Genomic DNA, 57671 nt, shown 5'->3' on the forward strand with positions numbered 1-57671 from the left:
GGCACCTGTAGCCCCCGTCCCACTTTAGCCAGGCCAGATGCGACAGGCAGCTGTCCGTGTCCGGGAATTTCTCCATAAAGTCGAAAAGGGACATGCTCTTGAATCTTTGCTCCATGTTCTTGATGTTTGTTTCCCCGAATTTACTACTTCTATCGTTATTGATTAAGTACCTAAGTCAAAAACCTTAAAAGCACCAATTCCCAGAAATCAAACAGACCCCGATGTCATTGCAGGAAAAGAACTCTTTGAATCGGTACAATGTGCTGTCTGTCACACACCCACGTTGACCACAGGATTTTCCCCAATTGAATCGTTATCCTTTAGGGAATTTCATCCCTACACGGATTTGTTGTTACATGACATGGGGCCTGAATTGGATGATGGATTCACTGAAGGCAATGTCGAGACTTCTGAATGGAGAACCCCACCTCTATGGGGAATCGGTTTATCGGCCAATTCCCAAGGCGGGCAAATGTTCCTGTTACATGACGGAAGGGCTTCGAGCATTGAAGAGGCAATTGAATTGCACGGCGGTGAGGCCGATAATTCAAAAGCCCAGTATTTGTCCCTGACCCCAAAAGAAAAATCACAACTGATAAAATTCATTAATTCCCTATAGGTGCATAGAAAAGATTTTATTAAACAATTTGGATATCTGATTGCAGTCCTGCCAGCTTCCTCCGCTTTACTAAGTAGTTGCGCAGGCCTGTATTATGCATCCTTCGTTGAAGAAGGGGGAGTGCTAAGAGTATCAAAGGGTGAGTTTCAGCAGGTGAAAGGGGAAAAGCAGATTGAACGTGATTTTGTGGTCATCCAGGGTGATTCCATGCGATACCCCATCGGAATTTTCAAAACACAAAACAATGTTTATCTGGCCAGTTTGATGCAATGTACCCACAGGGGCTGTGAACTCAACATTGGCGGCGGCATATTCAATTGTCCATGTCATGGCAGTGAGTTCGACCGTTCGGGCAGGGTTTTAGAAGGGCCGGCCGAAGAAAACCTAAAATCATTTGAAACAACCGCCGATAATGAAAATATCTATGTGCATGTCTCGTAAAATATATGCAGCCCTTGCTTTAATGAACATTTGCGTTTCAACCCTAAGCTCGCAAACTAGCGATAGGGACAGTATCCGGGAATCGATGAATATGGATGCGGTTTATGACCGTCCGTTTTTGACTTTCGATAAATTTCCAGTCAATCTGGGTGGTTATCTAGAGGCGAACTCAATTTACAGTGTTGAGGACGGATTGTCGGAGGGGCTTTCTTTTCAGGCCCGAAGATTGACCCTTTTTGTCTCGGCTTCTATTTCAAAGCGCATTAAGTTTTTGACCGAATTGGAATTTGAAAACGGGACAGAGGAAATTGCCATTGAATTCGCCTCAATGGACATTGCTTTACACCCCTTGTTGAATCTTAGAGGAGGAATCGTACTGAATCCAATAGGGTCCTTTAACCAAAACCACGACGGTCCAAAATGGGAGTTTGTCGAGCGGCCCGATGTCAGCACCAATTTGTTGCCCGCCACTTTCTCCAATGCCGGATTTGGTATATATGGAAAGGCATATAAGGGAGCTTGGACCTTGGGCTATGAAGCATACCTCACCAATGGCTTTGATACAAGCATTATAGATAACGAGGAAGAAAGAACATTTTTGGCCGCAGTCAAGGAAAATTCCTCGCGATTCGAGGAGAATTTTAGCGACAATGCCCTCCTCAATGGAAAGTTCGCCATCAAGCATAGAAAATTAGGAGAATTGGGCATTTCCTATATGGGCGGGGCCTACAATAGGGAAGAAGTTGACGGGCTTCAGGTTGATACAAAATCAAGGAGGGTAGATGTTCTTGCCTTGGATTTAAATACTGCCATAAAAAAAACGGGAACAAGGTTTATCGGTGAGATGGCCTACATATGGGTCGATGTTCCGGACACTTTTACTCAACAATTCGGTGATCGACAAGTTGGTTTTTTTGTAGATATTGTCCAACCGGTACTAAAGACCGAAGTATTGGACTGGGAAGATGCCGTACTCAATCTATCGCTCAGAACGGATTATGTGGATTACAACATTGGCAGGTTTGCCCAGACCAATACGAATATTGGGGATGATTTATTCGCAATTACACCTGCAATAAGCTTTAGGCCTGCGCCACAGACCGTTCTAAGGATCAACTACAGATACCAGTGGCAACAGGATATCCTCAACAATCCAGCTTCAAGAACGGCTACATGGTATTTTGGGTTTAGTACCTATTTTTAATTGGTGGTCACAGCGGAAGATTCAAATGGCCATTGATTTCATTTTTTGATTAATGGTTGTAAAACACTTTCTAATACTAAGTTAATTTTCCTTGAGTATTTTCAAGAGTTAAGATAACGGAGTATGATACTGGGTTCCCATTTTCCAAGCTACGATTTTCAAATTATCCAGGCCAAAAAGCAAAGATGTTTTTAATTTTAGTAAATTCGTGTCTAATGCAAAAGCCAAATAAAATAGCGGCATTTTTCTTCTTAGGCGTGTTTAGCCTAATGATGCTGCATCAGGTTTTTCCGCATCAGCATCATCAGCACGAGCACTCGCATTCCCATTCCCTTTCCCATTCAGAAATAGCCCATACGGGCGAACATCATCATCACGATGATGATTCGCAGGAAAAGGAAGAATCCCCATACGGATTCTTTGGGTTTTTTATGGATATGCATATCCATTCCACGGTGTCCAGCGATATAGTCGTACTTGAAAGGAATACAATTGAGCAACAGACCGTTGTTGAAAAGGATGTTGTAAAAAACTCTCTTGAAACACAAAATATATTCTCAATTGAGTACAGGCAAAATAACAAACCGCCTGTCTATCATCCACCCAATAAACTTTGTAATCCCTACCTCTCATCCCTTGACTTACGAGGCCCACCATCTTTAGGTTAATCATTCAAGAGTACCTGTCTTTGTGATAGGTAATCTGCTATACTTTAAGATTAAACCTAAAATTTCGAACAATGAATAAATACATCGTGTCCGCAATTTGCGGATGCCTGTTCTTTGTTAGTGGTTTCTCACAGGATAAAAATATTGAGGAACTTCTCAACGAAATAGAACAGAATAATACAGAGCTAAAAAGCTATCAATCCTTTATGGAAAGCCAACAACTTGAAAACAAGAGCAACAACAATTTGCCCGACCCACAGTTTACGGCATTTTACCTGCCTTTTGGCGAGCATACATTTGGAGATTATTCCGAATATCAAATATCCCAATCCTTTGAGTTTCCTACGGTATATGGTTCACGCGGTAAATGGAACGAATTAAAGGCGATACAACTGCAAACTGCTTATGCAAAGAAAAGGCAGGAAATTTTATTGTACGCAAAAGAGTTGTTAATAGAACTTATTTTCCTGCAAAAACAGAAAGTTATTGGAACCGAAAGAAGAACCCAGGGCAAGCAGGTTTTCGACCAAATTAAAGAACTTTTCAATAAGGAGCAAGTTGGTATCTTGGATTTGAACAAAGCAAAAATTGCTTGGATTCAAGTACAGTTTGTCGTGGAACAGGTTGATAGCGATATTCAAATTTTGCTGTCCAAACTCAAAACCTTGAACGGTGGCAATGAAATCGATGGCATATCGACAGGAATTGCACTACCTATTGAAGTTGCTGCTGTGGAAGGTCTTTGGCAAGAAAAATCAAAAAAAGACCCTATGCTACAGGAATTAATGGCTAATGAATCTGCGTCGCTTCAAAAAGTCAAACTGGAGAAAAACAAGGTGTTGCCAAATCTTGCTCTTGGCTATAATCATCAAGGTGTTAGGGGTAACAATTTTTCCGGTTTCTATGGAGGTATTTCAATTCCGCTTTGGAACAGCAGGAACAAAGTAAAAGCTGCTGAAGCAAATTACGAGTTTCAGCAATCCAATACTGAAGTTGCCACTTCTCTGCTTTATGCAGAATTTCAGGAAAGCTATAATCGATACGAACTGATGCTCACAAAATATAATGAGTATCAATCCACTATAGGTAATTTAGATAGTGAGCAATTGCTTTTTAAAGCCTATCAATTGGGCGAGTATTCGTTTATGGATTATTACGTGGAGCTTCAGTTTTACCGAACAGCAAAAGATAAAATGTTGCAAATGGAAAAGGAACTGCAACTGCTGCAAACACAATTATTAAAACATCAATTATAAATTTTAAAAACATAAAATTATGAACATTTCAAAAATAATATTCGCAATTGCAATCGCCTCAACTTTTTTGGTAAGCTCTTGTAGGGATACGAAAACCGAAAGTACTGACGACCACGGCCACGAGCATAACGCTGATGGTAGCCATATGGACGATGAAGCCATCGAACAGGAAGAGTATAAGGTAGGAACCGATTCTATGGAAACAAAAACGGATGACCACGGGCACGACCACAATAAAGACGGTAATCATTCGGATGATAATTCCGGAACCCACAAACACGATGATGGTGCAGAACACCACGACCATTAAAAAAATAATAGATATAAAAGATGAAATATATTTTAATAGTGCTCGCCTTTTTGGCAATGTCCTGTAACAACAAGGCACAAGATGCACACGCACACAATGAAGATGGTAGCCACGTGGGAGAAGAAATTCCACGCCTATCCCATTCCCTTTGGACAGATAAAACCGAACTGTTTGTAGAATTTCCAGCCTTAATAATAGGCAATCCGAGTAGATTTGCAGCCCATTTTACGGTTTTGGACAAGCATCAGCCTGTTCGGGAAGGTTCGGTTACCGTCAGTTTGATAAAAGGCGATGAAGGCATTCGCAATACGGCCGAAGCACCTTCATCGCCAGGTATATTTTCGCCTGCCATCCAACCTAAAGAAGCAGGTATGTATCAACTTGTTTTTGAACTGAAAACACCAGACTATTCAGATAAAATAACGATTGATGATGTTACGGTATATGCCAATGCAGACGAAGCCATAAAAGCTTTGGGTACTGCCGAAGATGATGGGAGCATTTCGTTCTTAAAGGAGCAGGCTTGGAAAATCGATTTTCAAACGGCGCCTGTTGTTTCAGGCAAAATTTACGATATCATCAACACGTCCGGAGTTTGGATGCCCTCGCCCGGCTCTGTAAAGTCCTTGGCAGCAAAGTCCAATGGTGTGGTAGATTTTAAAGTAAGCAACCTTACGGAAGGCACAGCGGTTAAGAAAGGCGAGCTCTTAATGAGTTTGAACAGTCAGGGTTTGGCATCCAACAATTTGAGCACCGATATCGCTTCCGCGAGAGCGAAATTCCAACAGGCCAAATCTGAATACGACCGAAAGAAAGAGCTCTACGATTCTAAAATCGTCCCAAAATCTGAATTCGAGAAAGTAGAGAGCAATTTTGAGATTGCCAAAGCCAACTATCAATCATTGGTATCGGGCGTTTCTGGAGGCAGCAAACAAATTCGAGCGCCTTTTGACGGCTTTATCAAATCCATAACGGTTTCCAATGGTGATTACGTAGAACAAGGCGTGGCACTTGTAAATATTGGAACGCATCAATCCAAAGTTTTAAATGCACAGGTAGCACCCAACTACGGACTAACAATGGAGAACGTACAGGGCATTTGGTATCAAACTAGAGATGGGCAATGGAAAAGTGTAACCGAAGCAGATGGCAAAATTCTTTCAATTGGTAAAAATGTAGAACGTGAAAACCCGTTGATTTCAGTTTTTGCGCAAGTAAATGCAGAGGTCGATATGCCAGAGGGAAGTTTAACGCCCGTGCAAATTGCAATGGGAAATGCGACCCAAAATACTATGATTCCTGTGAATGCCCTATTGGAAGATTATGGAAGCTATTCTGTTATCGTGCAACGTTCGGGCGAAAGTTTTGAAAGGCGGCCCGTGAAAATAGGAAAACGCAATGGCGAAAATGTAGAAATAGTGCAAGGCTTGCAAGTAGGCGAAGTGGTGGTAACCACAGGAGCATATCAAGTTAAAATGGCTTCAATGTCCGGTTCTACACCCGCACACGGTCACGAACATTAAAAACGAAGAGAAATGTTAAACAAAATATTATCAATTTCACTTCAAAACAGATTGCTCATTCTATTGGGAGCGGTTGCATTGAGTGTATTGGGTATTTATTATGCCCGAACGATGAATGTAGATGTTTTCCCAGACCTTACAGCACCTACGGTAACAATCCTTACCGAAGCGCACGGAATGGAATCTGAAGAAGTTGAGAAATTAGTGACCTATCAATTGGAAACAGCCTTGAACGGTTCGCCAAATGTAAGACGGATCCGTTCGTCATCAGCAGCGGGAATTTCCATTGTTTGGGTAGAATTTGAATGGGGAACCGATATTTATCGTGCACGACAAATCGTAAGCGAACGCATCCCAATGGTTCGCGAAAATTTGCCCGAAGGTATCGGCGCACCTACAATGGCACCTATTTCATCCATTATGGGCGAAATAATGTTATTGGGCGTAACGTCCGATAGCCTATCACCAATGGAATTAAGAACCTTATCGGATTGGACAATTCGCCCACGAATCAAGGCTATTGGTGGTATTGCCAATGTGGTAGTCATAGGTGGCGATTACAAACAATACCAAGTATTTGCCAATCCTGAAAAGATGAAGCATTATGATGTAAGCCTTTCCGAATTGGTAGAACAGGTTAAGGAAGCAAACACTAATGCGCCTGGTGGGGTTATAAACCAATATGGAAATCAATATATCATAAAGGGTAGCGGTAGAGCGTATGTACTGGAAGATTTACGGGAAGCCGTCCTAAAGCAAGTGAACGGTCAAACCATCAAAATTAAGGATGTGGCAACGGTCCAAATTGGAGCCGCCGATAAGATTGGGGATGGTTCCTTGAATGCAAATCCTGCGGTAATTCTGACCATTTCAAAACAACCCGATGTCAACACGTTGGAACTGACAGACCGATTGGATGAAGCCATCGCCGATTTGGAAAAAACCTTGCCAAAAGGTGTCAATATCAAAAGTCAAATCTTTAGACAGTCCGATTTTATTGATGCTTCCATTAGCAATCTAAATATGACCCTTTTAGAAGGTGCTTTTTTCGTAATGATTATCCTGTTCATCTTTCTAATGAATTGGAGAACGACGCTAATTTCCTTGTTGGCGATTCCTATCTCATTATTGGTGTCCATCATCATTTTGAAGTGGTTGGGCTACACCATTAACACGATGAGTTTGGGGGGTATGGCCATTGCGATTGGTGCATTGGTGGACGATGCCATTATTGATGTGGAAAACGTCTATAAACGCCTTCGCGAAAATATCAGAAAACCCAAGGCAGAGCGTCAATCCACAATTAAGGTTGTGCGAGATGCTTCCGTGGAAATACGAAGTTCTATCATTATCGCTACGCTTATCATTATCGTTTCCTTTGTCCCCTTGTTCTTTTTAAGCGGAATGGAAGGCCGTTTATTACAACCGCTGGGAATCGCATTCGTTACTTCTGTTTTAACCTCATTGATTGTCGCTGTAACCGTAACCCCAATTTTGTGTTCCTATTTATTGAACAATGAAAAATTGTTGAAGAAACAATCCGAAGGAACCCGTGTGGAGCGGTGGTTACAGAAACATTATGGCAACCTCTTGGAACGTGCGACCAAAATCCCAAAAACCATTATTGGAACTACAGTAATTGCCTTTATCACAAGTCTTTTAGTGTTAACGCAATTGGGAAGAAGTTTTCTGCCGGAATTCAATGAAGGTTCTTTGGTAATCAGTGTGGTCGGTCCACCGGGAATGTCTTTGGAAGAAAGCAATAAGACAGGTAAGCTGATAGAGACCCTATTACTCGATATGCCCGAGGTGGAAGTGGTAACACGAAGACAGGGACGTGCCGAACTGGACGAACACGCACAAGGTGTTAACGCTTCGGAAATTGATGTTCCTTTTGTTCTCGAAGACAAAACCAAGGAAGAATTTTTTGAGGAAGTCCGAAATAAATTGAGCATCGCACCTGGTGTCAATATTACATTGGGACAGCCCATCGCACACCGTATAGACCATATGCTTTCGGGGACACGTGCCAACATTGCCATAAAAATATTCGGTTCAGACTTACAACGTTTGTTCGAGGTGGGTAAAAGCGTGGAACAGAACATCAAGGATATTGATGGATTGGCAGACGTTGCAGTTGATCAACAAATTGAAGTGCCACAAATACGTATCAAGCCTAAACGCCAAATTCTCTCGGCCTATGGAATGACCGTGGGTAATTTAATGGAACAGGTAGATATTGCTTTTGCAGGCGAAGAGGCTGGCGAGATTTATGAAGGGCAACAGTATTTTGATTTGGTGGTTCGCTATGAAAAACCGTTTCGGGATAATATTGAAACCATCGGGAATACTTTAATCAGTTTACCGAATGAAGGTCAGACCACTTTGGGCGAACTGGCAACCGTTCAGTCCGTAAGCAGTCCAAACACAATTAATCGAGAAGATGTACAACGTAAAATCGTTGTCGCTGCCAATGTTCAGGGCAGGGATTTGAGGAGTGCCGTGGAGGAAATACAAGAAGTGGTTTCCAGTAATGTGAATATGCCAGAAGGCTACCGTGTCCAATATGGCGGACAGTTTGAGAGTGAGTCCAAGGCATCACAGTTACTTTTGATAACCGCCATCATTGCCATAGCGATTATTTTTCTGTTACTCTATTATGAATTCAAGGATGTAAAACTGGCATTCGTAGTATTGATAAATCTGCCTTTGGCTTTAATTGGGGGTATCTTGATTGTGTATTTCACATCAGGAATCATCAGCATTGCAGCAACCATTGGTTTTATCAGCCTTTTCGGAATCGCTACACGTAACGGTATTTTATTGGTATCACGATATGAAGATTTAAGAAAGGAAGGCAAACAAGGGTTTCTTCTAATTAAAGCAGGAGCTTTGGATAGATTGAATCCAATTTTGATGACAGCCTTTACCACAGGTCTGGCACTGATACCATTGGCCTTAAAAGGTGGCGAACCGGGAAGTGAAATACAAAGCCCAATGGCAGTTGTTATTTTGGGTGGTTTGTTATCGGCTACGGTTTTAAATTTGGTGGTAATTCCTTGTGTTTATCAATTGATGGTTTCAAGAAATAAATAGTTTTGTAGTAATCCTCTTAATCAAAAGGGGGTTGCAACATTAAATATATTTAAGCATTTGCTTAAATAATTATATTAATATATCTTTGTCAAAAATTGTATTATGGCACTTGAATTAAGTTGTACACGCGCCGAGGCCGACCAAAAGCAGCTAATGCGTTGTCGGGAAACCTTGGGAACAAACTCAGAGGCAATTTCCGAAATCAGCAAAATACTCGCGCTGGCCTGTAACGACACACGGTTAAAGATATTATTCCTGTTATATGAGGAAGGTGAGCTTTGTCCCTGCGATTTTGCCGATATACTTGAAATGAGCGTCCCCGCGATCTCACAGCACATACGTAAAATGAAGGATGTGGGATTGATTACTTCGAGACGTGAAGGGCAAACCCTGTATTATTCATTGGTCCAGAATCATAACGAAGTATTGGACAATGTATTTACCAAAATTCAGAAAAACAAAAAGGTAGCATAAAATGGAAACAGGAAAAACCTCGAACAAGGTCGCCTATGCAGGAATATTGACGGCCATAGCGGCATCAATATGTTGTATAACCCCGGTTTTGGCTTTGATTGCGGGAACTAGCGGAATCGCATCCACCTTTTCTTGGGTAGAACCTTTTAGACCTTATCTCATTGGTCTAACAGTTTTGGTGCTTGCTTTTGCCTGGTACCAAAAGCTAAAGCCAAAAACACAGCACGAAATTGATTGCGCCTGTGAAGATGAAGGGAAACCTTCCTTTCTGCAATCAAAAAAATTCTTGCTCGTTGTAACGCTCTTTGCGGCGTTAATGCTGGCATTTCCTTATTACTCCGGAATTTTTTATGCCCAACCCTCAAAGGACATCGTATATGTGCAGCAGGAAAGTATTGTTGAGAAAACCTTTACAGTGGAAGGAATGACCTGTACGGGTTGCGAAAACCACGTAGAGAGCGAGGTCAACAAGTTGGATGGTATACTTTCCGTGAAGGCCAGCTATGAAGAGGGCAGTACAATAGTCAAATATGACAGTACCAAAGTTACCGAGGAACTAATCATAAAAGCCATCAACGGCACTGGTTATAAAGTAACGGAAAACAATGGGTGAGGCCGTGACTAAAAAATTCGATGTCTTTGTTATCGGTTCGGGTATGGCCGGTATGACCATAGCCAACAGATGTGCCTCAAAAGGGCTTTCGGTCGGGATTACCGACGAACTGCCCTATGGCGGTACTTGCGCACTGCGCGGTTGCGACCCCAAAAAAGTGATTATCGGCGCAACGGAAGTGCGTGATTTTGCAAAAAGACTGAAAGGAAAGGGCATTGATGAAATTCCCGAAATCAATTGGCAGGATATAATGGCATTCAAGCAGACCTTTGTTGACGAAATGCCGCCGAAGATTGAGAAAGGCTACAAGAAAAATGGCATCGAAACCTTTCATGCTTCTGTAAAATTCGTTGACAATGACACGCTTCAAGTGGGGCAAGAAACGATTCAGGCAGATAAAATTGTAGTGGCAACCGGCTCAAAACCTAAAGTTTTGGATTTCGAAGGCGGGGAACTTGCCCTGACCAGTACCGATTTTCTGAATTTAAAGAAATTGCCCAAATCTTTATTGTTTATCGGAGGCGGTTACATAGCCTTTGAATTTGCCCATATCGCCGCTCGCTCCGGTGCCAATGTTACGATAGTGCACCGAGGCGAAAGGCCCCTGGAAAATTTTGACCCCGATATAGTTTCACATCTTGCTACGGCAACCGAGGATTTGGGAGTAAACTTGGTTCTGGAAACTGAAGTGACCAAAATTGAAAAAATCGATAAAGGCTATTTAATTAGTGGCACTACCAACGGGAACGTGAATCAATTTGAAGTGGAAGCCGTATTCAATTCGGCCGGAAGGCCTCCCGCTATTTTCGATTTGGAGTTGGAAAGAGCAAATGTCGCCTATTCCAATAAAGGGATTTCGGTCAACAAATACCTTCAGAGCACTTCAAATCCCAATGTGTACGCCGCAGGGGATGCAGCGGAAACGGAAGGATTGGCTTTGACACCCGTGGCCGTAATGGAGGGACACGTAGTATCTTCCAATATCCTAAAGGGAAATTCCAAAGAAGTGGATTATCCCCCGATGCCGACGGTGGTATTCACCTTGCCTACAATGGCATCCGTCGGAATGACAGAAACCGAGGCCAAAAACAGTGGTCTTGAATTTAGGGTAAACTATGATAAGGTTGATGATTGGTTCAACGCAAGGCGTCTGAATGTCGAAGAATATGCATACAAGACAATAATTGACAAAAATAACGGTACGGTTCTAGGGGCACATCTTATCGGGCCACACTGTGAGGAGACTGTTAACCTATTCGCGATGGCAATAAAGACCAAAATGACCGTAAACGATTTAAGGACGATGGTGTTTGCCTATCCGACCATGGCCTCTGACCTAACCTATATGCTTTAAAATTCAAATATGGAAACGATATTAAAATCTACCATTACTTGCCCAAAGTGCAGTTTTAAAAAAGAGGAAGAAATGCCTACAACGGCCTGTCAATTCTTCTATGAATGTGATAATTGCAAAGAAATCATAAGACCAAAAGAAGGTGATTGTTGTGTCTATTGCTCATATGGAACCGTAGCCTGCCCACCAATTCAGGAAGGCTCTGGTTGTTGCTAAATAATTTCAGGATAAATTTGCAGACCACCCCCAAGACAGTTATATATTGACAAAAATTTAAGACCAATGATACCGAGAGATTTAAGTAAAGATATTAAAACAAGGCTTCAGGGCATCAGTGGGCAACTTGGAGGTCTCATTAAAATGCTTGATGAGGATGCCGACCCCGACAAAATATTGATTCAATTTAAAGCAGCGCAAAAAGGACTTGATAAAGCGCACTTCCTTTTATTGGATGAAACCTACCGAAAGGCACTGGCCATAAAAATCTCCGAAACCGTGGAAGCCTGTCCTGGTGATTGTGGTAATGAAGATCGGATTGAATTTATACGAAAACGATTCCCTAATTTGGGACTCGATTCGCTTACCTCTAAAATGAAGGAAATTGATGCACTTCACAAGAGGCTTGACATTGACAAAAATCAGGAACGGTAGTTGGTAAATCCGATCTTCAGCGACTATTTTTGTAATATATTTTGATGAAATCCAAATTTAATCCCAAATAAAGATTGCCTAAAATTTAAGTTGCAGGAGCGCATAGAAGGTACGTGGTAAACTTGGTATGATCCCCGGACCCGGATAACCTGTAGCCCGGCGCGTAAAATAGCTTTCGTCCAAAACATTGTTGATCCCTGCCTCCAGTTTAAACCGATTGTAGGTGTAGGAAAAGGAAAGGTCCAAAATGTCATAGGCAGGTATCTCGCCTACAATACCACTCTGGCTTTCAAAATCCCTGGGTGAATTAGTCGCATCGGTAAACTGTTGGCCCAAATAAGTATATTGCAAACTCCCCAAAAAGTCTTTATAACCAAAATTTAATCCTGTTTTTAGGTTAATGCCGGGAATAAACTCGACTTTTTTACCCCTTACATTATTTTCTTGGGAAGCCGTATATTTTGAATCTGTTAGGGCCAGATTGACAAAAGTACCGAGCTTGATATCATTTTTTTCTGTGGATAGGGTTTCCCATATATTCCAGTCCACAAAACTTTCAACGCCATAGGAAACGGCATCGCCTATGTTCCCTCTAAACCGCTCCTGCTGGATATCACTTACTTCCCTTATTATAACTCCCAAACGGTCTTTGTAACTTAAAAAGAATGCACCCACATCATAGGAAATGTATTTCTTTATCCGCCCGCGAGCCCCTATATCAAAAGTATATCCTTGCTCATCTTTGATGTTGGGGTCTACGGTCAGTGACGGATTGGTAATTCTAATATCGTTAAAAGTAACCGAGCGGTAATTCTGACTTATATTCCCGTAAAGTTCTAGCGTTTTATGAGATTTATAACCCAACCCAACACCCAATAAAACAAAAGAACGTTCAAAATCACGGTTATCCGCCATCTCTTCGTTTAAGATGGGGTTACCTGCAATATCAAAGTTGATTCGCTTAAATGCGCCCCTACTTCTGGTCTTTATATATTCAAACCGTAGTCCGGGAGTTACCGAAAATTTTTCGGAGACCTTAAAGATATTTTCGGAAAACAGGGCAAGGTTCAAGTTCGGAAACCTAAAATCGCTTTGCCTTGGGTAGTTGGGATAGGTCTGTTCTTCAAAATTAAAATTGGCGTTGCTGCCGTTGCTGCCTGGACCCTGCCGTTCCGTATTATTGGATTGGTAGTACTTTCCACCAAAAAGCAACGAATTCTCTTTTCCGAAAAAATTATACCGCGTTAACAAACGGGCTTCTGCCCCCCAATTGTTAAAATTACCTACTATCAATTCCCGTGGAGCCTCCAGATCATCTTCCTGTGAAACCCTGTTTTCGCGAAAACCAACCGATTTCCTATAGGCATCCAGGGCAAAGAGGTTGAGGCTTAAATCGGTTTTATTATCAAAAGCGTGTTCCAAGCGGATTGAGTATAGTTTCCAATCAACATTGAACCAATTACGTGTTCGGTTGCTAAAGCTTGGATCTTGTTCAAACTGTTTATCGGTAAGACCACCTGGTTGTTGCGCTAGATAATTTAAATAGCTTGCTTCAAAGGAAATGGCGGTTCTTTCTGTAAGGGAATAATCCAAATGTGCGTATCCATTGAAGGATTCAAACTGCGAATTGGGACGAAAACTTTTTCCTTTTTTATAGTTGAAAAAGGTATAATAACCGACTTTTCCCAAGGCTCCACCTAAGCTATTAAAACTGGTGAACAAGTTATAAGAACCTAAGGATTGCCGGGATATCCACTCTATTTTCCTGTTGGAGTCGGGTTGTTTCAGCTTAAAATTAATAAGGCCTCCAAATTGTGTCCCGTACTGCAAAGAAGCTGCACCTCTTACCACTTCTATCTGTTCTATTGATTCTGGGGGTGGGGTATAGTAACTTTCAGGATACCCTAAAACATCGGCGGAAATATCGTAACCGTTCTGTCTGGTATTGAAGTTTGCACTGCGGTTGGGGTTGAGTCCACGCCCTCCAATGTTCAATTGCAGCCCGGCATCGTTGTTTTCATAGATATTGAGCCCGACCACTTGAGCGTAAATCTGCCTGGCATTCCCGCTGGCAAGATTAGCGGTAAGGTTACTTACCAGTACCACTTCGTTCTTCTTGCCAGCATAAATGGCAGTTCCCTCAACGTCCCTTAATCGTTTTAGGGCAAAAATGCGTTCTTTCCTTTGGGTAACCACTACTTCAGAAAGTTCTACGCCCAAAGATTCAAGTTCTAAGTGCAGCGAGGTATCACCAGAAATGCCGATTACGTGATCCCGTATGGCAAACTCGTACGCAAATACGGTAATAGTATAGGTTCCTTTAGGGATGTTCTGAAATTTGAAATCCCCAAAATCATTAGTGACGGTTGATTTTCTTAGGGAGGTGAGATACACTTCAGCATTTGGGACGGGTTCGTTGGAAGCTGCGGAAACTACTTTTCCCTGAACTACAAATTGTGCAAGCATCGCGGAACTGGTGAAAGCAAAAATTAGTGCCACAATTATATATCCCTTTTTTAAATACATTTTTCTGAATTGTTTAAAAACCTTTGATCTCATCCTTAAATTCCAATATCCAGTCCTTGGCTCCAAAGGACTCTTCCTGCTCCAATAAATTTACTTTTGGGTCAATATAAGGTTGGCTTAATCTGCCGTTGAGTGCTACATAACTTTCTACATAGACCGCTACATTTTTATGGCCCTGTGCTGTAAAATGTTTTCCGAGGAAATGGGCGTACTGAAGGATAAAATCGGGTTGGGTGCTCATCTGTTTTTCCTGAAATGTTGACAGAAAATCGGTATTGTCAACAAGGAAAGCTGCCTCCTTTTTTTTATCCACAATCTTAAATTGTGCATATCCAGCTTTTTCCATGAGCATTACGCGCCAAGAAAAGCGGTATCCCTCCTCGGTCCAAAAAAGCTCGTTTTTATAGAGCAGATAACGCCAAGGAAAAAGTAACTGAAAAGCAATAAACAAACCCACAATAAGCATTGGAGTCCTGGTTTTATTGCGATAGGTTTTATTGCGTATCCTTGCATCTGCTTTTTCCTTTTTAATCCTAAAAATAGTCGAAAGCGTTTTCAGTATTTTATGGTGGACTCCCGCATCGAAAAAAACGAGTGCGCTCACGATCATCACATAAGGGAACATACCTATGGGAAACAAGATGCGGGTCATCAAATGAAAAAATACCACCAGAGCGAAAGCTGACCAACGGGTGGGTTTATAAAATAACAAAAACGGTATTGCCAGGTCATAGGCCGCACCGCCCCAGCTAAAGGCATAGTGAAGCCATTCCCGCTGCATTAAGTTCCCCAACAGTGGCAGATCATATTGGGCCGGCAACCAAATCTTAAGCGGCATTGCCCGAATTAGCCAGTCGCTGTTCAATTTTGCCAAACCGGCGTAGAGATATACAAGTGCGATCAATAATTTTATGGCGTCAACGGTCCATCTGGGAACCTGTCCATAGGCCTTATCCCTATCCCGATGGGCATCCAATGAAAAGTAGGCATTTGCGGGGAGGAAGATCATTAAAAAACTAAGACAACTAATAAAATAGTAGTGGTTGAGGTAAGTGGTCTTATCCATCAACTCGATATAGGTAAAGCTTAAAAAGAAAAGTATGATCGCTATCCTGTATCGATACCCCAAGGCAACGCAGATTGCCGCAATACCGCAAATAAAGAACAATAAATAGGTGTAACCGCCCAAAGGCCGCACCCATTCAAACCCATAATATGAAAAAAAGAATTTGGGTTGAATGTAAAATTTATCGATCCAGCCATAGCTCCAAAAACGGACGATACCAACAAACATCATCAGTCCAAATAAAATACGGAAAGCCGCCAACGGGGCGGCATCTGTAGTTTTATTCCGGTATGCATTTATACGTGAAACCATGGACTAATCGCCATCGGCGTCTACATAATCCACATTTATGCTCAATGCCTGCAGCATATCCACTTTCAAGAGGATAACGTTGCGTTGTAGCTCATCATAGGTACTTAGCATTTTGGTGTTGTCGGTTTCAATCTGTAGGGCTAAATTATCGTTCAATTCGTTTGCCTGGGTATCCGCCGCATTGAACTGTGCATTGATAAGGCTACCTAGGTCCTCCCCGTTTTTAATACTGTTCAAAAAATCAAGATAGGTCTTAAAGCTTTCCCCGGTAGTATTGTTGTTAGAATATTTTCCGTTGAAAAAATCCTGGCTAGCCTTGATCGCCGTAAGTAACAGTTGTTTGGAAAAATCTTCTTTATAGCGGGCCTCTACATTTTCGGGTAGCGGTTGTTCAGAGAAAACACCTGCGGGTATTCCTACTTTGCCTGCGCGCAACGATTTTTCAAAATAGAAGATATAGTCGTTCGCCATTTTGTCAACAGATCCGGTTGCCGAAGAACTTGTATTTGCGACAAAACTGTCCCTAAAGCCTGCATTCCAATCATCGAGTATCATTGTGGTCAATTGCAGGATAGTTTCCGTTAGGGTGCCAAGATAATTTTTATAGCCCTGGGCATTGCCGTTCGTATTATAGAAGCTTACTATTTCAATATCTGTTCCGGCAAGGCCATTGATGAGATAATCTATAGCCGGAAAACCCTGTGCATCTATTGTTGACGGCAAGGCCAGATCGTAGGATTCGGCTGCTATAAAATTTTCTATTTTTTCGGTGTTTGACGGGTAAATATTCAAGCGGTTCCTGTACCGTATCTCTTCGGCCTTGCCTATTTCGAACATAGAGACCTTTTGAAAGGAAATGTAGGCAGTTGTCCACGAGGCGCGCAAACTCTGTAGCGTTGCCTCTGTCGGCCCATTTGTAAAGGCTGTTGCGGCATTGTTCAAGCTTTCTGCCTCTGTTTTAAAGGAAGTATAAGTGGGGACAATGATGTTATCTGCCCAATTTACGAGCATGGCGCCACGGTCAAAACCAGATTTGGGCGGTGCTATGGTCCCGGTCCCATCATCTTTTGAACAGGCGAATAACAGGAATCCAATACAGATAAAGCTCCAAAGTTTCATAACTATTTTTTTTGATTTTGGACCAACCGATTTGTCCTTTGTTGGGAAATCGGTTGATCCGGTTAATTCAACTTTTATTTAATTTGCGCTGGCTGCCTCGGTGACCGTGAAGTCGAATTTAGCGGCAATAGCTTCAGAAATACCGTCCACTGTTGATGGTTGAAGGTCCCAAAAACCATTGGGGCCATCTGCCAAGAGATCAGACGTAAAACCATCGACCTCGCTTTTGCTGAACAAGGAAGTACCCGTGTCCGGATTTCTAGTGAACCGTAAACTGAAAACAAAACCGTAGCCTTCGGAAAGGTTTTGGAATGCGGCCCCAAAATCCCCAATTGCGAGCAAATCTTTCCCTTGTTGGAGATAATATACGGAACGGATGGCGATGACCTCGGATATTTTTTGCTGTATAATGGCAGCTTGGGCGTCCCGCAGGGCATAATCTTTTGCCACTATGGCGGCACGGCCCAATTTAAAGGCGTCAAAAATGTCAGCAGCAATGGTAGAGAAATCCGGATCCCCGTTTACCGTGCCCACATAATCATTTAAAAAACTATCATCACTCCCAATGGTTGTGTTGGGGCTGGCCGGTTCAACAGATGTTCCGTAAAGATATCCATAGGCCTCGTCCCAATTATGTTCCATCGTGGTGAAGGCCTCTCCTTCTTCCGTGATCCCATTATCATTGTCCGCTACTTTGTTGTCAGCATCAAGAACAGCGGGGCTGAGATAATTGTTGAGCATTTGATCCGCCATGAGGGCGCCGATAAGACTTTTTGCGAAGATTTGCTTGTACACTAGGCCATTGGCGTTAACATAACGGGTTTTGGTACCATCGGCAAGTTGACCGGCACTGCCGGCTGCTGCCAAGACATCCTTATTAGGGAATACCTCATTGACTTGGCCTGAAATATAGCTGTCAAACAAAGCTTTGATCGCTGCCGCTTCTGTGGCATTGGCACTAAAATAATCTTGGGAAGCTGCGGTCTTGCTGCGTACATTTTTATCTGATGAATTTAAAACATTATCCGAAAAATCGGAGTTTCCTTGCTGGTGTGCATACATTGCCTGCAAGGATACTTCAGTCGTGTTTTCGAAATCTGTAAAGGCATTCAGGATTTCTTCGGCCATTAAAATACGGGTGGTCTGGCCGCTAAAATCCACTGTGGATTGTCCGTTTCGCTCAAAGGTATAGTTTGCAGGTACCTCAAGGTTTGATGTTTCAGTAATCGGGTCGTCATCAGAAGAACACGATGCAAGAATAAGGCTCCCTATAATAGCGGTAAAAAACAATTTTTTCATCTTTAAATTTATTTAGACTTAATATAAGTAAGTGATTATTTCGGCGACAAAAATAGAAATCAAAACGGAAAGAACAAACTTTATTTAGATTAAATATAAATAACAAATCATTTTTAACACGTGACGGCAGCAGTGTAAAATGGAACTTTCCAAAAACACTCAAAGTATTTTTCAAAAAAGCTTAAAACCGTATTTGAAAATGAAGGACGCTTTTGTTGACAGCGACGCAATAAACACTTCCGCTTTCGCAAAAGAAACACTGGAAGAAATCCAACTTATTCGGGAATCGGAATTGGGGACTATGGAAAAATCGCACGTTGCTAAAATCAAAAAGATGTTGGGGGCCATTTCCGAGAACGATGACATTGAGAACCAACGTAGCCACTTTGTGTTATTGAATCAGAATATGGTTCCCATTGTAATGAATATTGATAATATAGACCCAAAAGTCTTTATCCAAAAATGTCCAATGGCAAATAATAACAAGGGTGCATTTTGGATAAGTGCAGATACCGAAATACGAAATCCTTATTACGGGGATGCTATGCTTACTTGCGGAAGTGTGATTGATACGGTACAGTAAATCCCTCAAAAAGCATCTAAATAACTATAAAATTATTTTTTTTAATGCGACAGGCCATTTTCAGAATGCCTGCCCCTGTGCCTGCGGAAGTTAAAAACCCTTCGCCTCCAAGCCTGACCGAGCGAGCAAGCTGCGCTGGCTCGCACTCGGTCGTCTTTCCGGCTTCGGCTTTTAAACATCCTCAGCACCGCGCATAAAAGCATGGAGGCGCAAAAAAGCGCTCCATGCATTTATCTTGCCTACGCACAATTAATTTTGGAAATTCTTGTTTAAAATGTGTAATCCTTATTGATATATTTGTAGTAATCCTAGGCCAATTCCAATGAAACCAAATATTTTCATCTTTCTTGCATTCCCGATGCTACTATTTTTTTCGTGCAATAGCGATGATGACAGTGTCGCGGAATCGGATAGAGACCAAGCCTTGTTGGGTCAATGGGAATATGAGGCGATTGATTCCAATACGGCCGTGGACATCAACGGTGACGGTACGGTCAATGTAGACCTGTTCAACACCAACGAAATACGCCAATGCTTAAAGGATAATCTCACTTTCTTCAGCTCTCGGGGAGCTGAAGAAAAAGGTGCTTTTTCTATTAATGAGAACGGACTGTCCTGTGGGGAAGTACCCGCATTTCAAAATGTCGAGGACGATAGTTACGAACTAATTGACAACCGGATTATACGATTTGATAATCGTAACGATTGGATTATCGTGGAGTTTAGCCAAAACCGATTGGTAGTCGACCAAGAGGATTTTCTGGATGATCAGGACGTAGTGATTACCTATACTTTCAAGAGAAGCTAGTTTTAGTTATGTTTAGCTTACTGCATTAAAAGTGCTCTTGAGCCTCAAACTCTGACCACTCTCCCCGTCACTTTATCACTCCATTGGCCATTGGTATCCCTGACCCTGACCTCAAAGTCCTGATCAAGATATTTCAAACGGCTTTCTCGGGGTTCCTCTTCCAACATGAAATATCGATACACTCCACTGCCCGTGGCTTCGTTGTAATTGAACAATCGGGTATCCCATCGGTTGGTACTCCGGTTGAATATCCTGATTTCCACCTGGTCCAGCGTAGCACCGCCATAGGCCTCCGAGCACCCGATATCAAAACAGGTATAGATCCTGACTTGATAATCACAACCGTTCAATCCTCCGCAACTGACATTGTGCTTTTCCCCTTTGACCAATGCCACGGGCCTTCCTAAAGTGTCAACAAATGTGCTTCCGCTTTTGGAGTGTCCTGTTGAGTTCTCCACCTCAAAATCAATGGTAAACGTATTTGGGGTCTCTGGATAGAAAGTAAGGTTGGTACTACCATAATTCAATGGAATTGTTTCCCCCTCATCATATCTATTTCCGCCATAAAAGAAATAACCGACACGGTTTCCATTGAAAGAAAATGTCATTTGATAGGTCACCGCCGGATCATGGGTGCCAATGGCATTGGTAATGACCGTGATGTTAAAGGGTTCTTCTTCCAAACGTTCTCCGGGAGCCTGACTAACGGTTAACTCGAAAGGTTCCTCGTACCTTTCATAGTTGATATTGACATTGGCCGTTTTTTCCACATCTGATGAGGAGCGCACCGTAAAAGTGATGTTATGGTTGCCTTCGGTCATTCCGACATACTTTCCCGAAAATGCCCCAACGGGTACATCAAAACTTTCCCCAGCGGAATAGCTTGTGCCCGCATATTCAAAAGAACCGTTGTTACCATTTGCCGAAAAATACATCACGTAGGTGTCCCCACCGATTCCGATTTCGGAAATATTGAAGTTAACATCCACCTGTTCCCCGATATAGGCCTGCTGCAATGTGCCCGATGCGGTAAAGGTGTAATCCTTGGCCGCAACGTTTACCGTTATATCCACGGTTTTCTCCAATCCGGTATCGTTTCGGACCGTGAAAGCCATTCGAACGGTACTTTCATTGGTACCTTCGAGCGTCCAGTTAAAGTTGCCCGTATTAACATCATAACTGTTCCCAGGGCTTACCTCTATACCATTGTTGTCCCTGATGAGCGCATTGCCGTTCATACTGAAACGCATCGTGTAATCCGAAGACCCGACACTTTCCGAAATATTAAAATTGAGGCCAGTGGTTTCCCCTACGGTTATGTCCGATTTTTGGGTGCCCCCGGTAAAGGTAAAATCGACCTGGTCAAAAGTGATGGTAGTGTTGGCCGTTCGGGTAACGTCCGATCCCGATTCGACACTGAGAACGATATTATGCTGTCCGGGTTCCGATCCGGTATAGGAAATATTGTTGACCCCGGCACCCAAAGGAAATTGTTCCCCCGGACCATAGGTTATACCATTAATGGACATCGACCCGTTTTGACTAGAAGAAAAGAAAGCCGTGTAACTGTCGTTCGCTCCGTCGGGAACTTCGTCGATATCCACGATCATACCCACCGGAATGTTGGAAAACTCAGTAGCCTTGGACGGGGTCATATTGACCGTAAAGTCGTTGTTGCCAACGACAACGGTAACCTTATCTTCAAGAATCTGACCGTTGCTGTCACGAAGCAAAAAAGTTATTTCGTAGGTTCCTGCCTGGTGCCCAACGAAATCATACGCAAAGCTTCCCGGACTTACCGAAAAATATTGGCTAGGGATTATGGGCGAATTCCCATTGTACAATTGTGCGTCACCACCTGAAATAAAGTAATTCAGTTCATAGGAAACTCCATCGTAATCCCCTTGTTCGATAAGGCTCAATGAAATCGTACCACGCTGGCCTACCAATACCTCGTTGCTATTGGCCGAGGCATTGAATTCCAGTTCAAGGGGATTGGCATCCAGATCGATCTCCACAGGTCCGACCGCTTGCCCGTAATTGTCCGTAACGAGAAAATTGATGCGATGCGGGCCCAAGGTTTCCGGCGTATAAAACAATGGGAAATTACCCAAGTCGACCGGATAGTCGGTATTGTTCCGGATCGTATTTCCATTGACCCCAGTAACCCTTCCGTTTCCTTCTTCTAGGTCATAGGTCAGGAAATAATCGATATTGGATGTGTTACCGTTCGATTTAATGTTGAAATTAAGCTGTGTCCGTTGGTTTACGAATACCTGGTTGCTTTCCGAATTTCCGCTAAAAGTGAAGGGAATGTTGGCAATCTCGATCTCGACACTGTCCCTTTTCCTCTGGCCATTGCTGTCTCGTATATCAAAATAGATTTTGCGCTGCCCCAATTCATCGTCCTCAAAAGTATAGTTATAATTGCCGGGATCAATGCCGCGAAAAGTCCCGGGGTCCATGACCCCGCCATTCTGGTCCCGTACGGTTCCCGCGCCTTGGCTATCGGAAGAAAAGGAATGGCTAATATCATAGGTAACTTCGCTTTCCCCTTCCTGTGTCTGCAAATCGATATTGATTGCCAGGTTGGTGTCCAGCTCCACCTGTGAGGATGCCGCGGTTGCCCTAAATGTGAAATTGACATTTCCCACCGTCAGCAGCAACTCGTTCATCAGGGATGCCCCATCGGGAGCCTTCGCAATCATGGTCAATTTGTGCTCGCCCAAGGTTTCTGGTAAGTAGCCAAATTCGGTAACGCCCTTGGGCAACTTGAAGGGGGTTCCAGCATCGTAGGTAACATCGTCCAAATGGAGTTTGCCCGAACCATCTTCCAGTTGGTAGGTAATCTCAAATTCTTCGGTCGAATCCCCATCCGGAGCAACCGTGTTCTTGTCCCGTAACAAGGTTACATTGACGGGGTTCCGGCTATTGATAATGAAATCCCCGGTACCCTTGCCCAAGAGAAAGCTGAAACTGGCGTACTTGACATTGTAGGCCAACTCCAACTCCTTTTGCAATCGGTTTGAATCCCAGGCTAATACCTTGACTTTGTGCATACCCGTATCGATGGGCATATAGCGGTAAGAAAGGTCAAAATCCTTGACGGGGATGGTATCGTTTTCGCGGATGGTATCGTTTTCCGTACCTAAATAATAGCCTTTTCCGTCAAGGATATTATATTTCATGAAATAGGAAACGGTAGAGACCATCCGTTCGGGTTCCAAGCTGAAATCCGTTCTTACAGCTTCAAATACAAAGCCGTTTTCCTCGTTCGTGCCATGAAAAGTAAAATCAAAGGAATCCTGCACTATTCCTTCAAAGTCCTTGCTACAGGCAATTATAAATATCATGCATAGCGAACCTATGGCGGCTATGCGTTGTGGGGTATTGAATTTCATAACGTCGCTTTTTAAAACAAAAAATACCGTAGGCCGACGCCGACATACGGATAAAAATTTCCCACGTCCGAATTGACATGGTAGTATTCGTTGGCCTTGACCAATAGCGAAAAATCGTTACTTAGGCCTATTTCCATTTCCGCACCGAGATATAGGCCGTAAATAAATTGGCTTTTGCCATTGATAAGCGCACCGGTGGGCAGTTCATTGCTTCCGTTGTTGATGACCTCGTATCCGAACAGCCCACCGCCACCAAGGAAGAGACTAAAATTTTTTCTTCGAGGCGCCATGAATACACGATAGTACAGCCCCGGCTGGATAGTGAAAATATTATAGGGAATATTTTGGGCACCCTTGTCCTCGGCAATTGCGGCCAAAACACTTATCTGAAAATATTGGAACCGATTGGGATGAAAATTAAACGTTCCCATAATACCATAACCATCCTCGACATAGCCACCGCTCACGCCGACCGAAGAAGCAAGGTTGCCCCGCATTTGGCCTGAAACGGATGAAGCCACAAGACAAAATAGTACCGTAATGAAAAATAACTTTGTTCTCATCTATTTAAAATTTAGCCAACCAGTGATGACAGCCTTTTTATTATATCGGTTGGAGTTGGTCATTATCTTATAAATGCGCATTATGGCCTTTCATAATTTAAATCCTGATGGGTTATTGATGACAAGTTGGTCTATATCCAAGGATAGGTTTCTATTGCCCTTTTCTTCATCTAGGTCCACTACGAGGGACTTTCTCCGGTCAAGGGTAAACTTATCGAAGACCACCATAAAATAGTTCTCGGAATTCCCCTCGACCTTTTTGGGAACTTTATACCTGAACAAGGGCTTGTGTTCCGTCTTGACATTGCTCGAACTATTCTTGTAGTTGGTGGCGATGCTGAACCTTATAAAATTGACATCATAGTCTATATGTTCCTTGTTCTCCAAGCGAAACTGTAGGTATATTTCGTTATTCTCATAATACACGTTCTCCAGCCAGAGAAATACATCATCGTATTTGGAAAAATATCGGATGATCTTGCCCTTGTTGAACTGGTTGTAATAACATCTCCGCCGTATATATTCCATTCGATCCAAGACATACAATTCCTGGGTAAGCGGCAAGGGTTCCCCATCTATCTCCTTTTCGGGTATAACTTTAAATGTTTCCGTAACTGTTTCAGTGGCCGCTATGGTTTCCTTTTCCTTTATGACAGGATATGAAGCAAAGTCGGATTCATCCAATTCAGTAGCACTTTTTTTATGGGATAGCTCTTCGAGGTTATCGACCATGTCGGTGGTTATGGTCCATCGCTTCTTGGCGGGGATGTCCACCAGTTGCAGGATAAAATCATAGGCACGACCGTCACGGGTATAAATGGTATAGTTCGTAAAATCGGAGGTGTCGGGTGCCACATCGTTATAGATAAGCAAAACGATACGCTCTGAGGTTGCGGAAGCACTTTTCGTCGGAAAGGACTCCAAAAAATTCAGCTCCTTCCCATTAATGGAAAAATCATAAGGGGCGGGCAGTACCAGAATGGTCTTATAGTTCCTTGAAACCGCAATGGTGTCCATTTTCGCCATAACCGATAGAGACCCCAATAGCCCAATTATTGTAAGTACAGCTTTTATTTTCATTGTGTTGCCAATAAGAGTTCATAATCATCCATCAATAGGATTTTTTCTTTTTCCCGTAACCTTTTTTTTCGAAGGAAAGTCCCCAACCCTTGGGCGATGCCTTTTAAAACATCCGGTGCGCCGCTGGTAATTTCGTCGGTGGCCCCTCGCAGTGCATCGCCTCCCATTTCGGCCTTGTACTCCCTCCAGAGTTCCCCGGCCCTTTTGTTGTAGATTCCTTCCCTCCCATCGTTGAAGTCCCTGACGGAGATATCGACCGGATGGTGCTCGATATTGTCTATATCCAAATACACCCTATTTCCCTGTATGGAAGCCATAGCGTAGATGAAGGTATTTTTGGGAAATCGTTTATCACTAAGGACCATATCTTCCATGAGCAGTAGCCTTACATTCTCATTGGGCAAGATGAACTGATCGCCATATACGGTTGCCCTAAAGAAGATCGGCTTTTTGGTAACGGGCATCCGTTCCTGTTGGGGCCAGCGGTTGCCGGTCAAGGATTCCCCGACTATTTTCCTTTTTCCCTCCAGCAGCATTTCACGGTAGGCCAAGCGGTTCTCCACGAATTTTTGTTTCTGCTCCTCCGCGGTCATCCTGTTCTTCTTTTCCCTCTCCACGGTTTTCTTTCTATCCGGTGGGTCGGTCTCCATCGTTTCCTGGAGTTTAGTATCCAAGGATAGTCCTTCCAATCGCTTCAAGATTTTTTGGAGCGAATCGTTTTGCGAATCGTTCATCTGGGTCATGTCCGGTAAGGACGAAGATTTCACTACCTTTTTCTTTTCTGTTGAGTCCTTTAATTTCCAAGGCTCGGCGATAGCTTCGGATTCCAAGGTCGGAACCTTGCCGGGAAGATCTGGATTGAAGCCATTCGTGGGATCGGTAGTGTCGCCGAGCCCCATTTGGAAATCCTTGACGTTCTCAATGACAAAAAAACTGGTCAGTACCAGAATAAAAGGTAGGGCCATGGCAAAATTTCTGTGCCTTACGACCCATCGCTTCAAACGCTTTATGTTGCCATTGAATTTCATGTTACCTACGCTCGAGATCGGAATTGTCCACGACCTCAAAGTCGATAATCTTGATTCCGTTCAGGTTGTTCGGGGTAATGCCCGCTTTTTTCAGGTGCCCCTTAGTGACCAAGTTCCTATACGTTGTGGATTTGCCTTTTTCTATGGCCTGTTTGCCGTAAAAAGTAAACGGAAACGGATAGGTTGCATAGTCGATTTGAATCGAATCAAGTTCCACAAAGTAGTGATAGTCACGCATTACCACATCATGGAAGTATTTTTTTTCGACCAAACGGGCATATAAACGGTTGCCTGACCAATCGACCATGAACAAGGCTTTTTCCTCTATGTTTCTTTTGATCAGGTTCAAATCGGGTTCCAACGAGAAAAACAGTTCATGAAAGTTTTGGACGTGACCTTCGCAAAGAATTTCGAGGTTTTCCTTGGCATCCCTGATCGGTACCATGGGGAGGCGTTGCCCCCCATGCAGCACATAGGCGTTATTGTTGGCACGCTCATGGGCCGATACCACGAAATAGATGGCAATCGCGAAGACCGCTATCATCAAGATCAGGCAGCTATAGACGAGCCTGTTGTTGTGCCTTCTACTTTGGGCGATATCATTGAATATCTCGTATTTTCCTTTCATAATCCTAATTATTGCGTAAGTGTCCTAACCGCTTTTGTGGCCCCGCCGCTCTTTGCATCGATGACCGTTTGTATCGCTTTTTTGCCATAGTGCTTGGGCTTGGAGACGATGCCACCGCCCGAAATGTTGAGTCCCTGCACTACAAAGTTGGCTAGTGTAGGGGCCTTGATATAAAAGAAGGAGGTCATCAAGATTAGGAGGGAGGAACTCAAGATCAATCCGAGGTCGTAGGCACTGTTACGCAACAAATGGTCCACGAGCGCATCGACAAGATTGACCATGAACATATCCACTACATACAACATGGGAAGCCATAGGCAGAGGCTCATGAACTTTTGCAACCATGCTTTCCAAAGGCCCGAAATGGCGGGAATGAACGAAAGCCCGATATTGATAGGCCCGAAAATGATAAGAATGAACAGGTAGATGGTGGCCAATGCCTTGATGCCCACGAAAATCAACGTCGAGATGATGTGGGCAAAGGCCGTTATGGAACCGGCCAAACCGGTAAGGGCAAAGGATTGCAGTCCATCGATATCCATGCTGAACATGTTCCATTCCACCACATTGTTGGCGGCCACATCGATCTGGGCCAGGGCCACCTTTTGCCCGATGGTATCCCAGTTCTTTTGGGTACTGACAAACGAGGAGCCGAGGTTGCTATAGAATTCAAAGATGGCGTGTGCAAACTCCGAATAGTTGAAAAGGATGAACATCAACGGAAACCACTTTAGGGCCTTGAACACATCGGCACGATCATTGCCCACAAAATGCATGATGGCGAAAATGCCCAACCCGATCTTTGCCATTTGAAAACCAATGCCCAAGGTGGGCCCCAAATTCGCAAAGGCATCATCGATATATTGGTCGAATATCGTGTTGACCGTTACCCTAAAACCTGTATCCGATTGCATAACGTACATCAATTGGTCTTGATCAAGGAATAAACCGCTTTGCGGTGTTCGTTTTTTTGCAAGAGCGAGGTATTGACCTTTATGATGGTTTCCAGCACGCTGTCCATTTTGTCCAAGATTGACCGTAGTGCCGAAAGCCGGTCGGCCGATTCGATGATTTCGCCCGTGGAGGCGATATGCGATCCTTGGGAGACCAAGGAGGTAACCTGTACCAGGGCATCGGCCAAGGTTTCGGTCGCCCTTTCCTTTTCTACCTTTTCCAGATTGGCGAAAGAGCGCAGATTTTTCTGAGTACCCTTATAGGCTTCCACGATCTTGTCCTTCAGGTTATAGAGTTCGGTCATTTCGGGACTTCCCATGACATAACTGGCAGGGGTCCGTTTTGCCGTAAGGTCCTGGCTCAGGATCTTGGAGGCACTGGAATTGACGGTAACGTTTCGTTCCATCTGTGCCAAAAGCTTGCCCATGGTCGAGTTCAACGTGACCAGTTGCGAATTCAATGTTGCCACATTTTGATTGAGGATTACCAGTTGGGCATTGGCCGCCACATCGGTCACGGGAATCTGAGCGGACCCGAAATAAGGGAGTAGCCCGATTAAAATTCTTAGGTAAACAATTCTTGGTTTCAAGTATATCATCATTTTCTATTTTTAGGGTTAATGTCGCTGCCGTTCAAATTCCCAGAACCGGATTCCACCAGTTCGTTTTGTAGCTGTTTGTAGGCGTTGGCCGTTCTTTGCCAAACACGACCGTGTTTTTCGTGGAGACGGTTGATCTTTGCTTTTTCGTTGGGGTTGGTCTCGAACAGGCATTTGGTCGGCAATGAGGTTTCCAATCCGAACACCTTGACGCGGTCCTTCCAACAAATGGCCATTTCCCTTAGCTTTCGGCCCATGGGCAAATCTTTGTTGATGGATAGGATCAGTTGCTTCTGTTTCTCGTTCAGGCCCAATAACCGTTGGATCTCCCCAAAGGAATTGCCGAACTCGCCGAGGTCAAGCAATACTTTGATGTGGCTGTTGACTACGATGGTATTGCCTATGTATTTGGATTTGACAAAATCGCTTACCTTTTGCGAGATAAAAATGGGCTGGCCCCCATATTTCCGGGCCATTCTGGATTTGGCGTCAAAATAATTGGCCATTATCGGATTGTCGAACAGGTTCCACGCCTCGTCAACGACCAATATTTTGTTTAAGGAAAGTTTTTTTGGATCCTTCAGTTTTTTGTCGAACACATCGATCATCAGGAACGCCAAGATCGGAAAGAGCTGTTCGTTTTCGATTAGGTTTTCGAGTTTGAAGTAGACCAACCTTTCACGGCCCAATTGGGCTATCCTTTTGTCCCTACTGTTCAACAGGTATGCCCTGGGGCCATCGTGGGCATATTTGCCCAAGAGCAGTAAAAACAGATTGGGGTCGAAGACTTCCTTTCGTATGCCCTTGGAATCCATAAGTCGCTCCAAATGCCTTTCCGAATATTCATAAAAAGTATTGAAGGAGTTATCGGGACTATCCTTGATAAACTGGTCCCGATAATATCCCTGTACCAACAATTCAATAATGGTCTGGATCACGGCACTGTCATGACCGTCGTCCATTGCATTGTCCTTTCGTCCCAACAGAAGATAGACCAATGCGATAAGCTGGGTCAGCTTGTGCTCGGTAAGCATCTTTTGGCCATCTTTTTCTACCATATCCCCTGAATCCAGCATAAAGGGGTTGAACGTAAAGGGATTTTTGTCGTCGTTCTCTATGACGACCCCGTCCAGATGGTCCAACAACTTATCATAGGAATTCCCGTTCTCAAGAATGAGGATTTCCGCTCCCTCGCGATATTCGGAGAACAGATAGGCATTGGCATAAAAGGTCTTTCCGCCACCGGAACCGGAGGCGATGAGCATGCCCCGGTTAAAGATCCAGTCCTTTGCCTCGGGATCGCGGTAGAGACTTACCAATAATGGTTTTCCCGTGGCCCTATCGACCATGCGCAGTCCGTGGGGGCCGTGCATCCTGTTTCGATATCCACCTTCAAAATACCAGAGACTGGCCGCCATCTCCGAGGAAAAGGGGCTGAAGAGTTCCATGCTCAACCCAATGCCGTTGCCAAGGATACCCCCGAAAAAGAGGTTTTTTCGGTCCACGGTATTTTCCTTGGCATGGATGCCCAGCTTCCGAAAAGCCGACCGGATGGAATTGCACATCGACCTAAAGGATTTTTTGGAGCTAGAAAGGCCCAATACGTTCAAGTGATAATAGACCAGTTCCTTATGCTCGTTCAGGATATGCTGCTGGAACTCATAGATTTGGTCCCGGTAGGTACTGTTCTTGTCCCCCTTGCGGTTGCGGGCATATTTGTCCAGACGTTTGGCCTTCGACCTAAGTTTGGCCATGGCCTTCTCCTTTTCGGGGGTATAGATATATTGGTTGACAATATGTTCCTGCGGAATCCTGAACCCCAAGGAAAACAGGTTTCCTATAGGAAAGAGGTTGTCACCGGTGCTGTATTTTCCAAAATATTCGTGAAAGGCCATATCCTCCTTGGAGAACTGGTCCAGGTTTTCCAAAGTAAAGTACTGTCCCTGTTTGTCGCCGACCCGCAGCCCGTGTTCGGAAAAGTCGATATCCCTTCCCGTACCTTCCCCGTAGCGCGCTTCCAGATAACAATCGTAATAGCCCGCTCGACCGAAAAGTCCCTCGGAATCAAGGATTTTCGAGCTCATCAGGCCCGAATCGTTGATAAGATCGTTGACGGCACCGACCCTGGCCTCGAAATCCGCCATTGTGTCCCCATCGAGGTATTCTTCGGGAACATAGCTTTGGCCATAGAACCGGCGCTCCTTTTTTAAGAAGGAATTGGCCCCGATAGGCGTGCGGCCGATATAGTTTTTGGGCACTTTATGGATGGCTAGATAGCACCGGTGCTCCAAAAAGGGCCTGTCCTTGAAATAGCGTTCGTCCTCGGTCTCGAAAAAATCCCGTTCCAATCGTTGTCGGTCCATGGAATAGGTTTCCCCGAAGAAGAGGTCCTGTTTGTGCAAAAGACAGTTCTCGCCCAGGATTTCCAAGATACCCGAGACCATCCGGTTCAGGTTCAGATAATCCTTGCTGTCCAAAGTGTAGATTTCGGGAAGTTCCAATTGCAACGGAATGCTCAGGCAACCCCGTTCCTTGGATACCAAGATCGGTGCCTCATAACCGTAAATGGGAAAGGCATCCAGAAGATTCAATCTTTTTTCCATAGCACCAAATTTTTTTTGTTGACATGGCCCTTAATGGTATCCGGTCCCTTTCTGTTCGCTCGGGACTTGATAAAGCCATTTTCCCCATAAGCCTTTGAATAGAAAAGCATGAGTACGATATAGAGGGCCGCGGTACAGAAGGAAAGCAAAAGGCTCAGAAAGGTCGGGATGACCGTGCTGAGGAACAGCCCTACCATCAGGGATAGGAACGAGCCCTTAAAGGCTTGGTCCACATATTTAGCGCGAAGCCCAAAGAAGGAGACGTCCTTTTGCAGGGCCTTTGGAATTTTGACCAGCTTGTTTTCCATGATCAGTTGGCCAAGTTTTCCCCGATCTCAATAAGGCCGTAGAAAATAACGAGCCCGACAATGGCGTTGCCCACTTTACGCGCCATGTCCTGGTTCTGTTCCCTGATGATGAGAAAGGCCAGTGCCGCGATGGCCAGAAGTACGCCTGCGGCAATCTTGATGATGCGGAAAATACTGTTCCCTATCTGTGCCGTACCCTGTTCCGCCTCGTTGACCTGATCGACCAGTTCATCGATCTGGGCAAAGCCGGCCGAATGGAAAGCAACAACAAGAAGTAGGGTCAGGAAGACGTTAATCGGAGTCGTCCACCTCCGGTTCCGGAGGGGACTCGGAATTTTTGATAATCTTGAATTTTTCATGTTCTGGAATTAAGGATTCATTCTGAACATCTTTATCGGACGCATTGAAAATATCCAACAGCTCGGAGCTGGTTTCATTCTCATCGACACGGTTGAGTAACTGGTCCATATCTTTATCCTTTGAAGATGTGTTTTTTACAAATATATGTGATTTTTGCATATATGAATCATTTTCCTGAACATTTTTTTCGTTTTTTGATTTTTTAAGTATGACAAAGACCCATAGGTACCACAACAGGCACAGGATACCGATGACGGCATAGACGATATGTTCCCACTGCCAATTCAAATCTTGTCGATAATTCGTTGAAGTTCCCGAATGTTTTCTTGATGGTAAAGCTCCAAGGCCTTTCGCATGATATCGTTGCGCGAGACCTTTTTTTCCAACTTGTAGCTGCATGCGCTGGCCAGTCGCTCATAGTCCTCAAAACAGGTCTTGCTCAACCTAAAGATAAATTGCTCCTTTTTGTCGATATAATTGTTTTGTTCCAGCAACGTCTCGAGATCCGTTACCTTCTTTTGTTCCCTACGGCTTAACTTTGCCAAGGGAAATGTACGTCCCGTGGCCCCACGCGTGTTACCACCTCTAACGTAGTCATCGTTTCTTTTGTTTTTCCGGATTGGACTTTTTCCAACTTTTCCGACCGTGCCGTGCCGTTGTTCCCTAAGTCCCTCGACCTCTTCCTTGGTATCCGTATTCTCTAGGATGGCCGATTCCAGCAAGTCCTTAACGTTTACTTTTTTGCCCATTTTTAATTTTTTGAAATTCTCATGACCTCTTCCATAAATCGTTTTAGCCCCAGTTCCCCGTTCTCTTTTGTCGGGGGAATGGGAATCAGGGTATTCCGGTATCGCTCCCTGTACACGGTCCGTTCCATGACGACCTGTTCCATCATGGGCATTCCCGCCTTTGCCAAGGTTCTCCTCACCGCATCGAACTTATTGACCTTGACCAGCTCGTAGCGGTTGAAGAACAGGTTGACGGACCGCAGTACCCGATTTTCGTTCCATAGATAGTTCCGTTGCAGTGTTTTGTAGAACACCGCCGTACTGTCGATTTCCAGTTCGTCAAGGAAAAAGGGAATGAAGATATGTTCGACATACAGCAGCCCCCTTACCATTTCCTCGTTAAGGTTTCCGGGGAAATCGACGATGATAAAATCCACGGTACCATAATATTTTTTGATCAACGGTTCCAGGGTCTGGACCGTTGCCCGCTCCACGGGAAATATCGGCATTTCGGTCGAACCTGCCTGTCCAAGATCTCGGTTCCGCTTTTTGTAAACCGAGTACTGGGGATTGTCCATATCGATCAATACTACTTTCTTCCCGTACAGGTGGAAAAGGTTGGTGGCCAAGATGATATTCAGGGTCGTCTTGCCACAACCGCCCTTTTCCCCCGTACATGAAATTATTTTTGTTTCCATAAATATACTTTTTAAAACCATAGTATCATATGGTCATATGACCATATGAACATTTGATGCTATATCCCTATATAGCATTGAATATACAGTGCATTATAGGTTGCTATATAGCAATGATTGTATAATGCCATGGACATTGGTATATAGCCATGAACAAAGCATAGGTAGGTCTTCGCAAACAATAATGGGGATATTGGACCAAGAACCCTTTTAACGGCAAGAAATTACGCCGAATGCAAAATTTACAAGGACGATTTGAATTCCTTCATGGCCTCTGAAACCCGTTCCTCCAGCTCAAGGTATTTCTCACGAAGCCCTTCTTGGTAGACCATATTTTCCCCAAGGTTACGTTTTTGCACGAACTCGTTATCGGGTAACAGAATCCAAATGGGATTATAGCCCAAACTGTAGAAATAGAGGATGATCTTGATGGAATTGACCATTGAGGAACCGCGCTCCACATTGGCCAAAGTTGTACGGTCCATGTTCAGGTAATCGCTCAGATTGGTCATCGAAAACTGACTGAACCGTTTGTCTTCGACATCGTCCAATTCCACCAGTTCAAGACGTATTTCCTTTAAGCGTTCCCCGATATACCCCAAATCCTTGGAGTCCAGATTGATGATCGATTCAATGTCCATTATTCAAAATTTTCTATGGGATACGAGGAAAATTCCTCTTCAAAATTATACTCCGTCTCTTCCTGCAAAGCTGCCAAACTTTGGGACAGGGACCCATCGAGTTCCTTCCCGAAATCGTCCATGAATTTTTCTACGGCCGCCTCGGAGTTGTCGATTGATTTTGCAATTTCACCATTTATTTTCTTTTCGTCAAATATGGCGCTCTCAAGCTCTTTTCCCGTAACGGCCTTATATTCCTCTTTTACCAAGCAGTCCACTTCACCGATGATCTTGTCGAATTCGGCCTGGGCCACACGGTCCATTTCCGTACGTACCAAAAATTCCTCCACAATATAGGCCAATAACCTTTGCCAATCGGCACCCCTTGGACCAGTATTCAGTAGTTCCAGAATATCCTCCCTGAAATCGAACAGGCGAAGCTCCTTGACCACATCCTTAAAAATTCGGCGTTTGGTACCATTGGTAAATGCATTTTTGGCCGTTTCTTCCAGACGCGTACCATAAAATTCGATGTACCCGATTTCCTTGGTAAACAAGCCCGAGACGTTCTTCTGTAAATCCAGTTCCTCTATGAGCTTCATCTGCGCTTGGAACAGTTCCCCGAAATTCTCCGGTTTGAAATCCTTGACAACGGGCAACTTGTGTTTCATGGCCCTTCGCTTGCCTTCGATGTCGGGGAGCAACTGGCCATAACATTTCTTTTCCTTGATCTGATGCTCGAAAGTATCGGCCACCAACCCTGCGAAATGTCCGGTAGACATGGATGCGATCTTGCTCTTGGGCAATAGCTCCATCATCTGTGTGCTCAGATTGGTGCTTACATCGGAACTGCTCGTGTTCTTTGAGACCTTTTCTTGATGAATCTTTCCGAAAAGCTCGCTCAACCGTTTGGCCGTCTCGCCTTTGGCCGCACCACAGATAAGGTTCGCACAGTTGTCATAGATGACATCGGCCAGTTCCCGGCCGTAATCCAGGATAAGCTGTCCGACGCTCTGAAGCCCCAAAATGGTGGCGATCTTGTTTTCCCTCCCGGTATCGATAATGGTCCGCAATAACATGATGAACAAGGTGGGTACCTCGTCGATAAGTAACGCCATATGCCGCTTGCCCGGTTTGTTTACCCGCTTGAGAATAGTGTTCATGTACAGGCCCAAAGGTGCGGAATAAACCTCTTTCCGTTCGGGATTGTTCTGTAGCGATACGATTTTGGGATATCGGGCGTCATTTACTTCCAGACTGAAGTCATTGCCGGACATCACATAGAAGATTTCCTTGGTCGCAATACTCGAAAGGCTTATCTGGACCGTACTGGTCTGGCCAGACAGTTGTTCCATGGCCTCCTTTTCCAATGCGTCCCGAAAGGGCACCAGTATTTGGCGTACCTCTACGTCCTTGGTCATGATTTCCATCAATATATCGATCTTTACGGTGGTCAGAATGGCCAAATGCCCCGGGGTACAAAGATATTTGCCGGTTTCTTCCGATTTTTTCTTGAGGTACCAGATACAGCCCCCTGTATAACTGATGGCACTGCGTGAAAAATAGTCCTGTCGTTTAATCCATTCGGGATTGAGGTTTTTCATAAGGGTCGTGGCCGTATCGATGGCATCCGACTGGTTGACCAGGCCATAGGGATCCATGGGGTTGTTCCGATGGGTCATCCGAAGGTCATCAAAACAGATACGGTAGAGCTTAGGGAAGGGTATTTCGGAATCGTTGCCGTGCTTTTTTATGGCCTCTTGTAGATAACCGTACGCCTTGCGGGTCAGCGTATCGAACTTAAAATCGTAGATGACCATGGCGTATTTCTTGTCGATGAACTGGGCCATGATTTCCTCGATAACGGAAAAGGATTTGCCGCTCCCCGGAGTGCCGATGACCAACAATGCCCTGAAAAGATTGACAAAATTGATCCATCCTTTCAGTTGTTTCCCATTGTGGGAATAGGTGTACGGGATGTTGGCGGAATAGGGCGTGTCTATCCGTGTCCCCGTCTGCTCGAAGGTTTCCTTCGTATCGTTAAAGGGGTCATTTATTGCCAAGTTCATGAAGTCCAAAAACTGGAACAATCGCATCCCGAAGGTCATCAATCCCAAGTAGGCCAATGAAAGAAATATCATGGAGGCCCACATCCCCAGCTCGGAAACACCGTGGCACCACCAAGAAACGAACAGCAAGGCCAAGGAAACGAGAAAGCCCGTAATACTTTTTCTGCGACCGACTTCCTCTTTTTTGACCGGACGGTACATCATGATACCGCCCATCAGAAGTCCCAACAAGAGCAGACGGGCGACCATGCCTTGGGACGGTAGCCCGGACCGTACCAGAAAGGAATGGATGCTATCCAAGAATCCCTGATGCCCGTAATGGAATATGTACAGGGCATATTGCTCCCGGAACAGGATAATGGCGAAGTGGAAGGCGGATAGGTACATGCCCATATAGCCCTTGTTCTTATCTTGCATGCCCTTTTCTTTTTTGGGTTTTCCTCGGTCTGTCCATGACAGTCTTTAAAGTAGATTCACTAGCCGACAACTGGACTTTTTTTTTACCGAGATCAGTTCCTCGTTCCAATCCTTCATGGTGGGGCATTTGTCCATTTTCAGGATGCCCGATGCGAAGCATTTTGAAAGTGCCTCCACTGCCAGCCGCCAATAGGTTCTGGAATGTTGGGGGAGGGAGACTATCCTTTCCAAATCCAGTTCCCAAAGCACCTTGTCGCGATAGCAGATGGCTTTTAGAAGACCTTCGGGCATTCCGTGGGAACCTCTGGAAATCCGTTCATTAATGTAATCGGTATCCCGTTCCATGATAGCAATGGATTTGGAAAGATAGTTTAGTTTCAAACGCATCACGGGGCGTTTCCAATCCGTTTCGATGAATACCCGGTTGGACTTTCGATTGATCCAATGGCTCAAAAGAATAAGGTCGTAGCGCATCCCCTCGATATCATGGTCAAAGGCCAAAAGAAGAGGGAGCGTATGGGAAGGGTCTACCGTACGGTTCCATTGGAGGAACTGTTCGAGTTTCCGCTCGTCGATATGGCCCGACATGGAGATGTAGAATATTTTTGGGCAACCGTGTAGTTCATGGTAGGCCATGGCATCGAAACCGCTCTCGACACAAACTATTTTTTCCGCATTGATATTTGGATTGGAAACGAAAAGGTATTCATAACGCTCGTTGAGGAACAACCGGAACTTTTTCACCTTTCCGTCCTTTCTGTCCCGATAGGGCCTATTATAAAGCGTATAGTTCTTGATGTTACCGTCCAATCCATATTTGGGAAGGGCGATATTGGCGATGCGGCCCTTGTTGTCACTGACGTGGAAGGCATTGAAGATCCTGCCCTTGAAGGCTTCGGATTGGAGGGTGTTTATGGAGAGTCCGCGACCTTCCATTAAATAGTTCGGTCTGGTTAAGGGACCGATACGATAACGATCTTCCAAGCTGATGCGCTTGTTGTTCTTTTGGCTCACCTTAACGGTGGTTGGTTCGGGATAATCCCTTTGGATGATGCCCAGTCCCTGTTTTACGGCTTCGTAAAAATTGGCGGAGCGTTTGTGGAGGTATTTGAAAAATCGCCCCTTGTCCGAAGAGTCGTTGCGATTGAAATAGGTTACGGGATTTCTTTTTGTCTGTAGGACGAGGCGTTCCGCCTCCTTGCCAAATTCCTGTGAACCCGAACTTTTCTTGAGCAATTGGTAGCCCTGTGCGATCAGGTATCCGGGAAAATCGACCTCACGATCGATCTGGGCGATCAACCGTTTGTAGTGCTCCGGATTTTCGGCATAATTTTTCATATAGGCATGGTTTTTTTGGGAGCATTCCATGTGGATATGTCCCAAACTTTACTCTATATTTTAAATTGATTTCATTAATAATACCTCGTGGGTCTCCCCCCGCGTTGTTAACTTTTGTAGAGAGTATCGATGAAAAGAAGGCCGTCCGTAATGGACGGCCCTTTGTTTGGTCAATCGGTCAGACTTTCATGCCTCGGCTGCGCGACTTTTTTTTTTCGCCGGGGTTTACCTCAAGCTTTTTGGCCTTTTCCAAATCGACTTTTTTGGTGATAAAGGTCTGCCTACGGGGGGACCAGGATACCATATATGGTTTGTTCCCGTGGACTTTGCTCTTTATGACCATTTCGAGTTCCTGGCCCCTGTTGAGCGCATCGGCCTGTTTCGCCGTCAACTTTTGCCCATAAAAATAGGTGTTCGTGGAAAGTGCCGGTTTGGTACGGATATCCTGTACCTTCGGCTCGTAATAGGCCAGTTTTTGGAACACTTCGCCGTCGTTGGTGCTTCCCTGGAACAGCACAAACTCCTTTTTGTCCACCATGCGCTCGAACTCGTCGGCACTGAAACTATGGTTATAGGCCCATGCATCGTCCAAGGTCACCATTTCATTTCTTCGGAACTGGACATCCATTCGGGAACCCAAGTTCCGGTCATAGACCATCTGTATCATTTTCGCACTTTCCTTGAGCTCGCCATCAGAGATATAGGTGGACTCGTGGAAATACTCCTGTCCCTCGGTCAGATTCGTGCGTACATTCGGGGCGAGCTTCTTATAACTGATGTACTGCCCCTCCAATTGTTCCCTGACATCCCGATAGGCGAATTTCTGATCCTGGGATTCGATAGGTTCAAACCATTTCTTGTTTCTCGTCAGCTTGAACGACTGTCCATCATTGGTCATAACGGACACCTTTCCGTCCTTTTCTCCGGTTACGGTCGCTCGCTGCCACCGTTGGTTTACTTTTACGAAAACCTTCTCTGCTTGTTTTTCCATTTTTCAAGTTTTAAATTAAGGATTAATAAACAATTGTTAACTTTGTAATTCTGGATATGACATTTCCATTTTTCATGTTCGGAATTAAGGATTGAAGGGGGCGGGAGCGCCCCCTTTATTTATACGGCCATCCTAAAAGCCTTTAATTTTTCTGTTCCGCCATAGGCCCCGTTCGCTTCGAACTCCAGCCTCCAATTGGTGTGTACCGGCTTAACGATCTCAACGGTCTTGTCCATATAGTTTCGGTAATAGCTCCAGAGAAAATAGCGAAGTGCGTTGACCTCAAAGGGAATACGGCACGATACCCACTGCTTTTCCTTGGTCAGCACGATGCTCTTCCTGTTAAGGAGCGATTGGTCGGGAACTTTGTTGTATTTGATATATTCCTTCGCCAAGCTTCCGTTGTATTTCAGTACCTCATTGTGCAGCTTCGCCAACGGTTTCTGCCCTTCGGGATCGAAGCGGACGGCCAAATGGTCCTTGCCCACCCTGAACAGAAAGCGCGAATCGTTGATAAAGGAAATGAGCATCAGGTCATGGATATAGCCCTCGATCTTGGAGGATCCGGTAAAACTGAGCACCATTTTTTTCAGCTTCGTACGCTTCAGAATCTGCACCAGTAGTTTTGAGGTGTCGTAATTGATGTTGGATATCGTAAGGTAGACCACATTCTCCAATCGGAACCTTCGATGAAAGGCCATGGCCTCCATGGGGTTGCGGAGTACCACTAAATGCTTGATGGTATCGGGGACCTTACTGAACCAAACGGATTTGGAAATATCGCTTTCCGCTATCAGGGAAAGCTTCCCTTCCTTGTCCATGGCATATCCCGTAAGGGTGTTGGCTAAGTTTCGATAGGGGAAATACAATTGGCCCTCCGGATTTTCGTAGATACAATCTTGGAAAATGTCGGAACCGACGCCTGCTAGGATTTTCGGCCTTAGGGAAAGTTCCTCGGTCAGTGCTTCAAAATGATTGAAACCGATGTCAACAACTTCAAGTGAATTTTTGGAGCCGTCATTTAGAAAAAATTCCGATTTTTTTTCAAGCTCTACATAGAAATCCTCGATTTTAGTCCACAGACCCGTTCTCGCCTCTGCATCCGTTCGGGAAAGCCGTTCCAATATAAAGTCAAAAACGGTCAGTTTTGTCTTGGGTCCGCTCGGTTTGTAATAGCGATATCCGAACTCGGTCCTTATGACGATATACTGCTCCTTCCCGATTTGGTAGCATATAATGGTACTCGTTTTTCGTTGCACCACAAGCCCAAAATAATCCATTAGGGCCGGTAGATCCAGCGTTGCATCAAATTTTCGCCATGTGTTATTCATATTTGTAAAAATTACATATATTTGCAATAATTACTACAAATATAAATAAAATTTGTAATAATCAAAATTTTGTCAAGATTCTTCGCAATAAATTCGTTATGAGCACATGGAAGAACATTAAAAAATCTTCGATCGGTTGGATAAAGGGATACGCCCAAAAAGTGGGCGGCATCACCAATTCCACGGATAGCGGTCATTTTACCCCACAGAACAGCAGTTACTGGATTTTTGTCGGGGTGTTCTTTCTTTGTATCGCCGCCAATCGATTTTTTTACAATAATCCCCAAAATACCAAAGACCTTGGAAAGCTAACAAGGCAAATAAACAAACCCATGACCGAGGAATCAAGGGAAGACCTGATCTATCAACGGCTCAACGAATTATTGCACGACTTGGAAAATTTCGAGCAAATGGACCGGTTAAAACCGTTTTTGCCCTTGCGCCCGGAAATCTTGGACAGTGTGCCCTCGACGGTTCCCCTGTTCCGGGAGCACTATGTTCTCTCAAGTTCCTATGGAAACCGGCACCATCCCATCCATCGGGTCACTAGGAAGCATTTTGGGGTCGATTTGGCGGCGGAAAAGGATACCCCGATCTATTGTACGGCTGCCGGAAGGGTGGCCCATATCGAAAACGATCCCAATGGGCATGGCCTGCATGTTATCATTTCACATGCCTATGGTTTCAGTACCCTATACGGGCATATGGAATCCGTGGCGGTCGAACTCGGGGAAGTACTCGATGCCCATGATTTTATTGGAACCGTTGGGAATACGGGGATTTCCACTGGACCCCATTTGCACTACGAGGTCATCAAGGACGGAAAGAGGGTAAATCCCGCATCTTCCTTCAATATAAAGTATGAGGCGTATTCCAATTTAAAAATCGATTGAACCGATAGCCATGAAATCGTATCTCACTATTCGCAATTCCATTAAACTCTTCCACAGGATCAAAAATTTTGTGTCCCAATTTTTGGACCCCGACTTCAGTGCATTTAAAAAATTTGAATTTAAGGCCGTTCCGACCGATCAATTGAATGACCTCAGAAAGTTGCGATATGTCCGTGATCTCAAATTGGCCGAATCGGGTTTTATCAATACGGCATTGAAAGAGCAGTTGGCCCTTTTAAAAAGTAAAGACCAGCTGTTCCAAAAAGACCGGAATATTACCCCTATAGGTCGCATATCCATCCATGAAAACGAAAATAAGTTGATGAAACTGTTATTGGGGTATCATAGGGTAGAGAATAGGACTTATATATCCTTTACCCATGTGAACAATTGTCCGGTCTGGCGCAACTATTCCATTTCGCTACTAAAGGAAAGGGTTCAACACCTGTATCCTTCCAGATCCGATCATTTGTTTATGAAGCACAGGTATTTCCAAAGGGATGTCGACCATTTGGATATGCAGACCAAAAACAGGCTGCTCCACCTTTTCAACGATACTTTAAGTAATATTTACTCATACAATCGGCATCTACAAAATGGCATCCAAACTCTAGGGCCGCCTGGCGATAAACTACCCAAATTTTCCAAAACGTTGCCTATTCAGGTCGAACAAGGTTTGGAGGGACTTTTCGTTCCAGCAACCCTAGGAAAAAACGTTGTCGTACTGGTGCCCTATCTAAAAGTCGCCAATGAAAAAAATCGCCTATATCTCTCGGTAGGCGAATTCCGCACATTACTTGGACAAAAATCAATAACCTTTTTGGCCGAGACCAAATACGGCGTTTTCCTAGGCATTCATGGGAACAGATTATTCCTAAAGGCTACGGACAGTGTGGGAGGTATCGATGTTTTAAAGCAATGGACATTGCTGGATGATTTTTTGGAATCCAAAAACGTCCCGAAACGGTTAAAGTACGAGGTCGTCAAAAACCTTATTGAGAAGAAGGACTATCTCATAGATGTGGACAAGATTCCCTTGCGGCAGACCAACGATACCCTACTGCTAAAAAAGCATTACGGTTCAGGTAAAACCTATTTTGCGTTGACTAAAAACGGCAAGAAACCAGAACTCAAGGAATATAGGCCCATTGCCAATCTAAAAAGCAAACATCCCGAATACTACCGTGGCTACAGGGAATATATGAACCGTACCAATCCCTTGGAACCATTGGGGACTAAAGAAAAAAGAAGAATTAAATTTTCCATTTGACACCATGCTTTTTGAGATAACGATTTTGGACACAACTGGACGCCCCTTACTACGGGATGCTTTCCTTATGGACAGTATTACCACGTTGTTGGATTTTACATCAGAAATATTACAACCATGGAGCGAAAGTACTGAGCAACAGGCCTATGAACTATTCATCCACTCCGAAAAGGGGCGACACGTTTTCTATCACTTCGATTCACTTGAAGGCGTGATGCTGTTCAAGAACGCCTTGTACGAACACCTTATCGAATTGAACGAAACTCTGCGTCCAAATATTGAAAACGCGAAAGATTTTACACTGTCAAACAAACCTTAAAAAATACAATCTATGACACAGGCAGAACTATTGCTTACCTCGGAAACCCAAAAATTCCGGGCCGAACATCCGGAAACGATCAAGGACTGGGAGCGTCAGCTTTCCAGTGGGGAATGCGGTCCCGACCTTCATTTTTGTTTTTACGCGTTGGAGGCCTATCCGAACCTGACCGCCCGTTTGGATGCTGCGGAATACCGTTTTGATTTTGCCATCAATGCCCATATCCTGCACGCCAAATTGCAGGAACAGTTTCTTGAGGACGGCCACATTGGGCCCCTTGCGCTGGAACATGCCAATGAAGCCCTGTCGGATATCTATCGGGCCCTGAACGAAAAACACCCAAAGGGAAGGGCGGCCATTCTGAAATCGCTTCAATAGTCCGGGATGAAACAGGAACATTTGGCCCAGATCGTTGCCTTGATAAAGGCATCGAATCCCAAGAACTATTATATCAACAATTCCGGACTTGCCAAGTTGGGGGAACTGTTGTTCTATCCTGCATCCGGGAAGGAAAAACAGGGGCAACAATTGCTTCAGACCCTTGAACAGGCCTTTCCGGAGACCTTCATGGAAATACTGGATTCGTTGCGGCGGTACCATCTGACCAGCTACTATACCCCCAAGACCCTTATCGAATATAAAATCGGTCTTCTAAAAAAGAACGGGTTTGAACCCAAGACCATACTGGAGCCCTCGGCGGGCAATGGGGCCTATGTGCAGGAATTGAAAAAGGCCTTCCCCGAAGCCCATATCACAGCTATGGAACCCGATATCCTATCCTTTGAGATCCTCAAGGCCAACAACCAAAAAGACGACCGTGTAACCGTATTGAACACCACTTTTGAGGATTTTTTTCTGGATCAAGGGGAAAAGACCCGTTTCGATCTGGTCATGACCAATATCCCTTTTGGCGACATTCCCATCACCAAGGCCTATCGACACGATTACCTGACGGAAGGTCCGCTCAAGAATGTGGGCAATTATTTTAATTTTTATGCGCCGAAGATGGTACGTCATGGCGGTATCACGGCCTTGGTTACCTCTTCGGCCTTTGCCGAGCGAAGTGCCTACAATGACTTTAGGGAGTCTATATTGTTGGAGAACGACCTACTCCTGGCCAACCGTTTCAACACCGATCTGTTCGTAAAGGAGGGCACCAAGGTCGTATCGGATCTATTGGTTTACCGAAGGACTTCCAACAAAAAAACGCTGTCCGCCGACGAAATGGATTTTGCGGATACCGAAGCCGTTGAACTGGAAGGTCAATCCTTTCTGACCAATCGTTTTTTCAAGAACAATCCGGGGAACGTCCACGGTACGCCCAAGCTCGGCTTTTTCCACAGTAGGCCAAGTATGGTCGTTGAACCCAACGAAATACTCCTGTCCAGTTTTCTGGAAGGACAATCCGATGGTTTCAAGTTCGAGGTCGGTCCGGCACCTTCCGATATAACGAAAAAACCGGAATCCTTGCCAAAGGAGGCCATGGCTGATGAACAAACGCCAGCACCACCAACGCCTCCTATCGTCGATACGGCTTTACCTCCGATTGTCTTGCATGATGACGATGCAAAACAATACTCCCGACTATTTTTCGGCACCTACAATTTTAACAAGAAAGGGGAGGTGCTGTTTTACACTGACCCACAGAGCACAAGAAAGGTACCCCATAAAATCAAGGAACTGGTGTCGGACTACGCCCGTATGCGGAACGAGCTTGTCCTGCTCAACCTCAATATCGAAAAAAGAGAACTTCCGGAGCAAGAAGTTGCCCGACGCTTCCAGGACCTGGACTACCAATTGGACACCTTCCATTTTAAGTGGGGATTCCTAAAGGGGCATCTCATATTTCTGAAGGACGACCATTATTTCGAGCATGTCCGTCAGCAGTTCGAGAAAAAGGTGGAGGGAAAGGATTATGGCAAAAATCCGTCGTTTGCCTTGGAACGATTTCTGAAGGCTCCTGGCGCCAAAACAAAACCCGATGAAACCGTTCCTGCTGAAATCGGCCCAGATACATCCGACGCGAAGGAACCCCGATTCGAGAATCCCGAACAAATGGCACGTTATCAATTTGACCATAACGGACAAATCGATATAGTTGCCATGGCAAAAGCCTTTAAGACCAACGAAAAACAATTGTTGCTGAACGGGTTGGAGACCCTTTCTTTTTTTCTGGAGCCCGATACGGAATCCGAAACGGGATATGCCGTGGTGCCCTATTTTCTATTCTCCAGTGGCTATATCCAAGACAAGATCGAATATGTCCGAAACCATCCTCCGCCATTCGAAATTGAAATGGAAAAGATGGAACGGGCATTGACGGAACTGCTTCCCGCAAAGTTGGACCTGGACGATATCGAGTTCAATTTCGAAAGCCATTTTATTCCTATTTCCGCGAAGGAGTCTTTTTTGGAGGAACTCATAGGCGAGAAGGTACAAATCAATATGGCGCAGTTCAACTCCACCCTGACCCTTATGTTCCCAAGGGACTTTAACCAAGAGGCCCACGAACGATTCAGTGTGGTGCTCCGCCATGAGGTCAAGGCGAACTATAAACGGATATTGCAACATTTTGCGGAAAATAGGTATCCGGTCATTTTTACTTCGTTCAAGGACCGATCTGGAAAGACCATTAGGAAATTGGACAAGGATGCCACCTTGATGGCCCAAAATCTTTACGAGGAGCTGCAGCTCCACTTCAAGTCCTTTATCGAAGGGCGGCAAGAGTTGAAGGCCACCATTGAGAACAACTATTACCAGGCCTTTTTGGCCGATGTCAATATCACGGTGCCCAAGGGATGGCTCACCTTTCCCGATACCTTGGTCTACCCGCCCTACCAGCATCAGATCGACTCCACCCTCTTCGGGCTTACCAAAGGGAGTGCCCTGAACGATCATCAGGTCGGAAAGGGCAAGACCCTATCCATGGCCATGCTGGCCCATAAACTGAAACAGCACGGGAAAAGCAGGAGAACCCTGTTACTGACTTTAAAAAGCGTAGCCCCCCAGATCGAGGCCGAGATCAGGGCCAATTTCCCACAGTTGAACATCCTCCGATTAAGTTCGAAGAACATGGCCAAGGGCAAAAGGGCCAGGACCTTGAAAACGATAAAAAACCATAGGGCCATTGACCTGATTATCGCCGAGCATGGCCATTTAAAGCAGATTCCCAAATCAAGACATTTCGTCCTGAATATCCTCGGGGAAAAAATCGATATGATCGAACAGGACTTACAAACGGCAAGGGAATACGGAAATATCAAGGAATCCAAGAAACTGATTAAGGGCCTTATCAAAAGAAAGGAACATTTGGAGGATAAGTTGCAGGCGACCTTAAAAAAATTGGAGGAACGGTCCGGGGAATCGGAGACAACACTGACCGATCTGGGCATCGAAGCTTTGATGATCGACGAGGCCCATTATTTCAAGAACATCGGTTTCACGACCCGGCATCAGAACGTATCCGGCCTCAACAACCATTCGGACAGTCAAAGGAACCTGGACCTTGAAATCAGCATAAAATCCATCCACCACAGGATGGGTCCCGACAAAAACATCTTTTTTTATAGCGGCACCCCTCTAAAAAACTCGGTTACCGAACTGTATGCCTACCAGCGCTATCTTACCCCTGCGGCACTGAAGCGCAAGAACATCTTCAATTTCGATGCTTGGGCCTCGATTTTCCTGAAGCAGAGCGTAAGCATCGAACCGAACATTTTCGGGGATCCGAGGATGCATGCGCGATTTCGATACTATACCAATCTGCCCGAATTGAGCAAGATGTACAACTCCTTTACCCATATCTGTAGGGACAAACATTTCAAGACCCATGACCTTGAAGTGGACAGGGAATTTATCATTTTGGAGTCGACACCAGCCTATGAAGAACTCAAACAGGCCTCGCTCAGGTTTACAAAGGATCTCAACCAAAATGCCCTGTTCAAGGTTCCCATTTACAACGCAGACCAAATGAAGTCCGCACACATAACGGCACTCAACATCAACCGTTCCCTTTTGATCGACCCTTTGGCAAAGGACAATCTTGCCATCGATTTTTCGGAACTCGACCAATTCAAACTGCAACGTCTGTGCCGGGATGTTGCCGAGCTTTATAAAAAAACATCGGAACACAAAGGGGTGTGCTTGGTGTTCTCCGACCTGAATGTTTGGAAACCGGGACAGTACAACTCGTACGACACGGTCCGCGAAATCCTTCGGGAAGACTATGACATTCCAGCCCATGAAATTGCCTTGGCCCAAGAGGAAAAGGCGAAGAACAAAACGGATTTCATGCAAGAAAAGATACGAAATGGAGAGATTAGGGTGGCACTCGGTAGTACACAGGTATTGGGTACGGGCACGAATATCCAAAAACGGGTCGTAGGCATCTTCCATATGGACATTCCCTATTCCCCAGATGCCTTCGACCAACGTGCCGGACGGGGCCTGCGCAAGGGAAATGAAGTGGCCCAAATCTATGGCAATACGGTGGTGGAGCGATTTTACGGCATCAAGGATTCCACGGACATCTTTTCCTATTCGTTGAATACCCATAAAGAAAGATTTCGGGAACAGATCAGGGAGGCCGATCCGAACAAGCGCATTTATGACGACCTCGTTCCCGATGACAAGAGCCTGTCCTATGAACAGATGCAGGCCGCGTTGATTGGGGATATGGACCAGTTTCAACTCGTCAAGCTTTCGGATGACCTAAAGTTTCTACAATCGCAAAAGCGGTTGCACGAGCTCAACAAGGCCAATTCCTTCAAAGCCATCGAGCGCATCGAAAAGGAAAACAAACATATTGTTTCCCAAGTGGCCGATTTGGAGAGGGCGCAAAATACGATCAGCCAGCTGAACCTGCCCATGGATGAAATCGAACCCGAGGACATGGGCCAGTTGCAAAGAAGTTTGCTAGGTCTCGTTTCGGGTTCCGAACTCGAATCGAGTGTCCATAACATAAGGGAACCCAAAACATTTTTCAAAGGATTGGGCCTGGCGATGGTCGAACGGTCGAATTTGAACCTGAACATACAAAAGCACAAGCAAGTTGCCCGCTTGCAAACCCTGAACGCCAATTTGGTCTTTCAAGCGGAATATGTTCCCTCAAACCACAATTATCTCTATTGCTATCGGCTAGAGTTCAGGAATATCCACATCGCTGGCAGAAAACAGCAACGGTTCGATCCGGAAAAAGTGGCCCTGCAACTCGTCAAGCTATGTCAAAAGGTAAAACGGGAAATCAGCTCCAAGAAATTCGATCTGGACTATAACCTGCGTTCGATGGAAACCCATAAAAAGAAAACGGCTATTGGCTTCCCTCGGGAAAAAACGGCCAAGATGCAGGTATTAAGACAGGATATCAAAGAGCTCAAACGAAAAAGGGCAGTCAAAGTCTAACCACGGCAAAGACTATTTCGTAAATTCCAATTTAGAATGTAAACACACCTAAAGTGAGATATAGCCACACTACCTTATAAATAAGTAGTTGAATGTTGACAGTTAGCCCCTTTAAAATGGATATTTCTTAGGCAATAGCTATGCGGTTGTTTTAAAAAGCAACTTACAGAGATTCCTGAGATTGTGAAGTTCAAATTAAATTGGAGTTGTTTGTCCGGCATATAATAGGGAGAAATTTCATTTAACCCTTTCAGAACCTATTATTAGCACTTTCTTTGAAAACAAAGAGCGATAAACTCTTTATTTTTATTATCCTGTTCAAATACAAAAAAGGAATTATCTTTAGGTTGTTATCTTTGTTCAAAACAAAATTTATATGCTCAATAACTTGCAATTTAACTTTAGGAAAGAAAAAGAAGGCCCTGAAAATGACTTGGTCAATACTTTTCTAAATCAATACACTCACAACTTTGAGAAGAAAAATTACAAGTTTAAAATAATGAAGGAAGTTTATGCTGAGACAGGAATCCCAGATATTCTGATTGTGGTATGGGAAGATGTTAATAAAAGTGATTGGTCGCCAAAGCGAAACAAACTCGATAAAACAGACATTAAAATCCTGCACCATATTTCTTCAAATGGTAAAAGAGGTATCCGTTTTAAAAGAATACTTCAACAACTTGGGTACTCCGAAAAATCCGCTCAGAAATCCCTTAAAAAGCTGGTGCAAGCAGAGCTTATATTCTTTAACGGAATGACTGCCAGAATAAAGGATTTTGAAAATTCCTTTTTTGTACGTGAAATCATTTCCATCGAAGCTAAAATGAGTGATTGGAAGAATGCGTTTAAGCAAGCACAGTTAAATGAAAACTTTTCCTCACATTCTTATGTGTTGCTTCCTGATAAAACCATAACCGAGAATGTAGTGTCTTCGATCAATGGCAACCTTGGAATTTTATCTCAAAGTGAAGACGGCGCAAAATTGAAGGTAAGGGCAAAAAAAGCCAAACTACCTGGGTCTTATTTCTCTTGGATTATCAATGAATATATAGGCCGTCAATTGGCATCAGCTTTGTAAGTTTTATGATAGAAGAATTAAAGGATTTAAATCTAATCAAAAAAGGGGGGCAAAAGGAAGTTTTCCAAGGTACACATGATGAACATGGTCAAATCGTATTCAAGAAAGTTTTTCCAAATTCTGACAGTTTAGAGCGAACAAAAAGGGAAATAAGAGCGGTATCCGTACTAGACGAATCTCCGAATATACCTAGAATCATCGCTCATAATTGCGAAGAAGCTGACCCAGAATTTATTTGGATTGTCGAAGAGTACATTTCAGGGCAAAATCTAAGGGACGCCATAAATGACGGCAGAAAGTTCCTAATAAATGATATTGTTCGGTTTTTGGACACTATGCTCGAAATAGCTGTTCATTCCGAAAACAAACAACTGGTGCATAGGGATATTAAACCAGAGAATATTATCCTCGACGATGATGACAACTTTTGGCTTCTTGATTTTGGAATAGCAAGACACCTTGATCTAGAATCCATAACCAAGTCTGATGACCCCTTTGGCCTATTTACAGTGGGTTACGCATCCTCAGAACAATTTAGAAACTATAAAAAAGATATTGATATACGCGCAGACCTTTTTTCAATAGGGGTGGTTTGTTATGAATTGTTAAGGGGGCAAAATTTTTATATGGTCGATGTCGATAATGATATTTTTAAGGTTCTTAGAAAACTGGAGAATATATCTTTACCGCCTCTGAGAATAGAAGGCGATGGACAATTCCAACTCTCTACCTTTATTAGTCTTTTAGGAGACCATCGAAGAAATAGAAGGCCGAATACGGCTAATGAGGCAAAAATTGTTTTTGACACTTTAAAGGAAACACTTACTTTAAATTAAATGGAACTATACCTTCAATTTGGATATGGAATGATGGCGCATTGCAAGCACCTTATTAAGAACTGGCAATCAGGCACTGTAATTTTGAGTCCAAGGGATCAAGACATAGATCAAATGAACGGTTTTGTTCCGGACATACATAAAGTAGGTGGTCAAGTTGTCTTTGATCCTCAATTTTATGTGCCGCACGCTGACCATGGAAGATTGACATCCCATTCGTTTTGGCCATCGGATTATTCAACAGCTCTTTTTAATTCGGTCGACGTCAGAAGAATGCTCGCAGTATTAAGGGACGAGTATAATAGCCCTTATGAAACGCCATTTTTCATCCTACCGGGAAGCAGAAGCTCTGAAATCAATGATAATTGGTATAACTACCATACTTTAATTATCAATGAAGCACAAAATTTAAATGTTCATGAAAACATTTATTTCACTTTGTGTTTATCTCAAGAAGCTATGAATTCTGAGGAGGCAATTCACGATGTTTTAGAATATATGGATACTTGGAATGTGCAAGGCTGCTATGTGGTACCAGAACCATCTAACAATCGCTATTTGGTTGACAACCCAAATTGGCTTGTCAATCTAATGGATTTAACCGCAGGTTTAAAACTTCAAGGTAAACAGGTTGTTGTTGGCTACGCCAATCATCAAATGCTCAATTTGGCACTTACGAAAACCGATGCAATAGCATCCGGAAATTGGCTCAATGTTAGGAGCTTTAATGCCAATAAGTTCAACAATCCGGAGGATTCTGTTAGTAGGAGGTCAACATGGTACTATTGTCCTCAGAGCCTATCGGAATATCAAATACCGTTTTTAGATATTGCGAGACGTTTGGGTATTTTGAGTGATTTAAGAACGGATACAGAAAACCTTTCTGGTTATGCCGATATTCTCTTTTCTGGTGCGCAACCAACAACTGTCAAATATGGCGACCGAGAGTCTTTCCGGCACTATCTACAATGTTTACGAATGCAAGCCCAAAATACCGTGAAAGAATCTTATATTGAGACTAAGGAATCCATTAAATTAAGACTGGAAGGAGCCGATAGACTTACCAAATATTTTAATGACAATGGAATACGAGGAAAAGACAGGGATTTTTCGGATGTTGTAGACTCCAACCTTTCTGCTTTAAATGTTTTTCACAGATTAAGAGGAATGGTCTTAAGTCACAAATGGGATTCTATTTAAATTTCCTATGGATTTATACATCTCAGTTATCAACTACGAAAAGCGCATGAATTAACGAAAGCCCTACTTCGTATGCAACACAGCCTGCCATAGATACCGTAAACTACTTCCGCAAAAATTTTTACGGTTACCTAAAGTCCATCCAAAAATTTGCAATGATTCCCGCCCGCCTCCAATAAGCGGACACCGGTTCCAACGCCCCTTCGGGGCGTATTTTGTGGTGAGGGGAAGAAGAAGTCGATTGTGGTTTAAATCCTTAATTTTCAATGATTAGAAGATTCTTGAGGGTATCTTGTAACAACAATTAAAAGCAAAATCTATGGAAACATTCTTTAAATCTTTGGGCAAGACGGGCATCGGGCAATTCTCCATATCGGTCTCCTTTCACGGTACGGACTGTGCGGTCTCGCTACTCCCAAAGGCATCGGAGGGGGATAACGCCCTAAAAGCGATACGGCCCTTCACGCTCAAGGGCAGCATCGAGGAAATCGATACCGTCTTTTTGGAACGGTTGGGGAAACCCATGCAGGAAACAAAAGTCCTGTTCGACAATGCCAACGGCTATCTCAGCAACTTGAAAAAGGCAGAGGAAAAGACCAAAATGGCGAACGACCGCAAGGAGAAAAAGAAAAAGGCGCTGTCCGACCTAAAGGAACTGGTGAAGGACAAGAACTTTAACCCAATGGCTGAACACAGGAAGGCCGTGAATCTGGCCAACAAAGTACTGGAACTCGATGAAAACGACGCTTTGGCAAAAAAGACCATCGAGGATATGAAAGCCTATCAACAACCCACCTTTTTTTAACCCACAAGCATTATGGAAGTATTAGGATTGGAACGAAAATTTATGATAAAAAACGTCTCGGGGGAATCCGTCTTGGACGACATCGACCTGAATTGGACACCGGAGCGGATCAAAGATCACTATGCCTCGGTGTATCCCGAACTGACCAACGCCAAGATCGTGGATAACGGCATTGTCGACGGGCGTCATGAAATTATGTTCAAGACCATAGCGGGAACCAAAGGATAGCGATGAATGAAAAAGAAGCACATACCATCAAAAAGGGAACTGTCGCACTTCCACAAGGCCTTGTTCGGCATTCTGGATTCACGGACAAAGCCATCATCGGGAACCCGAAGAGCCAAACACGTCCAACAAGGGGATCGTTTTTTTCTGACCTGACCATTCCGATCTTGCCCCGATTCGAGGTATTCGACGGTGGGGACGAAAATCGATGGGACATGCTAGGCACCCTGACGAAAAATGCATTGGATACGCTTACGGGCAAGGCATCCGCCTTGACGGAAGGGAGGCCTGAAATGCGGTTCTTCGGACAATTGCAACGATTGCACATGGAAATTCCCGATGCACTGGTAAAGGAGGTATGTACACAAGAGGGAAATGATGGCATCCTTGTCATGAAACCCGTTTTTGAGGCACACCATATTTGGGCGATTCCAATGGCCCCCATATTTTCGCTGCGAATCCGCAGTCCAAAATTGTTCGCTAGCCTGCTGTCCTTTGTGCATTCATTGCCCTTTGACAATGTATTCAAGCGGATGGGCTACCTCTTGGAATGCTTGTTCGAATGGTCGTTGGGGGTTTCGGAATCCGAATCCGACCCCGAGACAGACTGTTGTGCCGAGGGGCCATGCGTCCTGTGCTTTATCGAGGCCCATGCTTCCGATTATGCGGAGTACGAGGATTTCGATTGGCTGGCCTGTATGCGTGGCTACCGTCCAAAGAACACCTTGTTCAAAATGATACGGGATTTGCTTTTGGAAGCCCCTATCATTGATTTCAATGCCTTTGCCAACCTATGTTTTTTGGAAGATGACATGGATATGGAAGTGGACGACCTGATCGTCTTTTTGGATAGGGAGGATTCCCAATTGGAGAATGGCTATATCAACTTTGTAAACGAGATCGCACAGTACGGCTACTCCCATACCATCTACGACACATCCCTTACCCTTGGGAACGATATCAAACCCTTTGTAATGCGAGAGGAAGGGCAGGTAAATGCCGTTTTCAATTTTATGGATCTTTTGAACGAACTCTTAAAAAAACTCTGATGGAAGAATGCACCCTTCACAACCCGAAATTTCATTTTGAACCCAAAATAGCCATCATAGGTTATGAGGCCATAAACGGGTATTACGGACGGGACGAATGTTACTTTTCAAGGCATACCGTTCGAAATGGGAAATTGGGGGTAGGGTCCCCGCTTACCATGGATATGGTAAGGGACATGCTCAAATTGGTCGATGTGGACCAAAGTGAGTTTTCCTTTAAGGGCCGGTTGCCCAAACAGTTGCTCTATTTCAGGGACAAGGGGACGTTGCAGTTGGTCTGGTCTTGCGACCGAACCACGGAAAGGCTTCTTTTTAAGGAGCAATTGGACATACCTACGGGAACATATCCCATACCCAAATTGGTATTTTCCCTTTCGGGGGAATCGCTTTCCGTTTTTGCCATAACACGAAAAAAGCCGATCCATGACGGCACGGAACTCTACCATGCCCCTTTTATGAACGTCTATGCCTCTGGAAAGGTGTGCATGGGCGATGCGATGTTGCAATATCGCCATTTGGACTTTTATGAGGACATCATTGCCTTTGTGGAAAAGCAATTTTTCCTGTCCGTGTTTACCCATACAAACCACGACCATCTGCTCAACGGAAACTACACGGAGTTAATGCTCCAAATGCAGGGAATACAGAATTTCGAGGAGTCCCTTTTACTCGCGAACCACCAACTTTTACAGCATGTCTATGAAAACTGATTTTCACTACGCCCCGAATTATTTTTTCGCTCCCACACATCCCATTACCATTGCATTGGTCGGGGCAGGGGGCAACGGTTCCCTTATATTGGCACGTTTGTCAAGGCTCGACCATGCCTTGGTGCAGTTGGGGCATCCAGGCCTCTATGTGACCGTTTTCGACGGGGACTTGGTACAGCCCTCGAACGTGGGCCGACAGCTCTATGCCCCACAGGACGTTGGGGGCAACAAGGCCATTTGTGCCGTAACCAAGGTCAACCATACCTTCGGACTGCAATGGGATGCCGTTCCCGAACGGATAGGTGCGGACGATAAAAGATTGCACGCCAATTTGATCATTAGCTGTGTGGACGGTGCCGATTTTCGGTTGGAACTGGCAAAGGTTTTGGAACACCCACACTCAAGTTCCTATCCCTATGAGAACCAACATTATTGGTTGGATCTGGGCAACGGAAAATACTTTGGTCAGTATGTCCTCGGAAATCTGCAACACAATGATCGGCCTTCGAATGGGGAGGTGCAAAACCAAAAGTTATATCATATCGTTGATTTGTTCCCCGACCTATTGGCGATGGAAAAAGAGGTCGAACAGGGAATGGGATGTAGCTATGCGGACAAGTTGCAGGAACAATCGCTGTTCATCAATGATGCCCTGTCATCGATGGCCGTCCATTGCCTTTATGAACTACTAACGAACAAAAAAATCAAATATCACGGGGCATTCGTAAACCTTGAAACGGGCAGGACGAATCCGCTTCCCATAAAATCCAATATACATGCTATCGCTTGAAATTCTTTACGAAAAACTTCCCTTTTTGGGATTCATTATTTTTATATGGATTATTTTACAGGGAATTCTCAGGCTCAAACGTTTTTTGGGAATACCGTTTCTACTTTTTCTTTTCATCATGGTCGGCATTCCATTTATAAAAGATCTGGTATGGCTCTTCGGTGCAATGGAACTATCGGTCTGGGGATATTATATCGCTAAAAGATGGCCGAGGCCATATTCCTGATCTTACCATTGGAATGATCGTTCTTATTGGTTCGTCTTTTTCTCTCCCTCCCCATGGTTTCTGCGGGAATTGAAAACCCTCCACCTTCAAGCCTGACCGAGCGAGCACGCTGCGCTGGCTCGCATTCGGTCGTCTTTCCGGCTACTGATTTTCAACCCCCTCGAAACGGGATGCAAAAGTATGGAAGCCCCTATCGGGGTCCCATACCTTTGCGGAACGTGTTTTGTAGTTCCATTCGTATAAGATTTTTGTTCAATGTTTTTACCATCCATTTCTGTGTGTAAGATATTTGGCCGATTTTTTTAGGTAAACAAGTTGGAACGCAATTATGGTAGGAATAGAATAATTATCCCAAAAGTATATTGTAACAAAAATTTACTAAATTTGTTACAGATAAGATGAATGTGTTATGCAGAGTGTTGAGTCCAAAATAAAAAAATCCATTTCCAAAAAGGAGCGGGGAGAATTAGTGTTCCCCGATGATTTTCGGGGATTAGGTTCATCTGAAGCTATACGGTTGGCCCTCCACAGGATTGAAAAAGAAGGTTATATAAAAAGAGTGGCCCAAGGAATCTATGTCCGTCCCAAGATAAGTAAATATGCGGGAGAGGTATTGCCAACGGCAGAGGAGATTGCCATGGCCATAGCCAAAAGGGACAAGATCAGGTTGGTACCTACCGGGGTATATGCTTTAAGTGCATTGGGGCTTAGCACACAGGTACCCATGAAACTTGTCTTTCTTACCGATGGAGCTCCCCGGGAAATAAAATTGGGGAAACGAAGCATAAAACTAAAGAAGACCACTCCCAAGAATTTATCGGCCAAGGGAGAGATAAGCAGACTTGTCATACAGGCCCTTCGCGAGATTGGAAAGGAACAAGTAACGGACGAGGAAGAATCTAAAATAATAGCCCTCTTGAAAAAAGAAGACCAAAAAGACCTGCTTCACGATATAGCACTGGCCCCGGCATGGATTCGGAAAATTATGGAAAAGAGCTTGGACAATGAATAAAAATGAATAAAATGAAATTTTACGATATACCCAAAGAAGATAGGCTTGCCATCTTTAAAAATGTAGAAGGCAAAACGGGAATACCAGATTTTGCGGTTGAAAAGGACTGGTGGGTCGTCAGTACATTGGGAATAATATTTGAAATGGGGATAGCGGAACATTTGGTCTTTAAGGGCGGGACGTCGCTAAGCAAGGCTTGGAAACTGATCGATCGATTTAGCGAAGATATCGACCTTGCCGTTGACCGGGGATTTTTTGGATATTCAGGGGAGCTATCAAAAAAACAGCTGACCAAGCTGAGGAAAGAAACGAGTTCCTATATTTCAGGGAAATTTTATCCAGAGTTGCAGCAGCGATTTAAGAGCAATGGATTTAAGGATGTGGGTTTCAATATCATTCCGGCCGAATCAAGCGACCAAGACCCTCGTATCATAGAAATCTATTATCCATTTCTGACCAAATCCCCCGGATACATCCAACCAAGGGTACAAGTTGAAATTGGCTGTCGTTCTCTAAGGGAACCATTTCAATCAAAACCGATAAGCTCCTTTGTGGACGAAGAATATCCCGATGCCGAATTTGTAGCGCCTCCAGTAAAGGTTCCATCCGTAACCCCTGAAAGGACTTTTTTAGAAAAACTTTTTCTATTGCATGAGGAATTCCAACGTCCCAAGGAAAAGATAAGGGTGGATAGGCTAAGCCGTCATTTGTACGATATTTTCCAATTATCGAAAACGGAATTTGCGGTCAATGCCATCCACGACAAAGGTTTATATGAAACCATTGTAAATCATAGATATGTATTCACAAAACTTGGTGGGGTCGATTATAATCTGCATCGACCTCAGGATATACGGCCCATCCCACCCCCTGAGTATGAGGACGATTGGAAGGCAGATTATAAAACCATGCAAGAGCAAATGATTTATGGGGATTCCCCAGCCTATGAAAATTTGGTCAAGGGAATCCAAGGATTTTTAGAAAAGATGAATGTTTTGGATTGGAGAATGGGAGTGGAATTTCCCTTACCCAAAAGTTGAGATCAATTTGGGCAGGACAACCATATAAACGAATCAAATAGGAATAAAGACTATATAATCGGAATCCATAATGGATGATGTTTGATATGAACACCTAAATTTAATCATCTTTGTTATCGATTAAAGAATCAATGAGTTATGGGAAAAATTAAAAAATTTAATTCGGACACCTTCTTAAGGATATTCGCCCTATTAATGTCCGTGTCGCTGTGTTCTTGGATCGCACCACTTGTTTTTGAATTAGAGGTTAATGAGATTAAAGTGGTCTACATGATAAGAACATTCACTTTCGTTATGATTACTTTAATGATTATTGTTCCGTTAATTTTATTCTCTTTCGAAAAACCAAAAAAGTACAAATAGGCAATTAAAACGAATAGGAATGCCAGAAGACGAATTTTCCATACAGGTAAAGTCAAAATAGCAAGGAGAATACCTTGATGGATTTGTACGGTCTTCCCATTTATAAGGAAGAAGTTATAGACTATCTTTTGGAGGGTAATTGCGATAATCAGTTTCTGCTATTTATGTTCTCTTCAAAAGGGTGGATACGGCCAAGAACGAAGTGATGTATTATTTGAATCTTTTCCGTTACATTGATTAAATTTATACCATGTCGGAAACCCTATATAAAGTACTGGATTTCAGTCGGCCGATAGGCCGACAGTCGTTCAGGGAAGTCATTAGTGAACTGGATGGTCATTCCCCTTCCCACAAAAAGTCTGCGCTTTCAGAAGGGCAACTGAAAACCCTTATCGCGGCCATCTTTACGTATGGACTTCATTATGACGAAGTCCCCAAAGAGCAAAGGGAACTGCTGTTAAAGGCAATTCTGGAAGATAAACAACCGCTGTTTGACCTGTCCCAAACCTTTGGAAGACATCTGATGAACAACCTGGGTAATTCCGCGAAATTACAGCTGGAAGCACTAAAAAATATCGAATATGACTTTAAACGGCCATTGTCCAATGAACCGCTAGTGGATTTTGTAGAAATGGAACTCTTGGATCAGACCACCTCGTACCGGAAATGGGAATATGGCCGATTCTCCGTAGTTTACATGGCCGCTCATTTATCGAAGCATGTCGGATGGGAAAGTATGGAGAAAACCGTGAAAGAAAAGAAGCTCTTTCCCGAAGGTTATCTCAAAAGTCTTGGTAAGGAATTGGAAAATGCCCGCT

52 protein-coding genes and 1 pseudogene (1 of these 53 running past the window's edge) are annotated in these 57671 nt (G+C 44.1%); 31 read left to right on the forward strand and 22 right to left on the reverse strand.

Features of this window, described 5'->3' with window-relative positions; translation table 11 throughout:
• Positions 1–187 precede the first annotated feature (187 nt).
• From BFP75_RS09450 to BFP75_RS09510, 13 genes and pseudogenes are all read left to right on the forward strand, one after another.
• Positions 188–619: pseudogene (locus BFP75_RS09450) on the forward strand (di-heme oxidoredictase family protein); the annotation flags it as partial.
• Positions 620–1060, forward strand: coding sequence for a ubiquinol-cytochrome c reductase iron-sulfur subunit (locus BFP75_RS09455; RefSeq protein WP_099545046.1), 441 nt, complete (start codon positions 620–622; stop codon positions 1058–1060). It begins immediately after the preceding pseudogene.
• Positions 1050–2264, forward strand: a complete 1215-nt coding sequence (locus tag BFP75_RS09460; protein WP_240531752.1) for a hypothetical protein — start codon at positions 1050–1052, stop codon at positions 2262–2264. Before BFP75_RS09455 ends, BFP75_RS09460 begins: the two co-directional genes overlap by 11 nt.
• Before the next feature lie 215 nt (positions 2265–2479).
• The gene (locus tag BFP75_RS09465) at positions 2480–2932 is read left to right on the forward strand and encodes a hypothetical protein (protein ID WP_099545047.1); all 453 of its coding nucleotides are present in this window, start codon (positions 2480–2482) and stop codon (positions 2930–2932) included.
• Between the two features lie 71 nt (positions 2933–3003).
• Positions 3004–4188 (forward strand): TolC family protein, encoded by a 1185-nt coding sequence (locus BFP75_RS09470; protein WP_099545049.1) that lies wholly within the window; start codon positions 3004–3006, stop codon positions 4186–4188.
• A 19-nt stretch (positions 4189–4207) separates the two neighbouring features.
• Complete coding sequence (locus BFP75_RS09475; protein WP_099545051.1) at positions 4208–4498, forward strand: hypothetical protein; 291 nt, start codon at positions 4208–4210, stop codon at positions 4496–4498.
• A 20-nt stretch (positions 4499–4518) separates the two neighbouring features.
• Positions 4519–6021, forward strand: coding sequence for an efflux RND transporter periplasmic adaptor subunit (locus BFP75_RS09480; RefSeq protein ID WP_099545053.1), 1503 nt, complete (start codon positions 4519–4521; stop codon positions 6019–6021).
• 12 nt (positions 6022–6033) lie between these two features.
• The gene (locus tag BFP75_RS09485) at positions 6034–9117 is read left to right on the forward strand and encodes an efflux RND transporter permease subunit (protein ID WP_099545054.1); all 3084 of its coding nucleotides are present in this window, start codon (positions 6034–6036) and stop codon (positions 9115–9117) included.
• 102 nt (positions 9118–9219) lie between these two features.
• On the forward strand, positions 9220–9591 hold the full coding sequence (locus BFP75_RS09490) for an ArsR/SmtB family transcription factor (protein WP_099545056.1): 372 nt from the start codon (positions 9220–9222) through the stop codon (positions 9589–9591).
• Between the two features lies 1 nt (position 9592).
• Positions 9593–10204: a mercuric transport protein MerTP gene (merTP, locus tag BFP75_RS09495; RefSeq protein ID WP_099545058.1), complete on the forward strand. Its 612-nt coding sequence runs from the start codon at positions 9593–9595 to the stop codon at positions 10202–10204.
• On the forward strand, positions 10197–11558 hold the full coding sequence (locus tag BFP75_RS09500; protein WP_099545060.1) for a dihydrolipoyl dehydrogenase family protein: 1362 nt from the start codon (positions 10197–10199) through the stop codon (positions 11556–11558). The genes merTP and BFP75_RS09500 overlap by 8 nt, the downstream gene beginning before the upstream one ends.
• Before the next feature lie 9 nt (positions 11559–11567).
• On the forward strand, positions 11568–11774 hold the full coding sequence (locus BFP75_RS22380; RefSeq protein WP_099545062.1) for a GDCCVxC domain-containing (seleno)protein: 207 nt from the start codon (positions 11568–11570) through the stop codon (positions 11772–11774).
• 66 nt (positions 11775–11840) lie between these two features.
• Positions 11841–12209, forward strand: a complete 369-nt coding sequence (locus BFP75_RS09510) for a metal-sensitive transcriptional regulator (protein WP_099545064.1) — start codon at positions 11841–11843, stop codon at positions 12207–12209.
• Between the two features lie 78 nt (positions 12210–12287).
• On the opposite strand, the gene BFP75_RS09515 is transcribed toward BFP75_RS09510, so the two are convergent.
• The 4 genes from BFP75_RS09515 to BFP75_RS09530 all read right to left on the reverse strand — a co-directional run bounded on the left by BFP75_RS09515 (position 12288) and on the right by BFP75_RS09530 (position 18531).
• Positions 12288–14735 (reverse strand): TonB-dependent receptor, encoded by a 2448-nt coding sequence (locus BFP75_RS09515; RefSeq protein ID WP_165776566.1) that lies wholly within the window; start codon positions 14733–14735, stop codon positions 12288–12290.
• Between the two features lie 13 nt (positions 14736–14748).
• Positions 14749–16113: an HTTM domain-containing protein gene (locus BFP75_RS09520; protein WP_099545066.1), complete on the reverse strand. Its 1365-nt coding sequence runs from the start codon at positions 16111–16113 to the stop codon at positions 14749–14751.
• Positions 16114–16116: 3 nt separating this feature from the next.
• The gene (locus tag BFP75_RS09525; protein WP_099545068.1) at positions 16117–17232 is read right to left on the reverse strand and encodes an imelysin family protein; all 1116 of its coding nucleotides are present in this window, start codon (positions 17230–17232) and stop codon (positions 16117–16119) included.
• 78 nt (positions 17233–17310) lie between these two features.
• Positions 17311–18531, reverse strand: coding sequence for a DUF4856 domain-containing protein (locus tag BFP75_RS09530; protein ID WP_099545070.1), 1221 nt, complete (start codon positions 18529–18531; stop codon positions 17311–17313).
• A gap of 139 nt (positions 18532–18670) precedes the next feature.
• Between BFP75_RS09530 and BFP75_RS09535 the strand changes: the two genes are divergently transcribed.
• Together BFP75_RS09535 and BFP75_RS09540 are read left to right on the forward strand one after the other, a co-directional pair.
• Positions 18671–19114 carry a DUF3347 domain-containing protein gene (locus BFP75_RS09535; protein WP_099545071.1) on the forward strand — a complete coding sequence of 148 codons (444 nt, stop codon included), beginning with the start codon at positions 18671–18673 and terminating at the stop codon, positions 19112–19114.
• A 358-nt stretch (positions 19115–19472) separates the two neighbouring features.
• Positions 19473–19922 carry a hypothetical protein gene (locus tag BFP75_RS09540; RefSeq protein ID WP_123803374.1) on the forward strand — a complete coding sequence of 150 codons (450 nt, stop codon included), beginning with the start codon at positions 19473–19475 and terminating at the stop codon, positions 19920–19922.
• Positions 19923–19966: 44 nt separating this feature from the next.
• Here the strand turns inward: BFP75_RS09540 and BFP75_RS09545 are convergent, their stop codons facing one another.
• From BFP75_RS09545 to BFP75_RS09630, 18 genes are all read right to left on the reverse strand, one after another.
• Positions 19967–23323: a TraQ conjugal transfer family protein gene (locus tag BFP75_RS09545; RefSeq protein WP_099545075.1), complete on the reverse strand. Its 3357-nt coding sequence runs from the start codon at positions 23321–23323 to the stop codon at positions 19967–19969.
• Between the two features lie 11 nt (positions 23324–23334).
• Entirely contained in the window at positions 23335–23886 is a 552-nt protein-coding gene (locus tag BFP75_RS09550) for a conjugal transfer protein TraO (RefSeq protein WP_099545077.1), read from the reverse strand.
• 90 nt (positions 23887–23976) lie between these two features.
• A complete protein-coding gene (locus BFP75_RS09555; RefSeq protein ID WP_099545079.1) occupies positions 23977–24966 on the reverse strand; it encodes a DUF4138 domain-containing protein in 990 nt (329 codons plus the stop codon).
• Positions 24963–25994 (reverse strand): conjugative transposon protein TraM, encoded by a 1032-nt coding sequence (gene traM / locus BFP75_RS09560; protein ID WP_099545081.1) that lies wholly within the window; start codon positions 25992–25994, stop codon positions 24963–24965. The genes BFP75_RS09555 and traM overlap by 4 nt, the downstream gene beginning before the upstream one ends.
• A gap of 1 nt (position 25995) precedes the next feature.
• Positions 25996–26622 carry a hypothetical protein gene (locus BFP75_RS09565; protein WP_094997547.1) on the reverse strand — a complete coding sequence of 209 codons (627 nt, stop codon included), beginning with the start codon at positions 26620–26622 and terminating at the stop codon, positions 25996–25998.
• 8 nt (positions 26623–26630) lie between these two features.
• Positions 26631–27536, reverse strand: coding sequence for a type IV secretion system protein (locus BFP75_RS09570; RefSeq protein WP_165776567.1), 906 nt, complete (start codon positions 27534–27536; stop codon positions 26631–26633).
• Between the two features lie 8 nt (positions 27537–27544).
• Positions 27545–28177 (reverse strand): hypothetical protein, encoded by a 633-nt coding sequence (locus BFP75_RS09575; protein ID WP_099545085.1) that lies wholly within the window; start codon positions 28175–28177, stop codon positions 27545–27547.
• On the reverse strand, positions 28174–30777 hold the full coding sequence (locus tag BFP75_RS09580) for a TraG family conjugative transposon ATPase (RefSeq protein WP_099545087.1): 2604 nt from the start codon (positions 30775–30777) through the stop codon (positions 28174–28176). Before BFP75_RS09580 ends, BFP75_RS09575 begins: the two co-directional genes overlap by 4 nt.
• Positions 30762–31085, reverse strand: coding sequence for a DUF4133 domain-containing protein (locus BFP75_RS09585; RefSeq protein WP_099545089.1), 324 nt, complete (start codon positions 31083–31085; stop codon positions 30762–30764). The genes BFP75_RS09580 and BFP75_RS09585 overlap by 16 nt, the downstream gene beginning before the upstream one ends.
• A 2-nt stretch (positions 31086–31087) precedes the next feature.
• Entirely contained in the window at positions 31088–31444 is a 357-nt protein-coding gene (locus BFP75_RS09590) for a hypothetical protein (protein ID WP_099545091.1), read from the reverse strand.
• On the reverse strand, positions 31377–31604 hold the full coding sequence (locus BFP75_RS21795) for a hypothetical protein (RefSeq protein ID WP_162987837.1): 228 nt from the start codon (positions 31602–31604) through the stop codon (positions 31377–31379). The genes BFP75_RS09590 and BFP75_RS21795 overlap by 68 nt, the downstream gene beginning before the upstream one ends.
• 125 nt (positions 31605–31729) lie before the next feature.
• Positions 31730–32194 (reverse strand): hypothetical protein, encoded by a 465-nt coding sequence (locus BFP75_RS09600; RefSeq protein ID WP_099545093.1) that lies wholly within the window; start codon positions 32192–32194, stop codon positions 31730–31732.
• Positions 32195–32196: 2 nt separating this feature from the next.
• On the reverse strand, positions 32197–32871 hold the full coding sequence (locus BFP75_RS09605) for a ParA family protein (RefSeq protein ID WP_165776568.1): 675 nt from the start codon (positions 32869–32871) through the stop codon (positions 32197–32199).
• 242 nt (positions 32872–33113) lie between these two features.
• Positions 33114–33512, reverse strand: a complete 399-nt coding sequence (locus BFP75_RS09610; RefSeq protein ID WP_099545097.1) for a hypothetical protein — start codon at positions 33510–33512, stop codon at positions 33114–33116.
• A complete protein-coding gene (locus tag BFP75_RS09615) occupies positions 33512–35977 on the reverse strand; it encodes a type IV secretory system conjugative DNA transfer family protein (RefSeq protein WP_099545099.1) in 2466 nt (821 codons plus the stop codon). The genes BFP75_RS09610 and BFP75_RS09615 overlap by 1 nt, the downstream gene beginning before the upstream one ends.
• 45 nt (positions 35978–36022) lie before the next feature.
• Positions 36023–37315, reverse strand: coding sequence for a hypothetical protein (locus BFP75_RS09620; RefSeq protein ID WP_123803375.1), 1293 nt, complete (start codon positions 37313–37315; stop codon positions 36023–36025).
• A 178-nt stretch (positions 37316–37493) separates the two neighbouring features.
• A complete protein-coding gene (locus BFP75_RS09625) occupies positions 37494–38306 on the reverse strand; it encodes a hypothetical protein (protein ID WP_099545102.1) in 813 nt (270 codons plus the stop codon).
• 119 nt (positions 38307–38425) lie between these two features.
• Positions 38426–39637 (reverse strand): hypothetical protein, encoded by a 1212-nt coding sequence (locus BFP75_RS09630; protein WP_099545103.1) that lies wholly within the window; start codon positions 39635–39637, stop codon positions 38426–38428.
• 98 nt (positions 39638–39735) lie between these two features.
• Here BFP75_RS09630 and BFP75_RS09635 point away from each other — a divergent pair, with 98 nt between their 5' ends.
• From BFP75_RS09635 to BFP75_RS09715, 16 genes are all read left to right on the forward strand, one after another.
• On the forward strand, positions 39736–40530 hold the full coding sequence (locus BFP75_RS09635) for a M23 family metallopeptidase (protein WP_099545105.1): 795 nt from the start codon (positions 39736–39738) through the stop codon (positions 40528–40530).
• A 10-nt stretch (positions 40531–40540) separates the two neighbouring features.
• Positions 40541–41800: a hypothetical protein gene (locus tag BFP75_RS09640; RefSeq protein ID WP_099545106.1), complete on the forward strand. Its 1260-nt coding sequence runs from the start codon at positions 40541–40543 to the stop codon at positions 41798–41800.
• A 4-nt stretch (positions 41801–41804) separates the two neighbouring features.
• Positions 41805–42119 (forward strand): hypothetical protein, encoded by a 315-nt coding sequence (locus tag BFP75_RS09645; protein WP_099545108.1) that lies wholly within the window; start codon positions 41805–41807, stop codon positions 42117–42119.
• A 12-nt stretch (positions 42120–42131) separates the two neighbouring features.
• Positions 42132–42497 carry a hypothetical protein gene (locus tag BFP75_RS09650; RefSeq protein WP_099545109.1) on the forward strand — a complete coding sequence of 122 codons (366 nt, stop codon included), beginning with the start codon at positions 42132–42134 and terminating at the stop codon, positions 42495–42497.
• 6 nt (positions 42498–42503) lie between these two features.
• A complete protein-coding gene (locus tag BFP75_RS09655; protein WP_099545110.1) occupies positions 42504–47519 on the forward strand; it encodes a helicase-related protein in 5016 nt (1671 codons plus the stop codon).
• Between the two features lie 376 nt (positions 47520–47895).
• On the forward strand, positions 47896–48597 hold the full coding sequence (locus BFP75_RS09660) for an AsnC family protein (protein WP_099545112.1): 702 nt from the start codon (positions 47896–47898) through the stop codon (positions 48595–48597).
• Between the two features lie 5 nt (positions 48598–48602).
• A complete protein-coding gene (locus BFP75_RS09665) occupies positions 48603–49433 on the forward strand; it encodes a serine/threonine protein kinase (RefSeq protein ID WP_094997566.1) in 831 nt (276 codons plus the stop codon).
• On the forward strand, positions 49434–50633 hold the full coding sequence (locus BFP75_RS09670) for a hypothetical protein (RefSeq protein WP_099545113.1): 1200 nt from the start codon (positions 49434–49436) through the stop codon (positions 50631–50633). It abuts the gene before it with no gap.
• Positions 50634–50952: 319 nt separating this feature from the next.
• Positions 50953–51438: a hypothetical protein gene (locus BFP75_RS09675; protein WP_094997568.1), complete on the forward strand. Its 486-nt coding sequence runs from the start codon at positions 50953–50955 to the stop codon at positions 51436–51438.
• A 12-nt stretch (positions 51439–51450) separates the two neighbouring features.
• On the forward strand, positions 51451–51666 hold the full coding sequence (locus BFP75_RS09680; RefSeq protein WP_094997569.1) for a PRTRC system protein C: 216 nt from the start codon (positions 51451–51453) through the stop codon (positions 51664–51666).
• Between the two features lie 2 nt (positions 51667–51668).
• Entirely contained in the window at positions 51669–52712 is a 1044-nt protein-coding gene (locus BFP75_RS09685) for a hypothetical protein (RefSeq protein ID WP_094997570.1), read from the forward strand.
• A complete protein-coding gene (locus tag BFP75_RS09690; RefSeq protein ID WP_099545115.1) occupies positions 52712–53422 on the forward strand; it encodes a hypothetical protein in 711 nt (236 codons plus the stop codon). Before BFP75_RS09685 ends, BFP75_RS09690 begins: the two co-directional genes overlap by 1 nt.
• Entirely contained in the window at positions 53412–54212 is an 801-nt protein-coding gene (locus BFP75_RS09695; protein WP_158657149.1) for a PRTRC system ThiF family protein, read from the forward strand. The genes BFP75_RS09690 and BFP75_RS09695 overlap by 11 nt, the downstream gene beginning before the upstream one ends.
• A gap of 635 nt (positions 54213–54847) precedes the next feature.
• Entirely contained in the window at positions 54848–55450 is a 603-nt protein-coding gene (locus tag BFP75_RS09700; RefSeq protein WP_094997573.1) for an AbiEi antitoxin N-terminal domain-containing protein, read from the forward strand.
• An 11-nt stretch (positions 55451–55461) separates the two neighbouring features.
• Positions 55462–56490, forward strand: a complete 1029-nt coding sequence (locus BFP75_RS09705) for a nucleotidyl transferase AbiEii/AbiGii toxin family protein (protein WP_225621182.1) — start codon at positions 55462–55464, stop codon at positions 56488–56490.
• Positions 56491–57103: 613 nt separating this feature from the next.
• Positions 57104–57671: the 5' portion of a hypothetical protein gene (locus BFP75_RS09715; protein ID WP_099545116.1), read on the forward strand. It continues 221 nt past the right edge of the window; 568 of the gene's 789 nt are visible here — the first part of the coding sequence; it begins with the start codon at positions 57104–57106; the stop codon falls past the right edge of the window.

Source organism: Maribacter sp. 4G9 (genome assembly GCF_002742265.1).
Taxonomy (GTDB): Bacteria; Bacteroidota; Bacteroidia; order Flavobacteriales; family Flavobacteriaceae; genus Maribacter.

Coding starts and splice junctions, on each gene's coding strand:
- BFP75_RS09660 (WP_099545112.1), top strand. CDS start 47,896: ATGCTCAATAACTTGCAATTTAACTTTAGGAAAGAAAAAGAAGGCCCT.
- BFP75_RS09690 (WP_099545115.1), top strand. CDS start 52,712: ATGGAAGAATGCACCCTTCACAACCCGAAATTTCATTTTGAACCCAAA.
- BFP75_RS09555 (WP_099545079.1), bottom strand. CDS start 24,966: ATGAAAATAAAAGCTGTACTTACAATAATTGGGCTATTGGGGTCTCTA.
- BFP75_RS09565 (WP_094997547.1), bottom strand. CDS start 26,622: ATGAAAGGAAAATACGAGATATTCAATGATATCGCCCAAAGTAGAAGG.
- BFP75_RS09500 (WP_099545060.1), top strand. CDS start 10,197: ATGGGTGAGGCCGTGACTAAAAAATTCGATGTCTTTGTTATCGGTTCG.
- BFP75_RS09615 (WP_099545099.1), bottom strand. CDS start 35,977: ATGCAAGATAAGAACAAGGGCTATATGGGCATGTACCTATCCGCCTTC.
- BFP75_RS09490 (WP_099545056.1), top strand. CDS start 9,220: ATGGCACTTGAATTAAGTTGTACACGCGCCGAGGCCGACCAAAAGCAG.
- BFP75_RS09485 (WP_099545054.1), top strand. CDS start 6,034: ATGTTAAACAAAATATTATCAATTTCACTTCAAAACAGATTGCTCATT.
- BFP75_RS09680 (WP_094997569.1), top strand. CDS start 51,451: ATGGAAGTATTAGGATTGGAACGAAAATTTATGATAAAAAACGTCTCG.
- BFP75_RS09540 (WP_123803374.1), top strand. CDS start 19,473: ATGCTACTATTTTTTTCGTGCAATAGCGATGATGACAGTGTCGCGGAA.
- BFP75_RS09665 (WP_094997566.1), top strand. CDS start 48,603: ATGATAGAAGAATTAAAGGATTTAAATCTAATCAAAAAAGGGGGGCAA.
- BFP75_RS09600 (WP_099545093.1), bottom strand. CDS start 32,194: ATGGGCAAAAAAGTAAACGTTAAGGACTTGCTGGAATCGGCCATCCTA.
- BFP75_RS09590 (WP_099545091.1), bottom strand. CDS start 31,444: ATGAAAAATTCAAGATTATCAAAAATTCCGAGTCCCCTCCGGAACCGG.
- BFP75_RS09545 (WP_099545075.1), bottom strand. CDS start 23,323: ATGAAATTCAATACCCCACAACGCATAGCCGCCATAGGTTCGCTATGC.
- BFP75_RS09630 (WP_099545103.1), bottom strand. CDS start 39,637: ATGAATAACACATGGCGAAAATTTGATGCAACGCTGGATCTACCGGCC.
- BFP75_RS09605 (WP_165776568.1), bottom strand. CDS start 32,871: ATGGAAACAAAAATAATTTCATGTACGGGGGAAAAGGGCGGTTGTGGC.
- BFP75_RS09610 (WP_099545097.1), bottom strand. CDS start 33,512: ATGGACATTGAATCGATCATCAATCTGGACTCCAAGGATTTGGGGTAT.
- BFP75_RS09685 (WP_094997570.1), top strand. CDS start 51,669: ATGAATGAAAAAGAAGCACATACCATCAAAAAGGGAACTGTCGCACTT.
- BFP75_RS09580 (WP_099545087.1), bottom strand. CDS start 30,777: ATGGAAAAAAGATTGAATCTTCTGGATGCCTTTCCCATTTACGGTTAT.
- BFP75_RS09570 (WP_165776567.1), bottom strand. CDS start 27,536: ATGCAATCGGATACAGGTTTTAGGGTAACGGTCAACACGATATTCGAC.
- traM (WP_099545081.1), bottom strand. CDS start 25,994: ATGAAATTCAATGGCAACATAAAGCGTTTGAAGCGATGGGTCGTAAGG.
- BFP75_RS09705 (WP_225621182.1), top strand. CDS start 55,462: ATGAAATTTTACGATATACCCAAAGAAGATAGGCTTGCCATCTTTAAA.
- BFP75_RS09520 (WP_099545066.1), bottom strand. CDS start 16,113: ATGGTTTCACGTATAAATGCATACCGGAATAAAACTACAGATGCCGCC.
- BFP75_RS09670 (WP_099545113.1), top strand. CDS start 49,434: ATGGAACTATACCTTCAATTTGGATATGGAATGATGGCGCATTGCAAG.
- BFP75_RS09695 (WP_158657149.1), top strand. CDS start 53,412: ATGAAAACTGATTTTCACTACGCCCCGAATTATTTTTTCGCTCCCACA.
- BFP75_RS09465 (WP_099545047.1), top strand. CDS start 2,480: ATGCAAAAGCCAAATAAAATAGCGGCATTTTTCTTCTTAGGCGTGTTT.
- BFP75_RS09475 (WP_099545051.1), top strand. CDS start 4,208: ATGAACATTTCAAAAATAATATTCGCAATTGCAATCGCCTCAACTTTT.
- BFP75_RS09675 (WP_094997568.1), top strand. CDS start 50,953: ATGGAAACATTCTTTAAATCTTTGGGCAAGACGGGCATCGGGCAATTC.
- BFP75_RS09525 (WP_099545068.1), bottom strand. CDS start 17,232: ATGAAACTTTGGAGCTTTATCTGTATTGGATTCCTGTTATTCGCCTGT.
- BFP75_RS22380 (WP_099545062.1), top strand. CDS start 11,568: ATGGAAACGATATTAAAATCTACCATTACTTGCCCAAAGTGCAGTTTT.
- BFP75_RS09460 (WP_240531752.1), top strand. CDS start 1,050: ATGTCTCGTAAAATATATGCAGCCCTTGCTTTAATGAACATTTGCGTT.
- BFP75_RS09515 (WP_165776566.1), bottom strand. CDS start 14,735: ATGTATTTAAAAAAGGGATATATAATTGTGGCACTAATTTTTGCTTTC.
- BFP75_RS09625 (WP_099545102.1), bottom strand. CDS start 38,306: ATGGAAAAACAAGCAGAGAAGGTTTTCGTAAAAGTAAACCAACGGTGG.
- merTP (WP_099545058.1), top strand. CDS start 9,593: ATGGAAACAGGAAAAACCTCGAACAAGGTCGCCTATGCAGGAATATTG.
- BFP75_RS09700 (WP_094997573.1), top strand. CDS start 54,848: ATGCAGAGTGTTGAGTCCAAAATAAAAAAATCCATTTCCAAAAAGGAG.
- BFP75_RS09550 (WP_099545077.1), bottom strand. CDS start 23,886: ATGAGAACAAAGTTATTTTTCATTACGGTACTATTTTGTCTTGTGGCT.
- BFP75_RS09530 (WP_099545070.1), bottom strand. CDS start 18,531: ATGAAAAAATTGTTTTTTACCGCTATTATAGGGAGCCTTATTCTTGCA.
- BFP75_RS09645 (WP_099545108.1), top strand. CDS start 41,805: ATGCTTTTTGAGATAACGATTTTGGACACAACTGGACGCCCCTTACTA.
- BFP75_RS09510 (WP_099545064.1), top strand. CDS start 11,841: ATGATACCGAGAGATTTAAGTAAAGATATTAAAACAAGGCTTCAGGGC.
- BFP75_RS09575 (WP_099545085.1), bottom strand. CDS start 28,177: ATGATGATATACTTGAAACCAAGAATTGTTTACCTAAGAATTTTAATC.
- BFP75_RS21795 (WP_162987837.1), bottom strand. CDS start 31,604: ATGCAAAAATCACATATATTTGTAAAAAACACATCTTCAAAGGATAAA.
- BFP75_RS09480 (WP_099545053.1), top strand. CDS start 4,519: ATGAAATATATTTTAATAGTGCTCGCCTTTTTGGCAATGTCCTGTAAC.
- BFP75_RS09635 (WP_099545105.1), top strand. CDS start 39,736: ATGAGCACATGGAAGAACATTAAAAAATCTTCGATCGGTTGGATAAAG.
- BFP75_RS09650 (WP_099545109.1), top strand. CDS start 42,132: ATGACACAGGCAGAACTATTGCTTACCTCGGAAACCCAAAAATTCCGG.
- BFP75_RS09470 (WP_099545049.1), top strand. CDS start 3,004: ATGAATAAATACATCGTGTCCGCAATTTGCGGATGCCTGTTCTTTGTT.
- BFP75_RS09535 (WP_099545071.1), top strand. CDS start 18,671: ATGGAACTTTCCAAAAACACTCAAAGTATTTTTCAAAAAAGCTTAAAA.
- BFP75_RS09620 (WP_123803375.1), bottom strand. CDS start 37,315: ATGAAAAATTATGCCGAAAATCCGGAGCACTACAAACGGTTGATCGCC.
- BFP75_RS09640 (WP_099545106.1), top strand. CDS start 40,541: ATGAAATCGTATCTCACTATTCGCAATTCCATTAAACTCTTCCACAGG.
- BFP75_RS09655 (WP_099545110.1), top strand. CDS start 42,504: ATGAAACAGGAACATTTGGCCCAGATCGTTGCCTTGATAAAGGCATCG.
- BFP75_RS09585 (WP_099545089.1), bottom strand. CDS start 31,085: ATGGAAAACAAGCTGGTCAAAATTCCAAAGGCCCTGCAAAAGGACGTC.